This window comes from Micromonospora thermarum (genome assembly GCF_012034245.1).
In the GTDB taxonomy this organism is placed as follows: domain Bacteria; phylum Actinomycetota; class Actinomycetes; order Mycobacteriales; family Micromonosporaceae; genus Micromonospora; species Micromonospora thermarum.
In genome coordinates this window covers 166,956-223,699 of sequence record NZ_JAATEO010000003.1, presented here as the reverse complement: position 1 = coordinate 223,699, position 56,744 = coordinate 166,956, and the positions used below count along the sequence as shown (strand labels likewise).

The window sequence follows — 56,744 nt, the reverse complement described above, 5'->3', positions numbered from 1 at the left end:
TCATATGGTGTAAGTCCCCGGCTGGCGGAGGTGGTTGTGCGCGACCCCTTGGCGGAACCTTCGGACCTGATCCGGAGCGTGTCCCGCGCGCTGCGAGTGCTCGAGTCGGTCGGCCGTGCCCCGAAGGGGCTGACCGTCAAGCAGATCGCCCGACGGTGCGAGCTGACCGTGGCGACCACCTACCACCTGGTCCGGACGCTGGCGTACGAGGGCTACGTGATCCGCCGCGAGGACGGCACGTACATCGTCGGCCTGGAGGTGGCCGACCGCTACCGCGAGCTGGTCACGGCCTTCCGGGGGCCGCAGGCGGTCGGGGAGTGCCTGCGCCGCGCCGCCGCCGACACCGGCTACAGCCACTACCTCGGCAAGTTCATCGGCGGGCAGGTGGCGATCACGGCGGTCGCCGAGGGGCCGCGCTCGCCGTACCTGGAGGACCTCGTTCCCGGCTTCGACGAGGGGGCGCACGCCACCGCGCTCGGCAAGGCGCTGCTCGCGACACTCACGGCCGAGCAGCGGTTCCGCTACCTGCGGGAGTACGGCATGCGTCCGTTCACCTCCGCCACGCTGACCACGGTCGAGGCGTTCGAGGCCGACCTGGCGGCGGGGGACCGGCGGGGGATGCAGATGGAGCTGGGCCAGTACAAGCAGGGGGTGGCCTGCGCGGCGGTGCTGGTGACTCCCGACAAGGACATGGAGCGTCGCGTGGTGCTCGCCTGTGCGCTGCCGGCCAGCGAGATGATGACCTCCGCCCGGGTGGTCCGCGCGAAGCTGCTCACCACCGCCCGCACCATCGCCGACAGCCTCGCCGCCGAGAGCTGACGGCCGGCCGGGCACGGCTCCCCGGCGGCAGGTGGGTGACGACCGGACGTGGACGGGCCCTCTCCCCGGCTGGGAGAGGGCCCGTCCCGGCGGTGAACCGCCTTGAGGGGAGCTGTCAGCTGCCGATCGGGCCGCCGTCCACGCGCCACGTGACGACGACGCCCGGCTTGGCGTAGTCGCCGTCCGGCCAGTTGGAGGCGGGCTTCTCGACGGAGGCGCCGGTGATCTCACCGGGGTGCTGCACGGCCACGAAGGCCGAACGGTTGTCGCCGGTGATGAACGGGCCGCAGGCCTCGGCGCCGATCGGCACGGTGAGGAACTGCTTGAGGTGACCGCGCTCGGGGCCTTCGACGGCGGTCGCGAAGAGGCCGTCGTTGCTGCCCAGCGCGTTGCCGTCGGTGGAGATCCAGAGGTTGCCGGTGGCGTCGAAGGCGACGTTGTCCGGGCAGGAGATCGGCGACACCTTCGTCTTGTCGTACCCGGCGAAGTAGGTCGACGGGTCGGTCGGGTCGCCCGCCACGATCGGGACGGACCAGACGAAGGTCTCGGACGTGTTGTCGTTGCGGTCCTCGACCAGCTCCAGCACGTGACCGTGCTTGTTGGCGGTACGCGGGTTCGCCTCGTCCGCCTTCGGGTTGCTGCCGACACCGCGGTTGGTGTTGTTGGTCAGCGCCACGTACACCTTGCCGGTGAGCAGGCTCGGCTCGACGTCCTCCGGCCGGTCCATCTTGGTCGCGCCGACCTTGTCACCGGCGAGCCGGGTGAAGGTGAGCACGTCCGCGGCGGTCATGCCCTCGACGTACGAGCGGTTGCCGCTGACCAGCTTGATCCACTGACCGCGGCCGTTGAACGCGCCGTCGGCGGGGAGCTTGCCCGAGCCGTCGATCTCGGCCGCGCTGGTGTAGTCCAGCTTGGCGACGTAGAGGGTGCCGGACTCCAGCAGGGTCAGGTTGTGGTTCCGGGCGACCCAGGAGTTGCCCGGCATGAACTTCTTGTCCGACACGAACTTGTAGAGGTAGTCGAACCGCTCGTCGTCACCCATGTACGCCACGACGTGGCCGCTGTTGGCGACGATGACGTTCGCACCCTCGTGCTTGAATCGGCCGAGCGCGGTGTGCTTGCGCGGCCGGCTCTCCGGGTCGTACGGGTCGATCTCCACGATCCAGCCGAACCGGTGCGCCTCGTTCGGGTGCTTGGCCAGGTCGAAGCGCTCGTCCGCGCGCTCCCACTTGCGGTTGCCGCTCGGGTAACGGCTGGTGGTGCTGATGCCGTAGCGCGCGAGCTGCGGCTTCAGCTGCTCCGGGGCACCGTCGCCGCCGACGAAGTACTGGTTGAAGTTCTCCTCGCCGGAGAGGACCGTGCCCCACGGGGTCACGCCGCCGGCGCAGTTGTTCAGCGTGCCGATGACCGTGCGACCCTTGGGGTCGGCGGCGGTCTTCAGCCAGGCCGAGCCGGCGGCCGGGCCGGTCAGCTCGAACTTGGTGGTGTTGGCGGTGACCCGCCGGTTGTACTGCCGCCGGCCGGACTTCACCGGGCGCCACTCGCCGCTGCCGCCGACCCGCTCCAGCTCCACGACGGACATGCCGTGCGCGGCCATGGCGACCTTCAGCTGCTCCACGGACAGCGCGTCCAGGCTGGTGAAGCCGGGGAACATCAGGTCCTCGTTGGTGTACTCGTGGTTCACCACGAGCAGGGCCCGGTTCCGGCTCAGCGGCAGCACGCCGACGAAGTCGTTGTTGTAGCCGAACTGCTTCGCCTGCGCGGCGGCCGTCTGGTGGTGCAGGTCGAACTCGGGTGCCCCCGGGATCACCTCGTCACCCCAGCGGATGACGACGGTGTGGTCGTAGCCGTTGGGGACGATGAAGCTGTCGAGCTTGTTCGGCGGGACCGGCTTGAAGGTCAGGGCGCCGCTGCCGATACCGCCGCCGGGGCGGCCGAAGCCGGCGGCGTCCGGCACCGCCGGGGCGGCGGGGGCGGCCGAGGCGGCGCCGGCGCCGGCCAGCGCACCGGCGGCCGCGCCGCCGAAGCCGAGGACCAGCGCGCCGACCGCGCCGGCACGGACCACGCCACGGCGGGAGACCTCGGCGTCCACCAGGTCACCGAAGTACGCGTTGTCGGAGGTGTTCGGCACCGGGTGGTCGCAGGCGTTGCCGCACCGGTAGAGACAGGTCATGGCGTCACGGCTGCCGTGGCGGGTGGTGCCCAGCAGCGGGAGCAGCCGAGGACGGTCGCTCATGTGGAGGAGCCTCCTGAATGGGATGGCGCACGACGGAGTCGGTCGAAGACGTGCGTACCCGCCGGACGCTAGGAGGGGCCGGTGGCCGCTCGTCGGCGTCGATGTGAACCAGGTGTGAACAACTCGCCCGGGGCAACGGTGGTGACCTGCGGCTGAACCGATCGGGACGGCCGCACGTATGTCCGTGCGAAGGCCCGCCGGACTCGCGCCGAGAGCGAGGAGACCGCCATCAGCGACCACGACGCCCACCTGCTCCGCGCCCTGCACGACGAGCACGCGGAGGCGCTGTACGCGCACGCCCTGCGCCTGGTCAACGGGGACCGGCAGCGGGCCGAGGACCTGGTGCAGGAGACGCTGCTGCGCGCCTGGCGGCACCCGGAGTCGCTCGACCCGCGCCGCGGCTCGGTCCGTGGCTGGCTCTTCACCACCGCCCGCAACCTGGCGATCGACGCCTGGCGCCGCCGGTCCACGAGGGTGGGTGAGGTCTACACCGACGAGCTGCCCGAGCCGCCGGAGACGGTCGACGAGGCGGAGCGCGCGGTGGAGGCGTGGACCGTCGCCGAGGCGCTGAACCGACTCAGCCCCAGCCATCGTGAAGTCCTGGTGGAGTGCTTCTACCAGGGTCGGTCGGTGGCCGAGGCCGCCGCGCGGCTCGGGGTGCCGCCGGGCACCGTCAAGTCCCGGACGCACTACGCCCTGCGCTCACTACGGTTGGTCCTGGCCGAGATGGGGGTGACCGGATGACCCGGTGCGAGTTCGCGCACGACGACGGCGCGTACGTGCTGGGTGCGCTGGCGCCGGCCGAACGGACGGCGTACGAGCGGCACCTCGCCGGCTGCGCCGAGTGCCGGCAGGCGGTCGCGGAGATCGCCGTGCTCCCCGGCCTGCTCGGGCGGCTCGACCCCGCCGGCCTGGAGCAGTTCCTGCCGCCGCCGGAGGATTCCCGGCTGCCCGACCTGCTCTCCGCTGCGCGGGAGCGCCGGCGCCGCGAACGGCTGGCCACCCGCCGCCGGTACGCCCTCACCACGCTCGCCGCCGCGGCGCTGGCGCTGGTCGTCGGCCTCGGCACGGCCGCCGTGCTGCCCGGTACGGATCCGCGCGGGGGAGCGGACATGGTCGCCATGCAGCCGGTCGCCGGCACGGTGCCGGTGCACGCCGAGATCGGGCTGACCGGCACCGAGTGGGGCACCGAGGTGACGATGCGGTGCGGGTACGACTCCTCGGTCGGCTACCGCAAGGCGTCCGCCTTCCGGCTGGTGGCGCGCAGCGCCGACGGCACCAGTGAGCAGATCGGCTCGTGGCTCGCCGGCCCGGGCGACGACCTGCGGATCAGCGGTGCCACCCGCTTCACGGACGCGGAACTGGTCCGCCTGGAACTGGTCCGCGCCGACGGCACCCCGGTCCTGGCGTACGACGTCCGCTGACGGCCGTCACCGCCCCCCGCGATCTTGCACTTCCTGCCCCGACGAAGGTCGTGAACCGGGCGAAGCGGCGGCCGAAACTGCAAGATCGCGGTGTGCGGCCGTCGGTGCGGGGCGGCGGCCGCGGCGCTGGCGGTGGGCCGAGCGGAGGGCGTCCGTTGTGAAGATGGCCAGGGCCAGCCAGACCAGAGTGAAGCCCGCCAGCCGGGCCGGCGGCATCGGCTCGTGGAAGACGAGGACGCCGCAGGCGAGCTGGAGGATCGGGGCGAGGTACTGGATCATCCCCAGGCTGGTGAGCGGCAGCCGGTTGGCCGCGCCGGCGAACATCAGCAGGGGGATCGCGGTGGCCGCGCCGGCCGCGACGAGCAGCGCGGTGTGCCCGGCCGACACCGCGCCGAAGGCGGCCCCGCCGGTGCCGCCCAGCCACAGCAGGTACGCCAGCGCGGGCAGGGCCAGCACCGCCGACTCGACGAAGAGCCCCTCGGCGGCGGGCAGGCCGAGCCGCTTCTTGACCAGTCCGTACCCGGCGAAGCTGAACGCCAGGACCAGGGCGAGGTACGGCAGCCGGCCGTAGTCGACGGTCAGCACCGCCACCGCCGCGGCGCCCACGCCGAGCGCCACCCACTGCGCGGGGCGCAGCCGCTCGCGCAGCACGAACACGCCGAGCAGCACGACCACGAGCGGGTTGATGAAGTAGCCGAGGGCGGTCTCCACCACCCGGTCGGAGTTCACACCGTAGATGTAGGTGCCCCAGTTGAGGGCGATCAGCGCGGCGGCCGCACCGATCCCGGCGAGGGCGCGGGGCCGGCGGAGCAGCGCCCGCAGGAAGCCGACGTTGCGCAGCGCGGCCAGCACCAGCGCGACGAAGACCACCGACCAGACGATCCGGTGGGCCAGGATCTCCAGCGGGCCGGCGGGCTGGAGCAGCTTCAGGTAGAGCGGGAAGAAACCCCAGAGCAGGTACGCGCCGATGCCGTACAGGTAGCCGAGCTGACGAGGCGTCACGCCTCCACCGTAAGGGGCGTATCGGGCTGTTGCTCCTTGCCGGTGACCGGGTTCACCCGCTGGTCCAGCTGCATCCACCGGTCCGGCTCCAGCGGGGCGAAGCCGACCTTGGCGTACACGCCGTGCGCGTCGTTGGTGGCCAGCAGGATCCGGCGTACGCCGATCTCGGCGAGGTGGTCGCGGACCGCGCCGGCGAGCCAGGTGCCCAGCCCGCGCCCGCGCTCCGAGCGGTCGACGTACACGTCGCAGAGCCAGGCGAAGGTGGCCCGGTCGGTCACGACCCGGGCCACCGCCACCTGGCGCCCGTCGCCGGGCCGGTAGACGCCGAAGCCGATCGAGCCGGCGAAGGCACGCGCCACCGTCGCCCGGTCCCGCCCGACGGCCCAGTACGCGTCGGTGCTGAGCCAGTGGTGCACCCGGTCGAGGTCGAGGCGCTCGGGATCGGTGCTGATCAGGTAGCCGTCGTCACGGGTCAGGATGAACACCGCTCCGACGCTAGTCGCCGGCCACGGGTGCCTCAGCAGCCAATTCCCGCGATCTGGACCCGCGCCGCCGCCGTCAGTCCCGGTCGAGGATGGCGCCGAGGATCCAGGTGACGACGCTGACGAAGAGCGCACCGAGCACTGCGGCCGGCCAGAACCCGTTCACGTGGAACGGCAGCCCGGCCTCGCCGGCGATCCAGCTGGTCAGCAGGAACAGCAGCCCGTTGACGACCAGCGCGATCAGCCCGAGGGTCAGTAGGTAGAAGCCGCAGCCCACGGTCTTGATGACCGGCTGGAGCACCGCGTTGACGACACCGAAGATCACCGCCACGAGAACCAGCGTCGTGACCGTCTCGGTGGCCGAGTCGGAGTCCAGCGTGATCCCGGGGATCAGCAGCGTGGCCAGCCAGAAGGCCAGTGCCGTGGTGGCCAGCCGGATCAGGAGCCCTTTCAGGAAACCCATGGCGGAAGATGCTGCCACGGACCGATCATCGGCGGAACCCTCCCGGCGCAGGGATTCACCCGCTGCTGCCGGTCCGACGTCCTCACCGGCGGGCCGGGCGGCCCACCAGTTGCGCCTCGATCGGGGACGGGGTGAGCCGGGCCCACCGCAGGGCCCGTCGGTTGACCACCGCCACCATGTCCTCCCGGATCCGGGTGAGCCATGCGGCGGAGGCGCCGAGCCCCAGCGCGCCCCCGGCGAGCGCCGCCTCGGCCGGGTCGAGCGGCTGGAGGAGCGCGAGGTCGGCGCGCCCCAGCGTCGCGACGTCGGCCGCGGTCAGCTCGTCCCGGACGAGCAGCGTGGCCTGCCAGGGAGGCCCGGGCTCCGGATCGGGCGGGACCGGGCCCGCGTCGACCACCAGCAGCAGCGGACGCAGGGGCGACCCCGGCTCCCCGCCGGGCGGACGGCCCGGCGGCAGCAGCGGGATCGTGCCGCCCGGCGCGCCGACGCCGCGGACGAACGGCTCCCACGCCCGGGGGCGGGCGGTCTGCACGACGACCCGGGCGCCGAGCGCCATCGCCCGCAGGGCGACCAACTGGCCGGCGCGGAGCCCACCGACGAGCACGACCCGGGTGCTCTCCGGACGGAACAGCCGGACGGTCAGGGCAGCCCCGTGCCGGTTGGCGCCGACCATCAGGCCGGCGTCGCCGACGGTCAGCTCCGCGGCGGCCGGCCCGGGCGGGCCGTTACCGGGCAGGGCCAGTGGCACGGTCGTGGCCAACCCGGCGAGCTGCTCCCCGTCGAGCCGCCGCACCGCACCACCCGGGCCGGTCACCGCGCGGTGCAGTGCCTGCTCCGCGGCCGCCAGCTCGGCCGGCGTCCCGGCGGCGAGGCGTACGGCGAGCTCGGACGGGGCGTCCTCCGCGGTGCCGGCCCACGGCCCGGCGCTGAGGGAGACCGTGATCGCCGTGGCCGGCAGGGCGAGCAGTCGGGACACCAGGCCCCGGGCGCCCTCGGTGCGCGGGTCCGGCCAACGGTCGAGCTCGAAGGTCGCCTGCCACAGCGCGCCGGACCGGAGCGCCGGCCAGGTCTCCCGCACCGGCCCCGCGTCGTGGTGGGCCAGCTCGGCAAGGACCCGCAGCGCCGCGTGCTCCCCCAGCGGCCGGGCGGTCACCGGTGCGAGCCGGCGGAGGATCCGGCGCAGTGTGCCGTGCAGCGCCCGGCGCAGCTCCTCCGGGGTCGCGCCGTCGACGCGGAGCACCCGGACGGCGAGCACCGCCCGCTCGCGGCCGGGCAGCCGCCCGTCGGTGAGCTGCCGGTACGAGGTGGCGACAGTGCCGCCGCCGAGCGCGACGGCGGGTGCCGGAACCCCGGCCAGCAGGAGCTGGACCCGCACCGGCGGGCCGCCCGGCGGGGCGGCGGTGAGCAGGGCGGCCGGGGACGGCAGTGCGCGTGACCCGTCGCCGATCAGCTCCGCCGGGTCCACGATCTCCAGCAGGGCGACCATGCCGGTGGCGTCGTCCAGCACGGCGGCCGGCGCGCCGGCCAGCTCGGCCGGCCCCACCACGGCGCCCGGGTCGAGCAGCTCAAGGAGGGCGGCCGGCTCCGCCTCCGCCGGCAGGGCACGCGGCCGGAAGGCGTACGCCAGGGCCGTCCCCAGCCATTCGAAGAGCCAGCGCCCGCGCAGGCGCGCCCCGGCCAGCGCGAGCAGCAGCGCGGCGACCGCCACGCCCGCCAGTGTCGCCGCTGCTCCTTGCCCCAGCGCCGCGACCACGACCGCCAGCGCGACCTGACCGGTGACCACCTGGCCGGCCCGGACGTGCCGGGCCGACCGCCGCCGGCTGAGGCTCCACTGTGGGGGTAGGACGGCGGGGCCGCCGGCGGCCGGGGCGGGGTCGGGTCGGTCGGTGGGGCTCCGATCGCCCAGGGCAGGCCGGGCGGGGGGCGTGCGACCGGGAGGGGATGAGGGCGGGCTCGCCGTGGTGGTCGCCGGCACCGCACCTCCTCCACCGATCACGCGCTGCGACGCGGCTGCCGCCCATCGTAAGGGTCCCGGCGTCACCGGGGAACCATGCTTGTCCACAGGGGACGCCGGCGGGGTAGCAGAACCGCGATCGTACGGCTACCGTCAGCGACGAGTTATCGCTGACCCGCGCCCGCCGTGCTCGACGTCCCGGGCGGCGCGAGCGGTGCGCTCCCCGAGCGGGCGTGTCGACGGCCAGCCACGACGCAGGAGACGAGGTGACGTCCGGAGTGTCCGAGACCCAGGCGGAAGCCGCGGTGATGCAGCAGACCGCCGCGAAGTTCGAGCAGGTCGACCAGTCGTTGCAGTCCATGCTGAGCAGCCTGATGGCCGAGCTGGAGGTGTTGCAGCAGGCCTGGCGCGGCGCCGGTGGGCGTTCGTTCGAGCAGGTCAAGCAGCAGTGGGCGCAGGACCAGGCGGCGTTGCAGCGAGCCCTGCGGGAGACCGCCACGGCCATCCGCACCGCCGGCCAGCAGTACGACGTGTCGGACGCCGACGCCGCCAGCCGGGTGTCCACGACCAACCGCGGCGGCATCCAGCTGCCGCTGTAGACCCGGAACCGGGGGAGGAGACAAGCGATGGAGCACGGAGTGCTGGTCGTCAACTTCGCGGCGCTGCAACAGGCCGGCGCGGACATCCAGAAGGCGCTGAGCACGCTCGACGCGCAGCTCGGGCAACTCGAGCGGGACGCCGCCCCGCTGGTCGCGAGCTGGTCGGGCGAGGCCCGCGCGGCGTACGAGCAGCGGCAGGCCCGCTGGCGGTCTGCCTCGCAGGACCTCCAGGCGATGCTGCGTGACATCAAGCTCGCGGTGGACGACTCCGCGACCGACTACCTCGACACCGAGAAGCGGAACGCCAACCTGTTCCAGTGAGACCCGCGGGGCGTGCGCCGGCCCGACGGGGTGGGTGCCACGACCCGCACGTCCGCCCCGACCGGTCGCCGCTCCCGGGCGGTCACCGCCGGACCCGGCCTTCCCCTGTCAGGCCGGGTCGGGCGGACGCCATCGGCGGCGGGCGCCCCGGGGCAGCACGAGGGCCAGCAGCACCGCCGCGGTGACCATCCCGCCGCCGATGGCGGCCACCAGCAGCGCCCGATCCCGGGACGCCGCCCGCCGCGCCTGCTGGGCCAGCAGTGCCGGGTCGGCCCGCTCGTCGAGCAGGGCGGCGGCCGGCCGGGTGCGGGCTGCTCCGCCGCCGCTCTCGGTGAGCGCCCGGTACGGGTTCAGCACGCCCGCGCCGTACCCCGCACCGGGAGCGGGATCGGCGGTGGCCAGGATCCGCTCCGCCACCTCGGTCGCGTCGAGGTCCGGCCGGTACTGCCGGAGCAGGGCGGCGGTGGCGGCCACGAACGGCACGGCGTAGCTGGTGCCCTCGGCCCGGTGGTGTCCCTGCCCGGGTGCGGCGGTCACCACGTCGCTCCCCGGCGCGACGAGGTCGACGTACGGGCCGACCTGGGAGAAGGAGGAGCGCAGCCCGTCCGCGCCGATCGCGCCCACCCCGAGCACACCCTCGTAGGCGGCCGGGTACGGCCGGGGATCGCCGCTCTCGTGCAGGTTGCCGGCAGCGGCCACGACGACGACGTCGCGGGCGAGCGCGTGGGCGACGGCGTCCCGCACGGCAGGGTCGTCCGCGTACAGCACCACGGAGAGGTTGAGCACGTCGGCGCCGTTGTCGACCGCCCAGCGGATCGCCCGGGCGAAGTCGCGGGCGCTGACCGTACGCCCCGATTCCCGGCCGTCGACCACCTGCTGCTCGCTGACCCGGACGGGCAGGATCCGCGCCTGCGGGGCGAGGCCGTGGAAGGCCACGCCGTCCTGGCGTGCGGCGACGATGACGCTCGCGACTCCGGTGCCGTGGCCGGCGCAGTCCCGGGTGCCGTCGCCGCCGGGGTCGAGCAGGTCGGTGCCGGCGCGGACCCGCCCGGCGAGTTGCGGGTGCCGGCGGTCCACGCCGGAGTCGACCACCCCCACGGTCACGCCGGCCCCGGTGGCGAGCGGAGTCAGCCGCTCCGGGGCGTACCGCTGCTGCGGCCACGGTGCCGTGGTGATCGGGCGCGCGGGCGCGAGCGGCGCGGCGCACGCTGGAGCGGCCCGACCGGCGAGGCGGGGACCGGCCGGGATCGTGCGGCGGGGACCGGCCGGGATCGTGCGGCGGGGACCCTCCGGACCGGTGGCCGCGACGGCGAGGGCGGATGCCGTCGGGCCGGGCGCGCGGGGCGCGGACGGCGTCCGGTCGTTGCCGAGGGTGGTGCGGTCCGGCGCCGGCGCCCGGTGCGGCGGGTCGGCCGGCGGCGCGGCGGCGACCAGCATCGCCACGACCGTCGCGAGAGCGGCGAGCAGCGGCCGCGCGGAAATCCGGGACATCGACCGCCTCCGTATCGTGTCGACTCCGGAACGCGATGTTATCGCCGGGCGCCGTCACCGGTCGCCCCGGCGCGGCCAGCCGTTGTGATCTTGCTACTACCTTGTAGGTTGTACGCGATACCTGTGACCTGTTGCCGGGAGGAGGGGTGGCCGTGACCGAATGGGAGCCGGCCACCGAGGCGGAAGCGGCCCTGCGCGACGCGCTGCGCGCCAACGACCAGCAGCTCTACTTCCGCATCCTGTCGCGGACGGACCTGTTCCTCCCGGTCTCCGCGCAGGCGCTCGCCGGCCAGGCGCCGATGAACTGGGGCACGTGGACCACCGGCGGTCGCACCCACGTGCTGGCCTTCACCTCCGCCGCCGCGATGCGGGCCTGCCTCGGCGAGCACGCCGGCGCCAGCCGGCGCAGCGCGTACGACGAACTGGCGAGCCAGTGGCCGAATCAGGAGTGGTGGCTCGCGGTCAACCCGGGCCTGCCCATCGAGGGTTATCTGCCCGCCTGGTACGTCGCCCAGCTCTCCCGCGGTGACGTCCGGCTGCCCGGCCGCACGATCGGGGCGCGGGCGCGCCTGGAGCGGGCTGAGACGCTCGCCCGTGTCCGGGCGGCGGAGAGCGTTCCGGGCGGCGGGGAGGGCCAGCCGACCACGGGGCCGCAGGGCCGCGAGCCCAGCGCCGGTCAGGCACCCGAGGGCACGGCCCCCCTGCGACCGGCTCCCGCGCCCGTTCCACCTCCCGGCACACCGTTGCGGAGCCCGGCCGAGCTGCGTGCCGCCGCCCTGCGACGACCGTTGGCGGACGCCGGCCGGGTGCCCTCGCCGGGCGGGGAGACGGAAGCCCGGTGGCCTGCGCCGCCGCACCCCGGGGGCGATCGCCCGGGCCCGCGCCCCGCCGACGCTCCCACGAACGGCCGTCCGGGGGGCGAGCCGGAGCGGCCGAACCGTCGATCGTTCTTCGAACCCGCGTCCGGCCGCGCCAGCCGGGACGAGCGGGCCGTCCCACCGCCCCGCTTCGCCCGCGGCTCCCAGCCCTTCCCGCGCCGCCGGCCGCCCACCGACCCGACGTCGGAGAGCCCCGCCCAGGCGTTCGGCGGCGGTGGGGACGCGACCCGTGCCGACCGGGACGCCCCGCCACTGTCCTCCGCGCCCCCGGCCGGGGAGACGTCCCGGACGCCGCAGCCACGGGCCGCCGGAGCGGAGAGCCGGACCGTCCGCTTCCCGGTGCCCGATCCGGCGACCCTCCAGGCGTACGCGCGCCGCACGCCGGACGAGGAGGCCACGCAGTCGCTGCCGCGGCGGCGGCCCAAACCGCCACCCCCGGATCCGGAGCCGGCGTCGATCGCGGAACCGGTCTCCGGTCCGCCGGCACCCCGCCGGGGCTTCACGCCGATCGTCATCGAGGGCACGATCATCGAGTCGCGGGACCTCACCGTCCCGCCGGCCGACCCGGTCGCCGCCACCGGACCGCGCGACGACCCGGCCCCGGGCACCGGAACCGGCGCCACCGGGCTGTTCGACGACCGGGGCGGGGGTGCCGGAGCCGGCGCCACCGGGCTGGCCGACGCGCGGGGCCGTGGCGTGGAGCCGGCGCCGGTCGCCGAGCCGTCCCCGCAGCGTCCCGCCGTTGCGGAGACCACCCGCACGGCGGGCGGGTGGAAGCCCGCCGGGCCGGACATCGACCACCCGCAGTCCGGGCCGGCCCACCGTCCGGTAGACCACCAGGAGGAGGTCACGGCTCCGATCCCGGTCCCGCCGTTCCAGGTGACCGAGCAGGCTGCGACGCCGGGCCCGTCGGCGACCGCCCGGGCGGTGGACGACCCGGCTCCCACCGCGAGCACGATCGCCGTGGATCCCACCGCCGCGGTGGGCACACCCGTCCCGGATCCCGTCGCCGCACCGGCTGCCGGCCCGGACATTCCCCACACACCGGCCGCCGGGCCGGCGGACGCCGCCTCCGCGCCGGCCGTCGGCGGTTCCGTGGACGCCGCCACCCGGCCGGGCGCGCCGGCGGTCCCCGTCCCGGCGGACTTCGAGCCGGCGAACGAGGTCGAGGAGGACCTTCTCGACGCGACCGGCGCCGGGAGCACCGACACCTTCCTGTCGACGCTCCTGCTCGCCCGCGTGCTGCTGCCGGTGGCGCCCGACTCGGCCCCCGGCAGCCGGCCCGGCGAGCCCGGCTTCGTCTGGCGTACCGAGGAGTTGGACGGCGAGACGTTCGTCGTCGTGTACACGTCCCCGGAGCGGCTCGCCGACCACACCGACGCCACCGTCGAGACGGTCCGGGTGCGGTTCGTGCAGCTCATCCACCGGTGGCCGGACGAGTCGTGGTCCTTCGCCGTCAACCCGGGCAGCCCGATCGGCGCGAAGTTGCCCGGTGAGCAGATCATCGGGCTCGCCAACTGGGCGGCGGAGGTGGGCCTCGGCACCGACAGCGGCGCCGAGCCGGAGGCACCGCCGGCCGCCGCGGCCCCCGCCGACCGGCCGCGCTACGAGCCGCCCGCACCGGACCCGACCCGGCCGGTCGTCATGCAGAAGGCCGTGGCCCCGAGCCAGCTCGCATACTACCTGGAACGGGGCTACGACCGGGTCTCCGGCTTCGTGCACCGCGCGGGCGAGTTGGCCCACCTGACCACCCCGGCGCAGCTGTTCGACGCACTCGGCCTCGGCTACCCCGACTCGCCGTTCGACCGGGCTGCCGACGAGATCTACGTGCTGCGCTGGCCCGCGTACCGGCCGAGCCTCTACCGCATCCCGTACGGCGGCCAGAACGAGACCGCCATGCGGGCCATGGAGGGCTGGGTGATCGAGCGGCCCCCGTTCCGCGGCAACGGCTTCGCGCCGGGGGAGAGCAGCGACGTGGTAGCCGAGTTCAAGGTCGACAGCGCCCGGTTGCCGCACGGAGCGCAGCTGTGGCGGATCGGCGCGGACGGCACCGAGCGGGTGGTGGCCACCCTGGACGCCGACGCGCTGCTGTGGCGGGAGGTGGGCGAGGCGTGACCCGCGACGGCTACGTGGCCCGCTGGCAGGGCCGCGAGTACCAGGCCAGCCCGGACGGCGACGACGTCCGGCTCTACCAGCCCGGCCCGGGGGAGGGCTTCACCGAGGTGCGCCCCGGCCGGTACGTACGGGTGGTGCCGGTGGCCGAGGTCGACGACCTGGCGTACGTCCGCACGACCTGCACGTGGCAGGGACAGCCGTTCATCGTGCTCGGCGAGCACGACGGCTGGCTGCGCGTGGAGTACACGGGCGGGCGGTGGCCGGTCGCGCAGGCGATGGGCCTCGAGGTGTTCGACTTCGGCGTGTACCAGGGTTGGGCGCCCGCCGCCGAGGTCACCGACCTGCACGAGCAGCGGGTGTAGGCAGCCGGCCTAGGACTTCGTCCAGCGCAGGATCTCGCCGAGCACCACGTCGCGGGCCTCCACGTGCGGGAAGTGCCCGACGTGGTCGAGCAGCCGCCACTCGTACGGGGCCACGACGTACCGGCCGGAGCCCTGGGCGGTGCGCGGAAGGGCGGCGCGGTCGAGGGCGCCGTGCAGTTGGAGGGTCGGGGTGACCAGGGGCTTCTGCATGAGCCGCACGAACCGGTACCCGTGCAGGCGGAGCACCGAGCGGAACGCCCAGCGGTAGCCCTCCAGGGCACAGAACGCGGCCTGCGGGATGCGCATGGCCTCCCGGCACCGTGCGGCGTACTCGGGGAAGTCCGGACCGTTCACCCACCGCGGCCCGCCCCAGCGGCGCAGCACCTCCTCCACCGCGGCCCCGTCGTCGCGGGTCAGCACGTGTTCGTAGCGGGGAAGCTGGAACTTCAACGTCGGCGTGGAGGCGGCGAACTGGCCGCGCGGGTCGGCGAAGATGGCCGCCCGTAGCCGCAGCGGGTGCGGCGCCCCGAGGACCACCAGCCGCCGGACCAGGGACGGGTGGAACGACGCCACCGTCCAGGCGATCAGGCCGCCGGCACCGCTGCCCACCACGGTCGCCGACCGCTCGCCCAGCGCCCGGATCAGCCCGGCGACGTCGGCGGCCAGCGTGTAGCCGTCGTACCCCCGGGGTGGCTTGTCGCTCGCGCCGTATCCGCGCAGGTCGACCGCGACGGCGCGGAACCCCGCGTCGGCGACCGCCGGCAGCATCTCGTGCCAGGCCCACCAGTGCTCGGGGAAGCCGTGCAGGAACAGGACCATCGGGCCGGTGCCGGCCTCCACGACGTGGAACCGGCTGCCGTTGGCACCGACGAACCGGTGCGTCCACGGCCCCTCGGTGAGGACGCAGGACTCGTCGGCGGGCCCGCCACGCTGCTCGGTCATGGGCACAGCCTAGGACCCCGGTGCCGGTCGGCCATCCGGCCGACCCGTCGGGTGGTCCGCGTCGCTCCGGCGGGGGCTGTCCGGGATCCTCGCCCCCGCGTTCACCCGACCGGACTGATCTTCACGATGGTGGCCGGGATGCCCGTCCCGCAGTCGACGTCGGGGGCGGGCGGGCCGATGGTCACCCGGACCCAGGTGCCGGTGGCGAAGGTCCCCATGCCGGCGCCGTGCAGGGCGTACTCCCGGCCGTCGTCGGTGGTCAGGCCGTAACAGGGTCCGTCGCCGCCCCGGGTGATCCGGCCGGCGAGCACGTTCGCCCGGTACGGGTCGGTCGGCCGTTTCGGGGGCGCGGTCGGCGGCCCCATGGTCGGCAGCGTCGTGGGCGAGAGCGCGGGGTCGGTACCGGCCGGCGGCGTCGGCGACTCGGCCGTGCCGGACGCCGGCGGGCGGTCGTTTCCGCCGGCCGGGGCCGAGGACGGGGTGTGCTCCGCGGGCATGGGCGCTTCCTTCTCCGGGCCGGTGCAGCCGCCCGACAGTACGGCCATGGCGAGCGCGGTGGCCAGGGTCGCGGCGGGCAGTCCGGCGCCGCGCAGGATGGGCACGGGGAATCTGACGCGCGGGTTCCCGCTCCGGTTCCGGAACCGTGGGCCGGCGCGGCCGCCGAACGGGCGATGCCCGGGCAGGTGACCTGCCCGGGCATCGCGAGGTACGGATCGGTGGCTCAGGAGAAGCGGACCTTGATGGAGGTGCCGTCCTGCTCCAGGACCTTGATCTTCGTGCCGGTCGCGGGGAGCTTGACGCCGTGGTTCGGCAGCTCCTCGTACCAGTACTTCTTGGTGTCGTCGAACAGCGGCTCCGCGGCCTGGCCCCGGATGTACTGCGGCTGGCTGTTCAGGTGCAGCGTGAACGAGTCGGCCTTCTTGAGGCTGAACGGCGCGTCGTACACCTGGACGCGGGCCCGCCACGGCTGGCCGGTCAGGTTGTAGATCGGCCGCGGGTGAGCGTCGATAATCAGGTTCCGGCCCTCACCCGGGTGCTCGAAGGTGTCGTTGTCGTTCCACCGCAGGTTCCAGTAGGAGATCAGCAGACCCTCCTGGTACGCGTAGTGGTCGACCCAGTCGGGGCGGGTGTTGGCGTACCCGAAGAAGTACGGGCCGGTCTTCAGGTACTTGTCGTACGAGACGTACGAGCGGTGACCCGCGATGTAGTAGTTCGCGAACTTCCGCTTGTAGGTCTCCTCGACGGCGCTCCACCCGTTCAGGGTCCAACCGGTGGCGTCGCCCTCCGCCCCGTCGCTGAGCAGCGTCTGGCCGTCGGCGGTCGCGGTGATCGCGTCACCGTAGAAGCCGCCCGCGGCGACGCCACCGTCGGTCTGGTAGCGGAACCGGAACTGCGCCGTCTTGCCGGCGGCGAAGTCCATCGGGACGGTGATGTCCACCCACTTGCCGCCGCTGCTGCCGTCGAGCGCCGGACGGCCGCCGACCTCTTTGAGCGGCTTCCCGTCCACCGTGGCCTGCAGCGCCGTCCAGGTGTTGCCGCCGTCCAGCGACGCCTCGAAGAACAGGTAGTCGTACCCCGCCTCGATGCTGTAGCGGCCCTTCAGCGACACGGACGCCGAGGACTTGCCGGTGAGGTCCAGCGTCCGGGTCATCGTCGTGTTGAGGTCGTCGTCGTTGCCGGAGAAGTACTGCTTGGCGCCCTCGAACGGCTTGCCGTTGCTGAACGTGTACTCCCGCTCGGGCAGCACGACCACGGCGGCCTGCGGCTTCGCCGAGTTGTACTCCTGCGGGCCGAGGGTCATCGTGCGCTTCTGCCCGGCCACGACCACCTCGTAGTCGAGCCAGCCGAGCTGGAGCTTGTTCCAGGCGCCGAGGTCGCCGCCCCGCTCGCCGATGCCGCCGTCGTTCTTGGCGCTGAGGCGGCTCTGGGCCATCAGGGTCCAGTGCTCGTTGTTGTTGTCCCCGCCGTTGAGGATGTTGTAGTCGTCCGGCAGGCCGAGGTCGTGGCCGTACTCGTGGTAGAAGACGCTGCGGCCACCGTTCTCCGGCTGGATGGTGTAGTCGCCGATCCAGATGCCGGTGTCGCCGATCTCGGTGCCGCCGGCCGGGAAGTTGGCCGGGCCGGTCACGCCCTGGTCCGTGGCGTACGCGTACCAGCGGTGGCTCCAGATGGCGTCCTCACCCTGGTTCGGGTCGCCGTCGGCCATGTCGCCGCCGGCGTGGACGATCTGGAAGTGGTCGATGTACCCGTCGGACTCGTTGAAGTTGCCGTCGCCGTCGTGGTCGTACCGGTCCCACTGGTCCATCGCCTTGACGTCCGCGGCGATCTGGGCGTCGGTGCGGCCCTTGGCCTTCTGGTCGGCGACCCACTGGTTGGCGGCGTCGCGGACCAGGTCCCAGGTGTTGGGGCAGACGTTGTCCGCGCAGACCGTCGGGTCACCGGTCGGGTCGTCGTCCGGCTTCGGGTCGTTCGACCGGCCGTAGCGGGCCTCGTTGAACTTCACCTTCACCCAGTCGGTGACGGTGCCGTCGACGCTGTAGCGGCCCGAGGACTGGGCCTCGTAGTACTGCTTGAGCGACTCGTCGCCCGGCTTCGTGCCGAAGTAGAGCGTGCGGAAGTGCTCCGGGCTGTAGTCCGGCTGCCAGACGGTGGAGTTGTCCACCGCCCGGTTCGGGGCCGGGATCTCGTTGTGCCGCGGACCGTCGAAGCGCGCCGGGCCGGGCCAGGCCGGGTCGGTGTCCTTGTCCGGGTAGTCGGGGTGACGCTCGTTGCCGAACTCGGCCAGGATCACGAAGATCCGGTCGGTGCGCTCCCGGGAGAGCTCGACGTACTGGTCCTTCTTGCCGGCCGCGCCGCGGGCGGACCGGGCGGTGGCGGTCGCGCCAGGGGCGCCGGACGCGGTCTCGCCGACCTTGACGACCGTGCTGCCGTTGATCCGCTGGGCCTTCGCCTTGCCGGACAGGACCTCGCTGAGGCCCTCCTGGCGCAGGCTGCGGCGCTTCTCCTCGAGCGGGTTGGGCAGGTCGTGGTCGGTGTGGGCGGGCTCGGCGACCGACGGTGCGGACGTCGGCAGCTTCGGTTGCGGCGCAGCGATGGCGGACGGTCCGACCGCCAGCCCTGTCGCCGTCAACGAGAGCCCGAGCAGACCCACTGCGGCTTTGCGCACGTGGTACCTCCGGGTGTGAAGGAAACCGGCCCAACGGGGGTACGGGCCGGTGGAAGATCGATCCCACGGGTGGGACCAATGGTGAACATAGACACTCGTGTGACGGCTGGGAAGATGATCGTGTCGATTTGTTGCAAGAAGTTGTTGGGAATGCTTTTCACTGTCACACTTCTCGGCCCAACAACGAAGTGGGGCCGGTGGCGTTTCCGCCACCGGCCCCACTGGTAACTGAATTGTCAGTTGGTGACCTTTACGACCATGTCGTCGGTCGGGTTGGTGCCCTGCTTCAGGATCTCGATCCGGGTGCCGGTGCCGGCCACCTTCACCGAGTTCCAGCTGTTGTCGGCCGACCAGTAACGGTTGGCCCGGGTGTCGTCGAACACGGGGTTCGGCGCCAGCTCCGGCACGGTGATCGCCATCCCGTTGAGGTGGAAGGTCTGCGCCGGCTTGGCGTAGAGGCTGAACGTCGAGTCGTAGCCGTTACGCCGGTTGGTGATGGAGCCCTGGCCCTTGACCCGGATCGTGCCCGGCCGGACGTCGACCGGCAGGTTCAGGCCGAAGCCGGGGTGCTCCGAGGTGTTGTTGTCGCCGTACGCGTAGTTCACGTACCAGACCAGCATGCCGGGCTGGACCGCGAACCGCTCCACGAAGTTCGGCCGCGTGTTGTTGAAGCCGAAGTTGTAGCCACCGGTACGCAGCGTGTCGTCGTACCCGAAGTAGCTACGGTTCTCCGCGATGTAGAAGCGGGGGTACGTGTCGTCCTTGGTGCCCACCGGCGTCCGCGAGGTCTGGCCCAGCTGCACATCCTTGGGGGTTGCGCCCGGGTTGATCTGCAGCGGGTCGGCCCAGCCGAGGATCCACTTGTCCCAGAGGCCCATGTGGGTCGGCAGGGCCTGGAAGATCTCACCGGAGTGCGAGCCCGACGCCATCAGGTCCCAGAAGTCGACGTCCGAGTCGGCGTTGCCGGAGGTGTCGTAGAGGTCCGGCAGACCGAGGTCGTGGCCGTACTCGTGGGCGAAGACGCCGACGCCGGCGTCCTCCGGCTGCACGATGTAGTTCGACACCTTGAGCTGGGTGCCGGGGATCGTGTAGCCGCCGACGATCGACGACGAGTGCGCCCAGACGGCGTAGGTGCCCTGCGCGCCGCCGCCGGCGGACTTGCCCTTGCCGGCGTGCACCAGCACCAGGTGGTCGATCACGCCGTCCGGCTCGAAGACGTTGCCGTCACCGTCGCGGTCGCCCTGGTCCTCGATGTCGTAGTCGGCCCACGGGAAGTTCGGGTCCGTCGCCGCGAGCGCGTCGATCGCGTCCGTGGCCAGCCGCCCGGCGCCCTGCGGGTTGTCCGGGTGGCCGTTCATCGACTGCTGCCGCCCGGCGACCCAGTTGCCGTTCTCGTCCTGGAAGCAGCGGGAGGCCGCGTACCAGCTCTCGGAGTGCGGCACCTTGATCCACGGGCTGGCCTGCCCGTTGACCGTGTAGGAGCCCTTGGACATCTCCAGGTACATGTTGCGCATCGTCCGGCCGGCCAGGCTGATGCCCGGCTTGCCGTCCGGCCCGGTCAGGTCGGTGCGGACCCGCTCGGTGATGCCCTCCGAGGTGTAGAGCATCTTGTTGTAGTGCGCGGGCGAGAAGTCCGGCACCCACATCGAGTTGTTGTCCAGCTTCGGCAGGCTCGCCGGGTTCGCGATGTTGTTGTGCAGCGGTCCGTTCTGCACGGTGCCGAGGACACAGCTCCGGTCCTCGAAGACCGTCTTGGGGACCATCACGTCGGTGAAGTCGTCGTTGGCGTTCTCGTTGAACTCCACCAGCAGGGTCAGCAGCTTGGCGGTCTGCGTACCCTTGGCCGCCTTGATCTGACGCGGGCTCTTCCCGGTCTTGATCGCCTCGGCCTCGGCGACGGCGGGGGCGTGGATGCCACCCTTGCCCTTGACCTCGCGGCCGTCGGTGTCCGGCTGGACCGCCGGCTCGGCGTAGTTGATGTAGAACTCGTCCGCCCCGATGGTGGCCGGGCCGGACCGGACTGGGCCGACGCCGTCGATCCCGTCACGGTCAGTGACGTGGCGGCGAGGGCGATGGCGGGCAGCGCGACGAGTAGGCGTCTGCGCGACCCGTGTTGCGGATTTCTGTTCATGCCGGTCCGTCCCGTCCGGGCGCGTCAGAAACAGCGGTGGGGTGACGGTCCGTGCGGACCGCCACCCCACCCGAGGTACGCCTCTCGTCAGTCCTCGTCGGACTTGCCGCCGCCCATGCCCGAGGAGATCAGGTCCATCACGGACGAGTCCTGGAGCGTGGTGACGTCGCCGAGCGACCGGTGCTCCGCCACGTCCCGCAGCAACCGGCGCATGATCTTGCCGGAGCGGGTCTTCGGCAGCTCGGGGACGAGCATGATCTGCCGCGGCTTCGCGATCGGCCCGAGCGTACGGGCCACGTGGTTGCGCAGGTCGGCGATGAGCTGCTCGCCCGCCTCACCGGCGGTGTCCGCGTTGCCGCGCGGGATGGCGAACGCGACGATCGCCTGCCCGGTCGTCGGGTCGGTCGCGCCGACGACCGCCGCCTCGGCCACCGAGGGGTGCGACACCAGCGCCGACTCCACCTCCGTGGTGGAGATGTTGTGCCCCGACACCAGCATCACGTCGTCGACCCGGCCGAGCAGCCAGACGTGGCCGTCGTCGTCCTTCTTCGCGCCGTCACCGGCGAAGTAGACCCAGTCGTCGCCGGAGTTGGCGCCGGCGCCGAAGCGCGACCAGTACGTCTCCAGGAAGCGGTTGTCGTCGCCCCAGATCGTGCGGAGCATCGACGGCCACGGCTCGGTGAGCACCAGGTAGCCGCCGCCACCGTTGGGCACCGACTGGCCCTGGTCGTCGACGACGTCCGCGTTGATCCCCGGGAGCGGGGTCATCGCCGAACCCGGCTTGGCCTCCGTCACGCCGGGCAACGGCGAGATCATGATGGCGCCGGTCTCGGTCTGCCACCAGGTGTCCACGATGGGCAGCTCGCCTCGGCCGACGTGCTGCCTGTACCACATCCACGCCTCGGGGTTGATCGGCTCGCCGACGCTGCCCAGCAGCCGCAGCGACGTGAGCTCGAAGCCGGCGGGGATGTCCTCGCCCCACTTCATCATCGTGCGGATCAGCGTGGGCGCGGTGTACAGGATGGTGACCTGGTACTTGTCGACGATCTCCCAGAACCGGCCCTTGTGCGGGGTGTCCGGGGTGCCCTCGTACATGACCTGGGTCGCGCCGTTGGAGAGCGGGCCGTAGACGATGTACGAGTGGCCGGTGACCCAGCCGATGTCGGCGGTGCACCAGTAGACGTCGGTCTCCGGCTTCAGGTCGAACACCGCGTGCGTCGTGTACGACGTCTGGGTCAGGTATCCGCCGGTGGTGTGCAGGATGCCCTTCGGACGGGCGGTGGTGCCGCTGGTGTAGAGGATGAACAGCGGGTGCTCCGCGTCGAAGGCCTGCGGGGCGTGCTCGGTCGACGCGGTCTCCACCGTCTCGTGCCACCAGTGGTCCTTCTCCGACCAGGCGACCTCCTCGCCGGTGCGGCGGACCACGAGCACGTGCTCGACCGACGGGCACTTCGCCACGGCCTCGTCGACGGTCGGCTTGAGCGCGGAGGGCTTGCCCCGCCGGTAGCCGCCGTCGGCGGTGATCACCACCTTCGCGGTGGCGTCCTGGATCCGGTTGGTCAGCGCGTCGGCGGAGAAGCCGCCGAAGACCACGCTGTGGGTGGCGCCGATCCGGGCGCACGCCAGCATCGCCACCGCGGCCTCCGGGACCATGGGCAGGTAGATCGCCACCCGGTCGCCGGCCGTCACCCCCAGGTCGGTCAGCGCGTTCGCCGCCTGGCAGGTCAGCTTGTGCAGCTCGGCGTACGTGATGGTGCGGGTGTCGCCCGGCTCGCCCTCCCAGTGGATGGCGACCTTGTTTCCCCGGCCGGCCTCGACGTGCCGGTCGAGGCAGTTGTACGCCACGTTGAGCTGCCCGCCGACGAACCACTTCGCGAACGGCGGCTTCGACCAGTCGAGCACCTGGTCCCAGCGCTTCGCCCAGGTCAGCCGGTCCGCCTGCGTCTCCCAGAAGGCCAGCCGGTCGGCGTTCGCCTCGCCGTACGCCTCGGCGGTGACGTTGGCGTTCGCGGCGAGGTCGGCCGGTGGCGGGAACTGGCGTGTCTCGTTCAGCAGATTGGCCAATGCCTCGCTCATGCCGTACTCCCTCGTCGCTCGGGGTGACCTGCGTCTCTCTCGGTGCAGAGGTTAGTCGGCGCGCCGGGCCGAGGCGACCGCCGAGGGCGTCGTCCCGCGCCGAGCGGCCCGCGGCGCGCGCCGGACGGTGGGCCTTCCTGCCGACGCCCTCCGGTGTCCCGTCTCCACACCTCGCCCCGAGTGGCGGTGGTCGCTTCCGGGCGGCTCGGCGGCGGGCCGCACCGGTCGGTGGATAGCGTGACGGGGTGACCGACGACCCACTCGCCCCGCTGCTCGCGCTCGCCGACGTCGCGCCCGCCGTGGAGCGGGCCCGCGAGCGCTTCGACCAGGCGCTCCGGCACCGCGCGTTGCGCCGGCACGGCGGCCAGGTCGCGGCCGAGGTCAGCCTGCGGTCCGCAGTGGCCGGCGCCGCCCTGGAGGGGTACGCCCACGAGCGCGAGGAGGTCCGTGCCGGCACCGTCACCGAGCCGGTGCTCCAGGGCGCGCTGCGCGTCGCCGGGGCGCTGCCCGGGCTGACCGAACTGTGGCCGAAGGCGCCCCGCCAGGCCCTCGCGAAGCTGCACGTCCTCGCCGCGCGCGACGTGGTCGCCGAGGCGGAGCTGGGCCGGCCGGTGAACGACGCGGTGGTGGCCGCTCGTCTGGACGGGCTGGCCGGTCTCGTCGCGGGCGGCACGAAGGTGCCGCCGCTGGTGCTGGCCGCCGTGGTCCACGGCGAACTGCTGAACCTGCGGCCGTTCGCCGGCCCGTCCGGGGTGGTCGCCCGTGGCGCCGCCCGGCTGGTGCTGCTGTCCAGTGGCTTCGACCCGCGTGGCCTGCTCGCCGTCGACGTGGGCCACCGGGAGCGGGAGCCGGAGTACGTCGGGTCGGCCGGTGCCTTCGCCACCGGGACGCCGGACGGGCTGCGGTCGTGGCTGCGGCACTACATGAGCGCCGTCGAGGTCGGGGCCGACCAGCTGACCGAGATCGGCGACGAGGTGCTCGCCGCGGCGTAGGGCGGGCTTTGGCTGTGTCCGGCGCGACCTCAGGGCCGGTGCCTGGTCGGCCCGTGGCGGGCTCAGCCCCCACGCCGCCTGGACTCCGCCTCGGCTCGAATCTCGGATGAGGGACACAGACCCTAGCGCCGGGTCGCCTTGCTGATCTTGCTCTGGAGCGCCCGGCGGGCGATCGGGCCGAGGTCGTCCACGATCTCGATCAGCACGGCGAGCTGGTCCAGCGCCGCCATCGCGCGGTCCGCGGCGGGCCGGTCGACGCCGTCGTACAGCTCCAGGCCGACGAACGCGGCCGACACGGCCCGGGCGAGCCCTGGGACGTCGGCGACCTCGGCGAACGGCGACCCGCCGAGCAGCCGGCGCAGCACCCACTCGATCTCGTCCACCCAGAGCTGCAACGCCTCGGCGGTGGGCGCGGCGAGCCGTTCGTCGGTCTGCGCGCCCGCGAGCATCTGCGCCAGGACCGACACGTTGCCCAGCACGCGCTCCTCCTCGTGGAGCGCCCGACCGACGTCGAGGAGTTCGCGCAGCGATCCGACCTTGCGCAGCCGCGTCGACCAGTGGGCGACCCGCTCGGCCGTGCCCGTACGGCACGCCGCCGCCAGCAGCTCGTCGACGGTCCCGAAGTGGTAGAAGACCAGGGCCTGGTTCACCCCGGCGGCGGCGGCGATGGTGCGGGCCGAGACGCCGGCGATGCCGTGCTGCCGGATCGCGGCGAGTGTGCCGTCGAGCAGGCGTCGCTTGGTGTCGGACATCGCTTCCCTCCCGGCGGGTGTGGCGGTGCGATCATCGCATCGGTTACGAGCTGGGCCGGCCAGGTCACGCCGGGCGGGCGCAGGAGCCCGCGCCCGGCCAGGCCAATTGTTCGAGCGCGCGGGCGACGGCGGCCAACCCCCGTTCCGTGTGACCGTCGCCGCCCACGCATCTTGAGCGACCGCTCAAAAGAAGCGTAGGCTGAGTTGAGCAAGCGCTCAAGGCGGCGGTTGGGGAATGGGCCGGCTGGGGCCAGGGCCTGGCCGGCGGGGGTGAGGGGCGACTTCGGCGGGGGCGGAGATGCGGTCAGGCGGCCGGGGCGGTGCGGGTCCGGCGGTGCCGGCCGTACCAGGCGATGCCGATGGCCACACCGACGCCGACACCGAGGGCGGCGGCCGCGACCGGGACGGCGGGGCGCTCGCGCAGCCGCCGGCCCAGCGGCACCGGGTGCCGGAACTCCAGCACCGGCCAGGAGTTCTCCAGGGCGAGTTTCCGCAGCTGGCGGTCCGGATTCACCGCGGTCGGATGCCCCACGCACTCCAGCAGGGGGCGGTCGCTGTACGAATCCGAGTACGCGTACGAGTCGGCGAGGTCGTACCCGCGCTTGAGTGCCAGCTCCCCGACGGCGTCGACCTTGCTCGGGCCGGCCGCGTAGAACTCGACCACCCCGCTGTAGCGACCGTCGACCACGCCCATCCGCGTGGCGATCACGTCGGTGACGCCGAGCAGTGCGCCGATCGGCCGGACCATCTCCTCACCCGAGGCGGAGACCAGGACGACGTCCCGCCCCGCTGCCTGGTGCTCCTCGATCAGGGCGGCGGCTTCCGCGTACACGTAGGGGTTGATCAGTTCGTGGAGCGTCTCCGCGACGATCTGGCGGACCTGTTCCACCGGCCAGCCCTTGCAGAGAGTGGCGAGGTAGTCCCTCGTTCGGGCCATGGTCTGCTCGTCGGTGCCGCCCAGCCGGAACATCAGCTGCGCGTACGCCGACTTGACGACGTCACGCCGAGTGATCAGACCGTCCCGGTAGAACGGCCGACCGAACGCCAGGGCACTCGACTTGGCGATGACGGTCTTGTCCAGATCGAAGAAAGCGGCGCTTCGGCCCACGGCGCGAAAGTCTAGCCCGATGGTCTATGGTCTGCGGGTGCCCGGGGGTCGCCGATCCCCCGGACCTGCGGACCAGGCGACATCACGTTGGCTGTGCGTGACCGCGGTCACACTCAGCGAACATGAATTCGCAGGGAGTGGAGGCTACACCACTCGACGTAGCCGGGTTCGCTCAGGCAGACTGTCGGCACGACGAGCGTTCATGTCTCGGACAACCAACAGACCCTCGGCGGTTGCACCCCCCGTGACCGCTGAGTGGTTCGGCTCGACCCCCCCGGAGCCGAACCTTCGACGACCCCCGTCTCCCCCCGACGGGGGTCGTCCCTTTCCGGTGGGTGCTCCGCAGGTCACAGCCCTACCTCGTCCTCGTCGAGGCCGGTCTCCGACCCTGTTCCTCCGTCGGAGAAAGCAGGGCTGTCGGACAGGGGGCCGACAGTCATCCGCGCGGTCCGGGTAACGATTCAATATCGTCAACGCTTGATCCGCTTCGACAGTTCTTGCCGCGAGGGCTAGGAAGGTCAGGGCGAGAGGGTTTCCCCAGGTGCTAGCCGGTCGGAGACCCGGTTCCGGTCGGCGCCGACGAATTGGCGATTCCCTCCGGGCGATCCTTCGCGTGGATGAACGTCGCTCCCGACATCCTCCTATCGCGGTTCCTCGGCGCTCCGGGCCTCGACCGCCGCTGCCTGCCGGCACAGCCGGCGGTACTCGGCGGTCACCACCGCGAGCAGGAAGAGGTCCACGCCGAGCGCGGCGAGCGCCCCGAACTGGTTGACGGTGAAGCTGAAGATCTGCCCGAACAGGAGATCCACCAGCAGCGCGAGCTTGAACAGCCGGAAGGCCCGCACCTGGTCCGTCGGTAGCAGCGTCGCCCCACGGATGCCCAGCACCGCGGTGATCAGTGCGGAGAGCGCGACCCCGAGCACCGCGCCCCACTCCCGCTGGTCGGGCAACTGGCCCGTGATGGCGTCCTCCACAACTCTGAACACGACGACGAAGGGCTCGCCGACCAGGTAGAGCACCACCAGCGACACCACCCACCGATGGGTGGTCACCCAGGTCAACGCCCGGCGGCCCCGGTCGAGCCAGGGCTGCCAGAACCGGGTGCCGGGTGGCTCCCGTCGGGGCACCGCGTCGAGCAGCCGGGCCACCGCCTCCTCCACCTCCGGGCCGCAACCGCGGACCAGCCGCGTCACCGCCGCGCGGCGCCGAGGGGTGAGGCCGGTGCCGAGCCCGCCGACCACGGTGTACAACGCGTTCGCCGTCCGCTCCTGGTCGGTGAGCCGGGTCCGGTCGCGGATCGCCTGGGTGATCACCACCAGCACGGCGAACGAGCCGTAGATGATGCCGGCGGCCGGGGCGTAGAAGTAGTCGGTCCCGGCGGTGACGAACTTGCCGACCTCGTCGACGAAGAGCCCGAACCCGATCCCGCCCAGGATCGCGCCGAGGATGCGCGCCACGCTGCCGAGGAAGACCAGGGCCACGCCGAGACCTGCGGTCATCAGCAGGCCACCCCAGAGCACGTGCGCGATGTGGAACCCGCCGCCGCCGAGCTGCGGGTAACCCGCTGCCTGGAGGAAGGCCCGCGTGACCAGCACCGTCACCACCCCGGAGAGCACGAACGCCTGCAGGTACGACGGTGCCTCCAGGACCCGGGGCGGCATCGACCAGCGGGACGAACGAGCCGGCATGGTCCAGACGCTAGTGGTGGCCTGCCGCGCCCTGGGTCCGTTCCACCCGAATGGTCGCAGTTGTCGGTCGCTCCGGCGGGGCCGACCGGTCTCGGTCGAACGTCCACTCTGCCCGGGTCGACTCCGGCGGCCGATTTTCCGGCGTCCGTTCGCGACGCCACCGCTCTCCGTCAGGTGCGACCTGGTGCGCCGGCAGGCGCGACCACCTCGACGGATGTCCCGCCGAGCGTCGGCGGGCATAGCAGATCAACCGCCGTTCCGGGCGTTGTCCACAGGTGGCTCGGTCGTCCACAGGCGGCGTCCCTGGGGACGGCGTGCGGGGGGCGAAGCGAGCAGGGTTCCGGACCAGCGAATCCGAGCCGACCGCTGGAGGCCGTGATGCCACCCCGTACCTCCGTACCACCCCCTCGGCGCCTGCCCCTGCTCGTCACGTCCGACGGTGACCTGCTCGACGACCTCCTGCGGCTCGCCGCAGCCGGCGGCGTCGAGGTGGACCTCGCACCGGATCCGGTGGCCGCGCGGTCCCGCTGGTCGCCCGCCCCGCTGGTGCTCGTCGGCAGCGACCAGGCCCAGCCGTGCCTGCGGGCACGGCTGCCGTACCGGCGACGCCTGGTGCTGGTCGGCCGCTCCGGCCACCTCGAGCCCGGCTGGGAGGTCGCCGATCTGATGGGAGCCGAGCACGTCGCCACCCTGCCCGCGGCCGAGCCGTGGCTGGTCGACCGGTTCGCCGAGTGCGGCCCGGACCAGCCGGTCCCCGGCGGGGCCCGCGCCGTGGCCGTCCTCGGCGGTCGTGGTGGCGCCGGCGCGAGCATCCTCGCCGGCGGACTCGCCGTCACGGCCGCCCGGTCCCGGCTGCGTACGCTCCTCGTCGACGCCGACCCGCTCGGCGGCGGGCTGGATCTGGTGCTGGGCTGGGAACAGTTGGACGGCCTGCGCTGGCCGGCGCTGACCGACGCCGAGGGACGGGTCGACGCGCCGACGCTGGTGCGTGCCCTGCCGAGCCGGGGCGACTTGGTGGTGCTCTCGTGGGACCGGGGCGACCTCCTGCCACTGCCCGCCCCGGCGATGGCGGCGACCCTCGACGCCGCCCGCCGTGGCCGGGACGTCGTCGTGGTCGACCTGCCGAGGCATCTCGACGACGCGGCGGTGACCGCTTTGCAGGCCGTCGATCGGGCGTTCCTCGTCGTTCCCGCCGAGCTGCGCGCCACGGCCGCCGCTGCCCGGGTGGTCGCCGCCGCCGCGCCGCACTGCGCCGACCTGTCGCTGATCGTCCGGGGGCCGGCGCCGGGCCGGCTCAAGGCTGCCGAGGTCGCGCAGGCACTCGGGCTTCCGCTCGTCGGGACGTTGCGCCCGGAGCCGGGGCTCTGCCGGGGCCTGGAGCGCGGCGAAGCGCCGGCCGCCGACGGTCGGGGTTCGCTGGCGGCCCTGTGCCAACGGATCGTCGCCGAGCTGACCGGAGCGCCCGCGGCGGGTGCGGCGTGACCGGGCCCGCCGACGGGGACGGGCTCGCCGCCCGGGTCCGGCAGCGGATCGCGTCCTCCTCCGCGCCGGTCACGCCGGCCGCGATCGTCTCCGCCGTACGGGCCGAGCCGACCGCCGCCGTGCTCGGCGACACCACCCTGCTCCGCCTGGCCGACCAGGTGCACGACGACCTGGTGGGTGCCGGCCCGCTCGCCCCGCTGCTGGCGGACCCCGAGGTGACCGACGTGCTCGTCAACGGCGTCCGGGTGTGGGTCGACCGGGGGCGGGGTCTGCAGCAGGTCCCGGTGCCGATGGGCTCGGTGGACGACGTCCGCCGGCTGGCACAGCGGCTCGCGGCCGGTGCCGGGCGGCGGCTGGACGACGGCTCCCCGTACGTGGACGCGCGGCTCGCGGACGGCACCCGGCTGCACGCCGTGCTGCCCCCGGTGGCGACCGGCGGGCCGTACCTGTCCCTCCGGACCTTCCGGCAGCGGCCGTTCACGCTCGACGAACTGGTACGCCAGGGCACCGTGCCGCGCCCGGTGGCCCCGGTGCTGTCGGCGGTGGTGGCGGCCCGGCTCGCGTACCTGGTCGTGGGTGGCACGGGCTCCGGAAAGACGACGCTGCTCAACACGATGCTCGGTCTGGTGCCGGCCACGGAACGGATCGTGCTCGTCGAGGACGCGGCCGAGCTGCACCCGAGCCACCCGCACGTGGTGGGCCTGCAGGCCCGGACCGCCAACGTGGAGGGCTCGGGCGCCGTCGGCCTGACCGACCTGGTACGCCAGGCGCTGCGGATGCGCCCGGACCGGCTGGTGGTGGGTGAGTGTCGCGGGCCGGAGGTCGTCGACCTGCTGGCCGCACTCAACACCGGGCACGAGGGCGGCGCCGGGACGCTGCACGCCAACACGCCGTCCGACGTGCCCGCCCGGCTGGAGGCGCTCGGTCTTCTGGGCGGCCTGCCCCGGCCGGCGCTGCACGCGCAGGTGGCGGCGGCACTCCAGGTGGTGCTGCACGTCCGGCGCTCGTCGCGGGGACGGGTGCTGGAATCCGTGTGCCTGCTCCTGCCGGACGGGCCCGACCGGCTGGTCAGTGCCGTGCCGGCGTGGCTCCGCGGTGGCGGCCCGGCGTCCGCCGCCCGAACGCTCGCGGAGCTGCTGAAGGGGCGGAACGTCGCGGTCCCGCCGATCCTCCGTGGGCCGTGGCCCGGATCGGCGGGGGCGGCATGACCCCGCCGTACCTGCTGCTGACGCTGGTCCTGGTGACCCTGACGGCCGTCGCGTGGCGGCCGCTGCTGGTCGCCCGTCGGCGTGCGCTGGGCGTCGCGTCGGCCGTCGAGGATCCCCTGGTCGCGTGGGTGACCAGCCTGCGGCGCGACCTACCCGTACCGGTCGGTGGCGCGGGACCGGACCGGGACGGGGAGCCGTCGGCGTCGAATCCCGGCGAGCTGCCGGCGGCCGAGCCGGTGGTGGAGGTGGCGCGGATCCCGATCTCCCGGTCGAGGGCGGGCATACTGCGGGGCGAGCCGTCGCCGGTCGACCCGGGCCGGGCGTCGGTGGCCGGCCCGGACGGAGCGGGTGAGCGGTTGCCGGTTCCGGCTGGAGCGATCCGACCGGCCCGCGTGTCCCGTGCGCCGGAGGCGTCCTGCCTGCTCACGATGTCCGGTACGCCGGACAGTCGCGGGCCACGTCGCACCGGACCGCCTCGGCGGCGGGATTCCCGACGGCCGGGTGGGTCACCTCCGTCCGCGGGCGACGGCCGTCGGGGATGGACCCTCCGCTCAGCGGTCGCCGGCTCGGTGCGGCCCGGACCGGAGGGCATGTCGGGACGGCCCTCGCGGGCGGTCTGGGCGGCGTCGCCGAGGCGCACCCTGCTGGTGGCCGGCCTGCTGGCGGCGGCCCTGGGTGCCCTGGCGGGCGGTCCAGTGGCGGCGTTCGCAGCGGCGGCGTACGGCACGGTGGGAGTCCGCGCCCTGCTGCGACGGGAGGCGTCGCGGCACGCCCGACGGGCCCGGAAGCACTGGCTGGACCAGCTCTGTGACCTCGCCGCCGACCTGCGGGCCGGTGTGCCCGTGGCCCAGGCGGTCGCACTGTCCGCAGACGGAGCCGACGGGTCGGCGGGTTCGCCGGCCCGGGCGGCCGTCCACCTCGCCGATCGGACCGGCGCGCCGCTGGCGGAGCTGCTGGAGCGGATCGACGTGGACGCCCGCTCTGCCGACCGGGGCCTCGCCGCCGCGGCAGCCCAGGCGGCCGGCGCGCGGGCGACCGCCTGGCTGCTCGCGGCCCTGCCGCTCGGCGGCATCGGTCTGGGGTACGGCATCGGCGTCGACCCGGTCGCCGTGCTCCTGCACACCCCCGTCGGGGGTGGCTGTGCCGTCCTGGCCGTCGCCCTTCAGGTCGCCGGGCTGCTCTGGGCCGAACGGCTCACCTCGGTCCCGGGCCGTGGCGCGTGATGGTCCGTACGGTCCTGACCACGGGTTTCCTGTCCGCGGGGGTGCTGCTGGCGGCGGCCCTGTGGACGAGGCGTCGCCCGGCCCGCCGCCTGCGGGACCTGCGCCGGACCCCGGCCGGCCCGTCACGGTTCCGGGCGGGGGCCCGGGCAGGCGCGGCGGGCCGGCCGCGACGCCGGCTTCGGCCGGACGGGATCCGACTCGTCGCGGCGTTCGTCGGGGTGGCTGTCGGCGTGGTGGTGGGCGGTTGGCCGGGACTCCTCGGCGGGCCGGTCGCCACGGTGCTGCTCGACCGGACGTTGCGGCGGATCGAATCGCCGGCCGTACGCGAGCGGCGCCGGCGGGAAGCGGCGGACCTTCCGCTCGCTGCGGACCTCCTGGCCTCGGCGATGCGCGCGGGCGCCCCGGTCGACCGGTCGGTGCTGGCCGTGGCGGAGGCGCTCGAGAGCCCGCTCGGGGAGCGTCTCGCCCGGGTCGGTCGGCTCCTCCGGCTCGGGGCCGACCCGACCGAGGCATGGTCGTCACTCGGACCGGTGCCCGGTGCCGAGCGCCTGACCGCGGCCGCACTCCGCTCGGCGACCAGCGGTGCCGCCCTGGCCGGCGCGCTGACCCGCCTCGCCGACGACCTGCGGGCCGACCGGGCCACGGCGGCCGAGGCGGCTGCCCGCCGGGCCGGGGTGCTGATCGTGCTGCCGCTGGGGCTCTGCTTCCTGCCGGCCTTCATTCTCGCCGGTCTGGTGCCGGTGATCGTCGCCGTCCTCGGTGACGTGCTCTGACCACCTCGAGAAAGGACACGCACATGCGCAGACTCATCGCCCGCCTCCGCGGGGACGCCGGGATGAACACCGCCGAGTACGCCGTCGGCACGCTCGCCGCGGTCGCCTTCGCCGGGATCCTGCTCAAGGTGCTGACCTCCGGCAACGTGCAGTCCGCGTTGACGGCCGTCATCGACCGGGCACTCAAGTGACGCGGCGCCGGCGGGCCGGCCGGGACCGCGGATCCTTCACCGCCGAACTGGCGGCCGGTCTTCCGGCGCTGCTGCTGCTCCTGTTCACGGGCCTGACCGCGGTCCACGCGGTGGGCACGAAGGGCGAATGCCTGCACGCGGCCCGGGAGGCGGCGATCGCCGCCTCCCGGGGCGACGACGGACGGGCCGCCGCGGACCTGGTGGCCCCGCCGGCGGCGGAGGTGTCGATCACCGTTGACGGGGATCGGGTACGCGCGACAGTCCGGGCCCCGGTCCGTGCCCTCGGTGCCCGGCTGCCCCGGCTCACGGTCACGGCGACCGCTGTGGCCGCGGTCGAGCCCGGCCCGCACCTCTCGTGATCCGCGGACCACGATCGAATACCCGTGCCGGTCGTGCCCGCTGAGACATATCCGTCAAGTGAACGACGTGAGGATTCAACGTGGACGAGGACCGGGGTGGTGCGACGGTGCTCCTGCTCGCCGTCGGGATCGCGTTCGTCCTGTTCGGTACGGCCGGCGCAGCGGTGGCGGCCGCCCGGGTGGCGCGGCAGCACGCCGGTGTCGCGGCGGACCTCGGTGCCCTGGCCGGCGCCGGTGACGCGGTCCTGGGCACCGCGGCGGCGTGTGCGTCGGCCGCCGACGTCGTCTCGGACAACGGCGGACGGCTGGTCGACTGCCGGCTCGACGGGCTGGACGTCCTGATCACGGTCGAGGTGACCGTGACACCGGTGCCGGGTCTGACCCGGGTGGCGACGGCCCGTGCCCGAGCCGGCCCGGTCCGAGGCTGAGCGGCAGCGGCGCGTCCGGCGTCACCGCAACCACGTCGGTGCGGAATGCATGCGGCCCGGCAGGAGATGCATGCGGCCAAGCCGGAGATGCATGCGGCCCAGCCGGAGACTGAGCCTGCTGAGGTGCGTGCGCTGGCGCGTCATGCCGTCGAACAGGGGATGCCTTCACCGGCCCGGGTTCCGGCCGGGGCCGGTGAAGACGACATCGGCCAGGGCCGGAGGTGTCAGCGGGCCTGGAGAGCGTCGAGGGCGACGGCCATCGCGATCACCAGCCGGCGGTCGATCTGCGGGTGCTGGATCTGGACGACGTACCGGTCGCGGAGGCCCCACTGCTTGATGACGGAGAAGACCGGCTGGCCGTCCGCGACGAAGTCGAAGTGGTACGGCAGCCAGGACAGCGAGTCGACGAACCGGCGGAGCAGGGCCACCGGCAGGGAGCGCTCCTGCCCGGTCACCTGGGGCAACCCGGGCTGCTCGACGTGCCAGGTCGAGCGGAGCAGGGACTGCGCGAAGTCCTTGCGGAACGCTCCGATCGGGTTGCCGGCGTGGTCGGTGACGTCGTACGTGGCACCGATGTCGAGCCGCTGCCGCGCCTTGAAGCCGAGCAACGGCTGCTGCTTCGAGTCGTCGGTGTAGATCGTCACCTGCTCCTTGAAGGCGAGCCGCTTCTGCTGCGCGAACGCCAGCAGGCCGCCTTCGGAGCCGTCGGGGGCGACGGCGTGGACCTCGTACTGGTTGACCATCAACCGGATCCGCTGCCGGATGTGGAACTGCTGCTGAGCCTGCAAATTGTCGGGCTGCATGAGATCTCCTTCAGAGGGTGCGCCGGAGTCTCGCACAGCCCGGGCCTCGCCGCGTGCCCCTTGAGCCCGGACGGCGGCGTGTCAGCAGCGGCCCTCGGCCGTCGTGCGCAGGGCCCAGGTCTGCAGGACCTGGTGGATCGCGTGCAGGCGTTCGTTGATCTGGTCCAGCCGCTCGGCCTGGGCGAGCGTGGCGAGGGCGGTGCCGAGCGCGATCTGCTGGTCGGGAGTGAGGTTGTCCTGGTCGATCGTGTAGAGCAGGTCGACGGTCTCGGCGATGGTGTCGGCCATGATTCCTCCTCGTGCATGCACGGAGAAACAGGTCTATGGAAGCGCTCCCACTATGTCCCGGCGAGCGGGGTTCCATGCCCGCCCGGCACATAGTGGGACGCGCTCACGAGGGAAGGTTGGCCAGCACCACGTCGAGGACGCGGACGGCGTCCGCCTTGGACAGCGGGTTGTTGCCGTTGCCGCACTTCGGGGACTGGACGCAGGACGGGCAGCCGGACTCGCAGGCGCACTCCGCGATCGCGTCCCGGGTCGCGCGCAGCCATGCCGACGCCGTCCCGTACGCGCGCTCGGCGAAACCGGCCCCACCCGGGTGCCCGTCGTAGACGAAGACCGTCGGCGCCTCGGTGTCCGGGTGCACCGCCGTCGAGAGACCGCCGATGTCCCACCGGTCGCAGGTGGCCATCAGCGGCAGCAGCCCGATCGCGGCGTGCTCGGCGGCGTGCAGCGCGCCCGGCACGTCGGCCGGGTCGACCCCGGCCGCCGCGAGGGACTCCGGCGAGAGGGTGAACCAGACCGCCACGGTGCGCAGCTCACGGGCCGGAAGGTCCAGCGGGCGGGTGTCGATGACCTCACCGGTGGCGATCCGCCGACGCTGGTACGACACCACCTGGCTGGTCACGTCGACCTCGCCGAGGAAGAGCCCGACCGGCCCGGCGTCCACGTACGACCGCACCGACACCACCGACAGCGACGTGACGTCGCGGGCATGGGTGGACCAGTCCGGCTCCTCGGGGTGCACCAGCGCGCACCCGTCCGCGAGGTCGAGGGTGTCGACGACGTACGACACGCCCTGGTGCAGGTAGACCGCGCCGGCGTGGAGCAGGAAGTGTGACGACCCGCCGTCGACCGTGCCGAGCAGCCGGCCGGTCGCGGCCTCCACCACGCAGACCGGCGCGCCGTCCTCGCCGCGCAGGTCGACCTCGGGGCGCTCCCGGTGCCGCCAGTACCAGCCGGTCGGCCGTTGCCGCAACGCCCCGGCCTCGACCAGCGCGTCGACGGCCTCCTTCGCGCCGTCGCCGAACAGTTCCAGGTCGGCGGGGGTGAGCGGCGCCTCGGCCGCCGCGCACGCGAGCTGCGGCCCGAGGACGTACGGGTTGGCCGGGTCGAGCACGGTCGCCTCGACCGGCGCCCCGAAGACCGCCTCCGGGTGGTGGACGAGATAGGTGTCGAGCGGGTCGTCCCGGGCCACCAGCACGGCCAGCGCCTCCTGGCCGGAGCGCCCGGCCCGGCCGGCCTGCTGCCAGAGCGACGCCCGCGTGCCCGGATACCCGCAGATCAGCACCGCGTCCAGCCCCACCAGGTCGACGCCCAGTTCCAGCGCGTTGGTCGAGGCCAAGCCGAGCAGGTCGCCGTGCAGCAGCGCCCGTTCCAGCTCACGCCGCTCCTCGCGCAGGTAGCCGGCCCGGTAGGCGGCCACCCGGTCACCGAGCCCGGGCACCGCCTCGTCGAGGGCGCGCCGGGCGTTCGCGGCCACCACCTCGGCGCCCCGCCGGGACCGGACGAAGGCCAACGTGCGGACCCCGGAGGCGACCGTGTCGGCGAGCAGGTCCGCGGTCTCCCGCAGCGCCGACCGCCGGACCGGCGCCAGGTCGACGTCGTCGGGGGAGGCCGCGGAGACGGGCAGCAGCGGCGGTTCCCACAGCGCGAAGGTCACCCCGCCGCGCGGCGACGTGTCCTCGGTGACGGCCGTCACCGGCAGGCCGGTGAGCCGCCCGGCCGCCGCGGCCGGGTCGCCCGACGTGGCCGAGGCCAGCACGAAGACGGGGGTACGCCCGTAGCGCGCGCACTGCCGCCGCAGCCGGCGCAGCACGTGGGCGACGTGCGAGCCGAACACCCCCCGGTAGGTGTGGCACTCGTCGACCACCACGTACGCGAGCCGGCGCAGGAACCCCGACCACTGGGCGTGCCCGGGCAGGATGCCGTGGTGCAGCATGTCGGGGTTGGTCAGCACGAACCGCGAGTGCCGCCGGATCCACTCCCGCTCGGCGCGCGGGGTGTCCCCGTCGTAGCAGGCGGGGCGTACCCCCTCCAGCTCCAGGTCGGCGACGGCGCGCACCTGGTCGGCGGCGAGCGCCTTGGTCGGCGCGAGGTAGAGCACGGTGGCCCGGGGGTCGGCGAGCAGGGTGGCCAGGGCCGGCAGCTGGTACGCCAGGGACTTGCCGGACGCCGTGCCGGTGGCGACGACGACGTGCGTCCCGGCGTACGCGAGATCGGCCGCCTCGGCCTGGTGCCGCCACGGCGCGACCACGCCCCGGCGGGCGAACGCCGCGCGCAGGCCGGCCGGGGCCCAGTCGGGCCACGGCGCGGGCGTGCCGGGGCGGGCCGGCACCCGCTCGACGTGGGTGACCGGGTCGGCGTCGCCGCGGGCGCGCAGCCGGGCCAGCAGGTCGGCCGGAGCGGGGCCGGCGCCTGCGCTGAGGGTGGCTGCGGACGACGGCTTCAGGTCGTGGCGCGGCGGCAGACGCGCCGGGCTGAAGCTGTCGACAGTCACGTCCTGCACTCTCGCACGGGTGTTCGGAGATGGAAAGCGGCGACCCGGGGTAAGAGGTGAGCCGCCGCCGGTGACCACGAGGTCCTCCGGCGGTAATGGTTGAATGCCCTGGAGAGTTTACGGCTCTTGCGAGGAGGGACCGATGGAGCTGTCGCTGGCGACCCGCACCGTGGGGGAGCACACGGTGCTCGAGGTCGGCGGTGAGGTGGACGTCTACACCGCCCCCCGGCTCCGGGAACGCCTCCTCGAACTGATCGACGCTGGTGCCCGGCACGTCGTCGTCGACCTGGGCCGGGTGGACTTCCTCGACTCCACCGGGCTCGGCGTGCTGGTGGGCGCTCTCAAGCGGCTGCGGACCGCGGGCGGCACGTTCGCCCTGGTCTGCGACAAGGAGCCGCTGCTGAAGATCTTCCGGATCACCGCGCTCGACCAGGTCTTCCCGCTGCACCCGACGGTCGACGCGGCGACCGGCGCGTGATGGCGACCGTCCGCCTCTCCTTCTCGCCGGCGCCGGTGCACGTCCGCACCGCCCGACTGGTCGGCGTCGCGGTCGCCCGGCGGGCGGGTGTCCGGGAGGACCTGCTCGACGAGGTGCGGCTGGCGATCGGTGAGGCGTGCACCCGGGCGGTCGCCCTGCACCGGCAGTACGGCCTGCCCGACCCGGTGCTGGTGGAGATGTCCGACTCGGGGCCGTACGCCGTCCGGGTCGTCGACCGGGCGCCGATCGAGGCCGGGATCGGCCTGGCCGCGCTGCCGCCGGACGAGCTGGCCAAGGAGTCGCTCAGCGAGGACGCCCTGACCACCGGCGTCGGCTTCGCGCTGCTCGCCGGCTTCGTCGAGGACCTCCAGGTGCGCCCGGTGGAGGAGGGCGTCGGCACCGAGGTGCGGATGGTGTGGCCGGTCGGCCGCTGAGCTGATCTCTCTTACCGCAGGCCGTGTCCCGATCAGGGGGCGCGGCCTGATCGTCATGGACGCCCTCCTATATCAGATTTCTCCTCATAACACAGCGACGAAGATCATCCGAACAGGGTGCCCCCTCGGTGTGACCTCCGACACGGCGGAGGGCTACAGTACGCGGGTTGTCAGCAAGTGATCCATCCCGCACCCAGCGGGAACGGTTGTTCATCGCTGGTCCGCTCGGGGTGGGTTGGCGCGTGCTTGCGACACCGCATCCAGGCGCCGGTCGGTGCGTCTCCACCGGTCGGGCGCGAGCGTTCGGTACAGGAGGACACAGATGTCCGACACCTTGGCCGCTGACAGCGGCGGGATCTCCCTCACCGGGAACAATGTCACGTACGTGGTTCTCGCCGCCGTGATCGCGGCGGTAGCGCTGGCCTTCGCGGCCACGATGACGAGATCCGTGCTGGCAGCCGGCAAGGGCACCACCAACATGCAGGAGATCTCCGGGGCGGTGCAGGAGGGCGCCTCGGCGTACCTGGTCCGGCAGTTCCGCACCCTGGCGATCTTCGTGGTCGTCGCCATGGTCCTGCTCTTCCTGCTGCCGGTGCACGACACCGACGGCAGCGAGACCGCGGTGAAGATCGGCCGGTCCGCGTTCTTCGTGGTCGGTGCGCTGTTCAGCGCCTTCATCGGCGGTGCCGGCATGTGGCTGGCCACCCGCGCCAACCTGCGGGTCGCGGCCGCCGCGCGTGAGCGCGAGGGCGGTCGGGAGGCCGCCATGAAGATCGCGTTCCGCACCGGCGGTGTGGTCGGCTTCCTCACCGTCGGCCTCGGCCTCCTCGGTGCCGCGCTGGTCGTCCTCCTGTTCTCCGGTGACGCCCCGACCGTGCTGGAGGGCTTCGGCTTCGGCGCCGCGCTGCTCGCCATGTTCATGCGGGTCGGCGGCGGCATCTTCACCAAGGCCGCCGACGTCGGCGCCGACCTGGTGGGCAAGGTCGAGCAGGGCATCCCCGAGGACGACCCGCGCAACGCCGCCACCATCGCCGACAACGTGGGCGACAACGTCGGCGACTGCGCCGGCATGGCCGCCGACCTGTTCGAGTCGTACGCGGTCACCCTGGTCGCCGCGCTGATCCTCGGCCGCGCCGCCTTCGGCGAGCAGGGCCTGGTCTTCCCGCTGATCGTCTCCGGTATCGGCGCGATCATCGCGATCATCGGCGTCTTCATCACCCGGCTCCGCGCCTCGGACCGCTCCGGCCTGACCGCCATCAACCGGGCCTTCTACGCCTCCGCGCTCATCTCCGCGGTGCTGGTGGCGATCGCCACCTGGGCGTACCTGCCGGCGACCTTCGCCGAGCTGGAGGGCGGCCTGACCGGCGTCGACGAGAACCCGCGGGTGGTGGCCATCGGCGCCGTCGTCATCGGCATCGTGCTCGCCGCCGCGATCCAGGCGCTGACCGGCTACTTCACCGAGACCAACCGCCGGCCGGTGCAGGACATCGGCAAGAGTTCCCAGACCGGCCCGGCCACCGTCATCCTCGCCGGCATCAGCGTCGGCCTGGAGTCGGCGGTCTACTCGGCGCTGCTCATCGGTGCGGGTGTCTTCGGCGCGTTCCTGCTCGGCGGCAGCTCGATCACGCTGTCGCTGTTCGCGGTCGCGCTGGCCGGCACCGGTCTGCTCACCACCGTCGGCGTGATCGTCGCGATGGACACCTTCGGCCCGATCTCCGACAACGCGCAGGGCGTGGCGGAGATGTCCGGCGACATCGACGAGCACGGCGCCCGAACGCTTACCGAGCTGGACGCGGTCGGCAACACCACGAAGGCGATCACCAAGGGCATCGCGATCGCCACCGCGGTGCTCGCCGCCACCGCGCTGTTCGGCTCGTACACCGACACGCTGAAGTCGGCCCTGGCCGGTGCGCGTGACCTCGGCGTGGACGACCCCGCGGTGAACACCGAGATCATCAACTTCCTGAACGTGGCGAACCCGCGGAACCTGGTCGGCCTCATCATCGGCGCCGCGGTGGTCTTCCTCTTCTCCGGTCTGGCCATCAACGCGGTGTCCCGCTCGGCGGGCGCGGTCGTCATGGAGGTTCGCCGGCAGTTCCGCGAGCTGCCCGGGATCATGGACCGCACGCAGCGGCCGGAGTACGGCAAGGTCGTCGACATCTGCACCCGGGACGCGCAGCGCGAGCTGATGACCCCCGGCCTGCTCGCCATCCTCGCGCCGATCGCGGTCGGCTTCGGCCTCGGGCCGGGCGCCCTGGCGTCGTACCTGGCCGGAGCCATCGGGGCGGGCACGCTGATGGCGGTGTTCCTGGCCAACTCCGGTGGCGCCTGGGACAACGCCAAGAAGATGGTCGAGGACGGCGCGTACGGCGGCAAGGGCTCCGAGGCGCACGCCGCGACGGTCATCGGCGACACCGTCGGCGACCCGTTCAAGGACACCGCGGGGCCGGCGATCAACCCGCTGATCAAGGTGATGAACCTGGTCTCGCTGCTGATCGCCCCGGCCGTCGTGGCCTGGAGCGTGGGCGACGAGCGCAACACCGGCCTGCGGCTCACCATCGCGCTGGTGGCGACGCTGATCGTCGTCGCGGCGGTGGTGTTCAGCAAGCGCAAGGGCGTGGCGATGGCGGACTCCGGCACCGGCACCGGCGCGGGCAGCCCGGACCAGCGGCCGGAGACGGTCAACGCCTGAACCCCACGACCCGGTCCCCGGTCGGCCACGCCGGCCGGGGACCGGCGCGGGCGGGCGCCCACCGGGTACGTGCCCGGCGGCTCGCCGCCGGACCGGCGGGCCGTCGTCGGGTCGAGCCTGGCCGGCCGGGACCGCACACCGGCCAACCTGACCGGTGTGCGGCGGGACGCGACGCCGTACGCTGCAACGCATGCGTACGTGCCGGGCGGCAGCCGCCGGAAAGCTGACGGCGCTGCTGGCCACGGTCGTCCTGCTGGCCGCAGGCTGCGGCGGCGGGCCGAGCCCGCGGGCCTGGGCGGCGTCGGTTTGTTCGGCCCTGACGCCCTGGCGGGCCGAGATCAACAAGCTCACCAGCAGCACCGACCAGCAGATGACCGCCCGGACCACCCCGGCGCAGGCCAAGGAGAACCTCGTGCGGCTCTTCGGCGGCGCGGAGCAGGCCAGCGAGACCGCGCGACGCAAGGTCGAGCAGGCCGGCATCCCGGACGCCGAGAAGGGGGCCGAGGTGTCGGAGGGCTTCCGTACGTCGCTGGCGCGGATGCGCGACGCGTACGGCAAGGCGCGCGACGTCATCGACGGCCTGAGCACCAGCCAACCCACCGTCTTCTACGACGGGGTGCGGGCCGCGGTGGAGACGCTGAACCGGGAGTACGACGCCAGCGCGCTGGACACCACCCGGCTCAACTCCGAGGAGTTGAAGCGCGCCTTCGCCGAGGTCCCCGAGTGCCGTTGAGCGGTGCCGCCGGATCGTCGGACGCGGAGTCGCTGCCGACGCTCTTCCCGGTGCCCGCGCCGGCCGCGCCGGCTCCCGCACAGCCCGCTCGCCGGCGGCGTCCCGCCCCGCCGGCCGATCCCTCGACCGGCGCCGCGGACGCCCGGGGTGCCAGGGCGGCTCCCGGGGCGGCTCCCGGGGCGGATCCCGGGACCGGCGACGCGGACCGGGACCCTGGGCGGGCCATCGACACCGCCGGGTCCGGCCCCGCCGGCGATCCGCCGCGCCCGGACGATCCCCGCCGGCAGCTGGCCTTCTTCGGCGCCGAGGCCACCGATCCGTCCGTCGCCGACCTGGCCGGCCTGCTCGCCGGCCCCGCCGAGGTGTCCGTCATGGGCGGCACCGCCCGGCTGGCGGTGGTGGTCGACGCCGCGTGGCGGGTCCACGTGCTCGTCGCCGAGCTGGCCGCGCGGGGCCTGCGGGCGAGCTGGGAGGAGACCGGGGACGGGCGGCACGCGGTGCGGACGTCGTACACCCGGCTCCTGAAGCCGCTCGCGGCGGCGTGGCTGAACGGCCCGGCGAAGCGCCCGCCGGACGGCCTCCACCTGAACGGCCGGCGACTGCGGCTGTGGCTCGCGGCCGCCGGATCGGTGGAGCCGCCCGACGTCGTGCTGCGCCTCGGCGCCGTCGACGACGCGCACGTGGCGGCCGTCGGCGCCGCCCTGGCCGCCGCCGGCCTGCCCAACGCCGTCCTCGATCCGGACGTCCCCGCCTACCGCGTCACCGGCCGCCGCGACCTGACCCGCCTGACCGAGCTGATCGGCGACGCGCCACCGAGAACCCCGCCAGGAGCCTGGCCCTCCCGCCCCTGACCACGCCGATCACGGAGTTGTGGTTCCTCCGAAACGGGGCGAAACACCATGCTCCGCCCACCACAATTCCATGATCGACGGGATGAGGGGCGGGCGGCGAACGGGTGGAGGCGGGTCGGCTACAGGGCTCGTTCGTCACGGGTAACCACTCGGCGGGCCACGGGCGGTGTACGGTGGCGCCGTCCGGCCCCGCCGGCCGCGAGAGGGAGTGGTTTGTCGCCCCCGAAACCCGAATCGCGGACGACGCGTTACGTTGGACATCCGGACCGCGGGGCCCGGAGGGGTCGAGTGCGGCCCGAACCGGGCGGCCCGGGCGGTCACGAGCAGGAGTGAGGTCGGAGAGAGACGTGCCGAGCAACGCTGGAACCACCCGTCTGGTCATCGTCGAGTCACCGGCGAAGGCCAAGACGATCTCGGGCTATCTCGGCCCGGGGTACGTCGTGGAGGCCAGCTTCGGGCACGTCCGCGACCTGCCGCGCAACGCCGCCGACGTGCCGGCGAAGTACAAGGGCGAGCCGTGGGCGCGGCTCGGCGTCGACGTCGACAACGGCTTCCACGCCCTCTACGTGGTCTCGCCGGACCGCAAGCAGCAGATCAGCAAGCTGACCAAGCTGGCCAAGGAGGTCGACGAGATCCTCCTGGCGACGGACGAGGACCGCGAGGGCGAGGCGATCGCCTGGCACCTGGTGGAGACGCTCAAGCCCAAGGTGCCGGTCAAGCGGATGGTCTTCCACGAGATCACCAAGCCGGCCATCCAGGCCGCCGTGGCCAACCCGCGCGAGATCGACCGGGACCTGGTCGACGCGCAGGAGGCCCGGCGCATCCTCGACCGCCTCTACGGCTACGAGGTCTCGCCGGTGCTGTGGAAGAAGGTCATGCCGAAGCTGTCGGCGGGCCGGGTGCAGTCGGTGGCGACCCGCATCGTCGTCGAGCGGGAGCGCCAGCGGATGGCGTTCCGCACCGCCGAGTACTGGGACATCCTCGCCACCCTCGCGGTCGCGCAGGCCGGCGAGGGGCCGCGCGCGTTCAACGCGACGCTGATCGCGCTGAACGGCGACCGGATCGCCACCGGCAAGGACTTCGAACCGACCACGGGCCGGGTCAAGCCCGGCGCCGGCGTCGTCCACCTGGACGAGGGCGGGGCGCGCGGGCTGGCGGCCCGGCTGGAGGGCCGGCCGTTCACGGTCACCCGGGTCGAGGAGAAGCCCTACCGTCGGCGGCCGTACGCGCCGTTCATCACGTCCACCCTCCAGCAGGAGGCGGCCCGCAAGCTGCGGTTCTCGTCGCAGCAGACGATGCGCACCGCGCAGCGGCTCTACGAGAACGGCTACATCACCTACATGCGTACCGACTCGGTGAACCTGTCGGAGACCGCCATCGCGGCGGCCCGCCGGCAGATCGTCGAGCTGTACGGCGAGCGCAGCGTGCCGCCGGAGCCGCGCCGCTACACCGGCAAGGTGAAGAACGCGCAGGAGGCGCACGAGGCGATCCGCCCGGCGGGGGACAACTTCCGCACCCCGGGCGAGGTGGCCAAGGAGCTGTCCGCCGAGGAGTTCAAGCTCTACGAGCTGATCTGGCGGCGCACGATCGCCTCGCAGATGACCGACGCCGTCGGCTCCAGCGTCTCGGTGCGCATCCGCGCGGTCTCCTCGGCCAGCGAGGAGGCCGACTTCGGCGCCACCGGCAAGACCATCACCGACCCGGGCTTCCTGCGGGCGTACGTCGAGTCCAGCGACGACGAGAACGCCGAGGCGGAGGACGCGGAGCGCCGCCTGCCGACGCTCGTGAAGGACCAGCCGCTCACGGCCGAGGAGCTGGCCGCGCAGGGCCACCACACGCAGCCGCCGGCCCGCTACACCGAGGCGTCGCTGGTGAAGGCCCTGGAGGAGCTGGGCATCGGCCGCCCGTCGACGTACGCGTCGATCATGCAGACCATCCAGGACCGCGGGTACGTCTCCAAGCGCGGGCAGGCGATGATCCCGTCGTTCCTGGCGTTCGCGGTGGTCGGGCTGATGGAGCGGCACTACCCGCGCCTGATCGACTACGACTTCACCGCCAGCATGGAGAACGAGCTGGACGAGATCGCCGGTGGCGACCACGCGGCGATCGACTTCCTCACCGCGTTCTACTTCGGCAGCACCAACGGCGTCGGCGACCAGGACATCGCCCGTTCCGGTGGCCTGAAGAAGCTGGTCACGGAGAACCTGAGCGACATCGACGCCCGTAGCGTCAACTCGATCCCGCTCTTCACCGACGACGAGGGGCGCGAGGTCGTCGTGCGGGTCGGCCGGTTCGGGCCGTACCTCCAGCGGGCGGTTCCCGGCGAGGTGCCGCCGCCGAAGGCGGAGGGCGAGGAGGGCGGCGCCCCGGGCGACCGCGCGCCGATCCCGGAGGGGCTGGCACCCGACGAGCTGACCCCGGAGAAGGTGCACGAGCTGTTCCTCGGTGGTGGGGGCGAGCGCAAGCTCGGCGACGACCCGGCCACCGGCGAGCCGATCCTGCTCAAGTCCGGCCGGTACGGCCCGTACGTGGCCAGCGGTGAGCGCAAGTCGTCGCTGCTGCGCTCCCAGTCGCCGGACTCGTTGACCTTCGAGGAGGCGCTCAAGCTGCTCAGCCTGCCCCGGCTGGTCGGCGTCGACCCGGAGGGCAACGAGGTCTTCGCCAACAACGGCCGCTACGGCCCGTACGTCAAGCGGGGCGAGGAGTTCCGGTCGCTGGACTCCGAGGACAAGATGTTCACCGTCACCCTCGACGAGGCGCTGGCCCTGCTGGCCGCCCCGAAGACCCGCCAGCGCCGGGCGGCCGCGCCGCCGCTGCGGGAGATGGGCGCCGACCCGCTGACCGAGAAGCCGCTGGTCATCAAGGACGGGCGCTTCGGGCCGTACGTGACCGACGGGGAGACCAACGCGTCGTTGCGGCGCGGCCAGACCCCGGAGGCGCTGAGCCTGGAGGAGGCGTCGGAGATGCTCGCCGAGAAGCGGGCGAAGGGTCCGGCGCCGCGCAAGAAGGCGGCGAAAAAGGCCGCGCCGGCCAAGAAGGCCGCGGCGAAGAAGACCGCCGCGGCGACCAAGGCGACGGCGGCGAAGAAGGCGACGACCGCGAAGGCCACCCCGGCCAAGAAGGCCGCCCCGAAGAAGGCCACGACGGCGACGGAGTGACTGACGGGACCGGCGTCGACACCGACGGCGTACCGCCTCGGCCAACGCTGTGCCGTGCCGGACCCGCACCCCTGCTCGCCGCCCCTTTGCTCTGCGTCGACGGACGCAAGGCTTCCGGGACGGAACCAGTGCGTGGGTTGACGCAGAGCAGAGGGCGCGGACCGCTCACCCGAGCCGGCGGCGGAGTCCGCGTCAGGAACCGAGGACCCGGGCCAGGTGGGGAGAGGCGAAGACCCGGTCGGGGTCGAGCCGGTCGCGGACGGCCCGGAAGTCGGCCCACCGGGGGTACGCGGGCGCCAGCGACGCCGCGTCGCGCCAGTGCAGCTTGCCCCAGTGCGGCCGGCCGCCCAGCCCCGCCGCCACGTCCTCGAAGGCCCGGAAGTACGGCTCGTACGGCATGCCCACGTACTGGTGGACGGCGATGTACGCGGAGTCCCGGCCGTGACCGTGGGACAGCCAGACGTCGTCGGCGGCGGTGAACCGCACCTCCACCGGGAACAGCACCTTGAACGGCAGCCCGTCGACGATCCCGCGCAGGGCGTCCAGGGCCGGTACGAGGGCGTCGCGCGGCAGCGCGTACTCCATCTCCACGAAGCGGACCCGTCGCGGGGTGCAGAAGACCGAGTCGGAGCGGCCGGTGTAGCGGCGCTCGGTGAGCGCCCGCGCGGAGACCGCGCTGATGGTCGGGGCGAGCGCCGGCACGGCGCGGCCCAGCCGGCAGGCCCCGGCGAAGACGGTGTTGGCGAGGAACTCGTCGTCCAGCCAGCCCCGCCAGCGGGGCAGCGGCCGGTCGTCGGCGGGCACCCGGTCGTTGGTCTTGACCTGCACCCGGTCGGTGTACGGGAACCAGTAGAACTCGACGTGGTCGTGGCGTCGCAGCAGGGCCGGCAGGTCGGCCAGCACGCCGGCCAGCGGCGCCGGCCGCTCGTGCGCGAGCAGCACGAACGCGTCCACGCAGCGCAGCGTCACGTCGACCAGCACGCCGAGCGCGCCCAGCGAGACCCGGGCGGCGGCGAACACGTCAGGGTGCTCGTCGGCGGAGCAGCGCAGGACCTCACCGGTGCCGGTGACCAGGGTGAGCGCCTCGACGAACGTCGACAGGCAGCCGTACCCGGCGCCGGTGCCGTGCGTGCCGGTCGAGATCGCGCCGGCTACGGTCTGCGCGTCGATGTCGCCGAGGTTGGGCAGGGCCAGCCCGTGTCCGGCGAGTAGCCGGTTGAGTGCGTGCAGGGTCATTCCGGCGGGTACGGTGACCAGTCGACGGTCGACGTCGACGCGTACGCCGGTGTCCAGGTCGGACAGCTCCATGCGGTGCCCGTCGGTCAGCGCGACGGCGGTGAAGGAGTGGCCGCTGCCGACCGCCCGGATCCGCTCGCCGGCCGCGGCGGCGGCCCGGACCGCGTCGGCGACGTCGTCGACGGACGTGGGACGTAGGACGGCGGTGGCGGTGCCACGCTGGTTGCCGGCCCAGTTGGCCCAGGCGGTTACGGAGGGTGCGGCGGCGACCATGGAACACTCCTCTACGTGAATATGAACTGACTTCATATCAGGAACGTTGTGCCTGGTAAATACCGCAATCGAGGTCCGCTCGTTGTACCGGTAGTCACGGACTCGTGACGTGCAGATATGTTCATCCGTCGAAGGGGGGTGGCGCCGAGTGTCCACACCAGCCGCCACGACCGGGCCGCTGCGCCGCGTACCGGTGCAGGGTCGAAGTGTCGCGCGGGTCCAGCGGATGCTGGACGCCTGTGCCGAGCTCGTCGACGAGGTGGGGTACGAGGGGCTGACCACGACTCTGCTCGCCGAGCGCGCCGAGGTGGCGATCGGGTCGGTCTACCAGTTCTTTCCGGACAAGCGGGCGATCGTGCAGGCGCTGACCCTGCGCACGATGGAGTCCTACCTCCAGCGGCTCGACGAGAGGTTCGCCTCGGACGACCTGACCCACTGGTGGGACGGTGTCGACGCGGCGATCGACGAGTACATCTCGATGCACCGTACTGTCCCGGGGTTCCGTACCCTGCACTTCGGCGACGTGGTCGACCTGCACCTGCTCGATGAGCAGCGGGACAACAACGGGGTGATCGCCGATCAGCTCGCCCGCGTGCTCACCGAACGCTTCGGGCTGACCGACGTACCGGATCTCCGGTTCCACCTGGAGATCGCGGTCGAGGCGTCCGACGCGCTCATCAAGCTGGCGTTCCGCCGGCAGCCCGAGGGCGACGCCCGGGTGCTGACCGAGGCCAAGGCGCTCATCCGGGAGTACCTGCACCGCCAGGTCGACGCCCGGGATGGCGCGGGCCAGCCGGCGGAGGTGACGCAACCGGCCTGACCGCCGTCCGACCTGCCCGGACCGCCCGCAACCGGCCCGGTCGGCGGCGACGCTACCAGCGCAGGCCCGGTCGCGTCGCCGGCGGCTCACAGGAACGCCCGGCCCTCGCCGCGGTACGTCGGGACGGTCGCCGCCACGGTGTCGCCGTCGACCAGGTGCAGCTCGTTGACGTGCTCGGCGAGCTCGCCGGCCTTGGCGTGCCGGAACCACACCCGGTCGCCGACCCGTAGCGTCCCGGCCGCCGTGCCGGTCAGCGGGGTCTGCACCTCGCCGGCCCCCTCGGTGCCGACCAGCTCCAGCCCGGCCGGTAGGACGGGCCGGGGGAGCCGGCTGCGCTCGGCGGGGCCGGAGGCGATCCAGCCGCCGCCCAGGACGGTGGCGTAGCCGGGGGCCGGGCGGCGGACCACCGCGCAGGCGAAGAACGCGGCCGGTGTGGGGCGCCAGGCCCGGTAGGCGTCGAACAGCGTCGGCCCGTACAGGCCGGATCCCGCGGTCACCTCGGTGACCGCGGGATCGGCGCTGGTGGCGGCCACGCTGCCGGTGCCACCCCCGTTGACGAACTCCAGGTCGGCGTGCTCCCGGACGGCGGCCACCGCCGCGCTCCGGCGGGCCAGCAGCTCGCGGTACGACCCGCGCTGGGCCAGCCGGATCGCCGCACCGAGCACCGCCCTCCCCGGCGGCGCGTCGCCCAGACCGGCGATCTGCGCCTCGTACGCCATGAGCCCGACCAGCCGGAAGCCGGCGCGGGCGGCGACGGTGGCGGCGAGCGCGCCGGCCGCCCGGGCGCTGTGCACCGGCGAGCGGCGGACGCCGACGTGCACCCGTCCGCCCAGCGGCCGCCACGACGCGTCCAGGTCGAGGCAGACCCGCAGCTCGGGCCGCCGATCGGGGGCGGTAACCGAGTCCACCAGGTCGAGTTGGTCGGTGCCGTCGACCATCAGCGTCACCGCGCCGGCGAGCGCCGGGTCGGCGGCCAGTTCGGCGAGCGCGGCCCGGTCGGCCGTGGGGTACGCCACCAGCGCGTCGTCGGTCACGCCGGAGCGGACCAGCCACAGCGCCTCGGGCAGGGTGAACGCCATCACGCCCCGCCAGCCGGGGGTGGCCAGGGCCCGGGAGATCAGGTCCCGGCTGCGGACGGACTTGCTGGCGACCCGCACCGGCTTGCGCGCGGCACGCTCGGCGAGCGCGGCGGCGTTGGCGTCGAACGCGGCGAGGTCGACGACCGCGTAGGGGGGGTCGAGATGCCCGGTCGCCCGGTCGAGTCGATCGCGAAGGTCGTGCCTGTCGGTGGCCACGTGATGCACGCTAACCGTCCCGGGATCAATGCGAAATACCCTCGCGTCTGTCCGGGCTGCGGTGGGTGGTCGTGGCGACCTACGCTCGGCGAGCAGGGGAATGTCGCGGTGGGGAGGGTCCCCACCGGGTCTAGAGTGTTGCACCGGGACCGCCCAGCGATGGGCCGCCACGTGGAGGTACGGCCATCGAAAGCCAGCAGAACGGCGAGTCGCCCGGCGTGTCGCCGTCCGGAGCGCAGCCCGGCTCGACCGGCGCGCAGCCCGGCCTGTCCACGTCCGGAGCCAAGACCGCCACGCAGACCGACCACTCGGGCTACGCCGCCATCCGCTCGGTGCTGCGCATCCGCCCGTTCCGGCGGCTCTGGATCGTGCTCGGCGCCGCCTCGTTCGGCGACTGGTTCGGCCTGCTCGCGACGTCCGTCTTCGCGGCCTCCCAGGTGGAGGGGAGCACCGCGAAGGGTGCCGCCTTCGGCACTGTCATCGCGATTCGCCTGCTCCCCGCCCTCGTGCTCGGCCCGATCGCCGGCGTGCTCGCCGACCGGTTCGACCGGCGGTGGACGATGGTCATCTGCGACGTGCTGCGGTTCCTGCTGTTCGCCTCGATCCCGCTCGTCGCCGTGCTGGGGGCAAGCGGCGCGGTGGTCGTCGGCTGGGCCACGATCGCCACGTTCCTGATCGAGTCGATCACCCTGCTCTGGATCCCGGCCAAGGAGGCCGCGGTTCCCAACCTCATCCCTCGGGCCCGCCTGGAGGCGGCCAACCAGCTCACCCTCATCACCACGTACGGCCTCACCCCGGTCCTCGCCGCACTCGTCCTCGCCGCGCTGGACGGCGCGGTCCGGGCGGCCACCGGCGGCGCCACACCCGACTGGGCCGAGCCGGCGCAGCTCGCGCTCTGGTTCAACGCGCTGTCCCGGCTGGCCACCGCCGTCGTGGTGGCTTTCGGCATTCGGGAGATCAGCCAGGGCCGCGCCGCCGAGCGGGACCAGGCCGAGCAGACCATGCTGCGCCAGTTCAAGGAGGGCTGGCAGTTCATCGGCCAGACCCCGTTGGTCCGGGGGCTGGTGCTGGGCATCTTCGGCGCCTTCGCCGGCGGCGGCATCGTGATCGGCACCGCCCGGTTCTTCGCCAACTCGCTCGGCGCCGGTGACGCGGCCTTCTACCTGCTGTTCGGCGCCATCTTCATCGGCCTGGCGGTCGGCATCGGGCTCGGCCCGATGATCGTCAAGGACATGTCCCGCCGCCGTTGGTTCGGCATGAGCATCGTGCTCGCCAGCGCCGCCGTCATGACGCTGGCCTTCGCCATCCACCTCTCCATGGCGATGGTCGGCGCGATCCTCGTGGGTGCGGGCGCCGGGATGGCCTTCCTCGCCGGCACCACGCTACTCGGCGGCGAGATCGCCGACGAGGTCCGCGGCCGGGTCTTCGCGGTCGTGCAGATCGGCACGCGCCTGGTGCTGATCCTCGCCATCGCGCTGAGCAGCCTGCTCGCCGGCGTCGGTGGCTCCCGCCGGTTCGAGATCGCCGATCTCGGGGTGTCGATCTCGTCGACCCGGCTGCTCCTGCTCGTCGCCGGCGCCGCCGGCATCTTCGCCGGGATCAGCGCGTTCGGGCAGATGGACGACAAGAAGGGCGTCCCGGTCCTGGCCGACCTCTGGGGCTCGGTACGCGGGCGCCCGCTGATGCCGGCCGAGCCGTTCGTCTCCACCGGGCTGTTCGTGGTGTTCGAGGGCGGCGAGGGAGCCGGCAAGTCCACCCAGCTCGGCCTCCTCGCCGACCGGCTGCGGGAGCAGGGGCGCGACGTGGTGGTGACCCGCGAGCCCGGCGCCACCCCGGTCGGCGAGCGGATCCGGTCCCTCCTGCTCGGCCAGCCCGGCTCCGACGTGCCGTCGCCGCGCGCCGAGGCGCTCCTCTACGCCGCCGACCGGGCCCACCACGTGGCCACCGTCGTCCGGCCGGCACTGGCCCGGGGCGGCGTCGTGATCAGCGACCGATACGTCGACTCGTCGCTCGCGTACCAGGGTGCGGGGCGGACGCTCCCGGTCGACGAGGTCTCCTGGCTCTCCTCCTGGGCCACCGGCGGGCTGAAGCCCGACCTGGTGGTGCTCCTCGACGTCGACCCGCGCACCGGCCTGTCCCGGGTGGCCAGCCGTGGCGAGGACCGCGACCACCTGGAGGCGGAGTCGGTGAGCTTCCACGAGCGGGTCCGGTACGCGTTCCTCGACCTCGCCGCCGCCGACCCGAAGCGCTACCTGGTGCTGGACGCCTCCCGCCCGGCCACGGAGATCGCCAAGGCGGTGGCGCGGCGGATCGACGAGATGCTGGGCGCGCCGGGCGGCATCGTGCACCCGCGTCCGGCACACGGCCCGGACACCTCGGTGCAGCCGGAGTTATCCGACGCGGAGCTGGTGACGATGGAGCATCGGACCTGATGCCGGACGTCTTCGCCGACCTGGTCGGCCAGGACGAGGCGGTCGCCACCCTGCGCCGGGCCGCCGCGGCGGCCGCCGCCGTGCTGCGCGCCGCCGCGCACCGGCCGGACGAGGCCGACGAGCTCGCCGCCCTCGTCGAGGAGGTCGAGGTGGCACCGGGCGCGGAGGGCGTGGCGCCCGGCGACCCCGGCGCGGGCATGACACACGCCTGGATCTTCACCGGGCCGCCCGGCTCCGGCCGCTCGGTCGCCGCGCGGGCCTTCGCCGCCGCGTTGCAGTGCGTGCACGGCACCGGCTGCGGCACCTGCCCCGGCTGCCACACGACACTCGCCGGCACGCACGCCGACGTCCGGCTGGTGGTGCCGGAGGGGCTCTCCATCGGCGTCAGCGAGATGCGGGCCCTGGTGCTGCGCGCCGCCAGCACCCCGTCCGGCGGGCGGTGGCAGGTGGTGGTCATCGAGGACGCGGACCGGCTCACCGAGGCGGCCGGAAACGCGCTGCTCAAGGCCATCGAGGAACCCCCGCCGCGCACCGTCTTCCTGCTCTGCGCCCCGTCCACGCACCCGGACGACATCTCCGTGACGATCCGGTCCCGCTGCCGCGTCGTACCGCTGCGGCAGCCGCCGCCGGACGCGGTGGCCGAGGTGCTGGTCCGGCGGGACGGGATCGCGCCCGACGTGGCAGGGTGGGCCGCGGCCGCCGCCCAGGGGCACGTCGGGCGGGCCCGGCGGCTGGCCCGCGACCCGGAGGCGCGCAAGCGGCGGGACGCGGTGCTGGCGGTGCCCCGCCGCCTGACCGGCGTGGGCGCCGCCTTCGACGCCGCCTCCGCGCTGATCGAGGCGGCCGAGGCGGAAGCCGAGGCGTCGGTGGCGGAGACGGACGCGGCCGAGCGGGCCGCGCTGGAGACCGCACTCGGCGCGGGTGGCACCGGCCGGGGCGCGGCCGGCGCGATCCGGGGTGCCGCCGGGCAGCTCAAGGAGCTGGAGAAGCGGCAGAAGTCCCGGGCCACCCGGGCGCAGCGGGACGCGCTGGACCGGGCCCTGGTGGACCTGGCCGGCTTCTACCGGGACGCACTCACCATGGCGCTGCGCGCCTCCGTCGCGCCCGTGCACACCGACACCGCCCCCCTCGCCGAGGCGGGAGCGCGGAAGTGGGACGCCGAGGGCGCACTGCGCCGCCTGGAGGCGGTGCTGGCCTGCCGGGCGGCGATCGAGGCGAACGTGAAGCCCCGCATCGCCGTCGAGGCGATGATGCTCGCCCTCTGGAAGGGCTGACCAGGTCCCGATCGGCCGTCCACAGGCATCGACACGCGCGATTGCTGTGCGGTACGGTCCGGTGTGCCATGCACGGTGACCATGGCACCACGCTGAGTGAGACCCGTCCGGGAGGAGCGCGGATGCCGCGGGGCGAGATCGACGAAGCCTGGATCGAGGAGGCGGTGCGCCGCTACCGGCGCATCGAGTCCCTCCAGGCCGAATTCGACCAGGCGGTCACGACGGTCGAGGTCACCGTCCGCTCGCCGGACGGGCTGGTCGAGGTGGTGGTGACCGCCGGCGGGCGGATCACCGACGTGCGTTTCCTCGGTCCGCTGCACAACCGCCACCCACGCGACGTCGCCGGCTCCGTCCAGGCCGCGGTCACCGCGGCCGCCGACGCCGCGCAGTGGGCCCGCGAGAAGCTGCACAACGAGACGTTCGCCGCCTACCGTCCGCTCGCGGGGGCCTGACATGGACGTGCTGCGCGCCCTCGCCGCCCGGCTCGACGCGGCGAGCGAGACGCTGGCCGGCCTGTCCCGCGCGGTCACCGCCGGCGACCCGGCCCAGGTCGCCTTCGGCGGCGACGCGGCGGGCCGGCCCGGCGAGATCGGGCGGGCCCTGCACCGGCAGTGGACGGCGGCCACCGGTGACCGGGCCCGCGAGGCCCACGCCGCCGCCCTGCGCCTCGCCGCCGCCGCGTCCGCCGTCCGGGACGCCGCCGACCGCTACGCCGACGTCGACCGGGCCGCCGGCCGGCGGCTCGCGGGGGAGGTGTGATGGATCCGCTGGACCGGCTCGCCGAGCCCGGCCTCGACCTGCTGCGCCGCGTCGACACGCTGCTCGCCGCCGGTGCGCCGGAGGGGCACCGGGTCTGGCCACTGCTGCGCCGCATGCAGGTGCTCCCGGGCGAGGCAGTCCGGAGCTTCCTGGACCTGCACCCCGGGCCGCTGGCCGGTGCGGGCCGGTCGGTGCGCCGGCTCGTCCCGGCGTACGACGAGGTCTCCGCCGCGCTCACCGACCCGGTGCTCTGGTCCGGCGCGGCCGCCAGCGCGTACGACGAGTCCCGGGCGGCGCTGCTGCGCCACCTGGACGAGGGGCCGGAGAGTTTGGTGGGGCGGTTGGAGTCGACCGCCGGGTACGCCGACGCCCTCGCCGACTGGGTGGAGGGCAGCCGGCTGGCGCTGGCCCGGGCCCTGGCCGACGTGCTGCGGTCGACCGAGGCCGTGGCGGTCGTCGCCGCGACGTCGGTGCCGCTCGCCGTGTCCGCCCCGCGCGCCTCGGCCGGGCTGGAGGCCGCCGAGATCGCGGCGCGGGTGCTCGCGGTGCTCTGCGTCGCGTACGACGGAGCGGAGACACTTCTGCGGCAGTGGGGGCCGAGCCTGGCCGAGTCCCGGTGGCGGGCGCCGGTCGCCGGTCACCCCCGCTACGACGCCCCGACCCGGGTGGGCCGGTGACACCTGCCGGTGCCTCGACAAGGCGCACGGCGTCGCGCTCGTGAGCCGGTCCCCGGCTCCCGGCGCCGACGCCGTGGCCTTCCCCTGCACCCCCCGCAGGTCTGCCTCCACTCAACGCCCCGGGTCGGCATTTGTCCCGCCGGTCGCGTCGGAATCAGCCGTCCGGGCGAGGATCATCGGCCCGGCGGGACGGCCCGTGGATCGGCCGATTCGATCGACATGGATGGCTGCACGGTGTAGTCGTCCCGCGACGCCCGCCGGGCCGGGACGGTTCGAGGGACGTAGGGTGAGGGCATGGGCATGCTGTGCGCGGTCAGTTTCCACCGGTACGGGCGCCTCTACTACCTGGATCCGGGCGAGTTCCGTCCGCAGGTCGGTGACAAGGTGCTGGTGCCGACGGACGACGGGCCCGAGGTGGCCGAGTGCGTCTGGGCCGCGCAGTGGGTGTCCGACGACACCGACGGGTTCCCCAGGCTGGCCGGGCTGGCGCAGGAGGAGGACCTGCGTCGGGACGAGGCGTTGCGCCAGCGCAAGGCCGAGGCCAAGGTCGCGGCGAAGCGCCTGATCCGGGAGCACGGCCTACCGATGAAGGTGGTCGCCGTGGACCACGTGCTCGGCGGCGGGGAGGGTGGCGAGCGCAGCACCATCTACTTCACCGCCCCGCACCGGGTGGACTTCCGGTCGCTGGTACGGGATCTCGGCGCGACCCTGCACTGCCGGGTCGAGCTGCGCCAGCTCTCCGCCCGCGACTCGGCCCGAGTGCAGGGCGGCATCGGCTCCTGCGGCCGGGACCTGTGCTGCGCCACGTTCCTCACCGACTTTGAGCCGGTCACCATCCGGATGGCCAAGGACCAGGATCTGCCGCTCAACCCGCTGCGCATCTCCGGCGCGTGCGGCCGGTTGATGTGCTGCCTGAAGTACGAGCACCCGCTCTACCAGCGCTTCCAGGAGTCCGCCCCGGCGATCGGCGCCCGGGTGAGCACGCCGGAGGGGGAGGGCCGGGTCGTGGGCCACAGCGTCCCCCGCGACGCGGTGACGGTCCGCATGGACGCCGACGGCTCCCGCTGCTCGTGCAGCCGCGCCTCGGTCTGCGCCCCCCGCCAAGCCCACGACACCCACTACGGCTCCTGACCCGGTCCCGACACACTCTGCCCGCCCGGCCCCCGCTGATCATGAAGTTGGCGGGTGTTCTGGAGATCGACTCACCCGTCAACCTCATGATCAACCTGGTTCACAGTCAGTGGAGGACCACCGGGGGTTCGGCCAGGCGGGGGGTCAGGGGCGTACGGGGGATCAGCCAGGAGGACTCGGGGGACTGGTCGGGGTTGATCTGCCAGTCGCGGGCCACCCTGTCGACGCCGATCGGGTAGATCGTCAGCGTGCCCTCCCGGGTGATGTGGAGGCGGAGGAAGCCCTTCGAGTCCTCGATGCCCTGGCCCGCGAATAGTTCGTTGACGTTGACCCCGAACGCGCCGGCCACCAGCAGGTACGCGGCCACCAGTTGGCTCGCCACCAGGCCGATCACCGGGCCGTACACCACGACCGCGGCCACCGCCGGCAGTGGCCACGGCCAGTCGTGGAACGGCAGCGCCAGCCACGCCCACGTGCCGGCCGCCGCCAACCCGACGTGGGTCACGCCGTGCCCCACGCCGAGGATCCAGTGCCGGACGTGCCGCTTGCCTCCCGAAGCGGGCGGCTTGGCGAAGAACGCCGCCCCGAGCAGCGTCACGAGCAGCATCACCACCAGCGGCACGCTGAACAGCCGCTGCTCCGTCCCGCCGCGGTTCGTGGCGACCCCGACCATCGCCAGCATCAGCAGCGTGTGCAGGGTGCCGACCAGCGTGGTGAAGCCCGGGTTGCGCAACGGCAGCCGGGGGAAGATCCCCCAGGCGTACCGCCGCGACCGCGCCGCGTCCGGGTAGCGGCCCGCCAGCTCGTACGTCTGGGACGCGCTCGCCCGGCGGGCCAGGGTGTCCCGCGGCGGGACCTCGATCCGCTCCGGCAGCTTGTGCGTGGGGTAGAGGTACGCGCCGCCGCTGCCGCACGTGATCAGTTGGCGGTCCGGGCCGGCGTACCGGGCGTAGTGGTGCAGGTCGCCGGAGATGAGCAGCTTCACCTGCGCCCCGGTGGGCGCGACGATCGTGCGGATGAAGTAGTCGATCGAGTCGTACGCCGTGGGGTGGTCGACGGCCTTGACCCACGTCGGCGCCGGCACGGCCAGGATCACCCGGCTCTGCGGCCCCAGCCGCTCCGCCACCGCGTCGAAGTAGGTGAGCTGCGGGTCGTCCAGGTACGACCCGGACTGGTCGTCGAGACCGAGCAGCCACCAGTCGGCCGGCAGTTCGACCGCGAAGTACGACCGGGACTGGCCGGTGCCCCAGCCGCCGAAGTGCCGGTCCCGGGACCGCACGAACAGGCGCAGGAAGGCGGTGAGGCCGTCGTACCAGTCGTGGTTGCCGGGGACCGCGAACAGGGTCGGCCGCTCGGGCGGGGTGACCGGCAGCGCCGCCTGGTAGGGGCCCTTGCACCGGTCCTCGTACGCATCGAAGGCCGCCGACGGGTAGACCTGGTCGCCGCCCATGACGAGGGTCTGCGCGCGGGGCAGGCGGTGCCCGTCCACGACCAGCTCACGCTGGGCGAGCAGGTGCGCGACCGAGTACGTGGCGTTGAAGCCGTCGCCCAGGTCGGCGACGTAGTCCAGCCACAGCCCGCCGTCCGGCCCGACCTGCTTGGAGATCTTCGCGTCGAGGGCGTTCTGGAGTTCACGCTTGTCCAGGTACGCCCCGAAGAGCATCGCCAGCAGCGTACGGATGCCGGTGCTGATCAGCAGGAACGGCGCGAGCCACGGCACCGGCTTGCGCGGGGTGAAACCCAGTTCCAGCGGGTCGGTGCTGGTCGGCCGGCGCGCGGGCCGGCCACCGGCCGCCTCGCTGGCGTGCGGGCTGTCGGGTGGCGGGGCGGCTGCCGGTTCGTGTGGCATGGTCTGGTCGTCCGGCGATCCGGAGGGATGATCGTCCGTCATCCGCCGGAGCGTAGTGCGAGTCGGCGTGCCGCGCTGTCCGGTGGACGTCCGAATGCGCCTCCTGTCCGGGTCGGCGGTGTGGTGGGGATCCCGTTCGGCGGTTCCGGAGGGGTGGCGTACACTTGACGCTCGTTGCCGCCTTAGCTCAGTCGGCTAGAGCGACGCACTCGTAATGCGTAGGTCGACGGTTCGATTCCGTCAGGCGGCTCCATAGAAAGGCCCAGGTCAGCGGCAATATCGCCGAGCATGACCTGGGCCTTCTTCATGCGGTCATCGTCTCCAGAACAGGAGGTGGGTGACTCCGCTGGGGCTCGGCACTGACTCGAGGTGGAAGCGGTCGAGAAGATCGGTGTGGCTGTCCCA

Annotated in this window: 49 protein-coding genes, 1 tRNA gene and 1 pseudogene (1 of these 51 only partly in view); 29 read left to right on the top strand and 22 right to left on the bottom strand. The window is 73.5% G+C overall.

The window, feature by feature from the left end; translation table 11 throughout:
* Positions 1-36 precede the first annotated feature (36 nt).
* On the top strand, positions 37-819 hold the full coding sequence (locus HCJ94_RS04425; protein ID WP_167999648.1) for an IclR family transcriptional regulator: 783 nt from the start codon (positions 37-39) through the stop codon (positions 817-819).
* A 115-nt stretch (positions 820-934) separates the two neighbouring features.
* Here the strand turns inward: HCJ94_RS04425 and HCJ94_RS04420 are convergent, their stop codons facing one another.
* The gene (locus tag HCJ94_RS04420) at positions 935-3,055 is read right to left on the bottom strand and encodes a PhoX family protein (protein ID WP_167999647.1); all 2,121 of its coding nucleotides are present in this window, start codon (positions 3,053-3,055) and stop codon (positions 935-937) included.
* A gap of 228 nt (positions 3,056-3,283) precedes the next feature.
* On the opposite strand from HCJ94_RS04420, the gene HCJ94_RS04415 reads away from it, so the two are divergent.
* Both HCJ94_RS04415 and HCJ94_RS04410 read left to right on the top strand, forming a co-directional pair.
* Complete coding sequence (locus tag HCJ94_RS04415) at positions 3,284-3,799, top strand: sigma-70 family RNA polymerase sigma factor (protein WP_167999738.1); 516 nt, start codon at positions 3,284-3,286, stop codon at positions 3,797-3,799.
* The gene (locus HCJ94_RS04410; RefSeq protein WP_167999646.1) at positions 3,796-4,479 is read left to right on the top strand and encodes an anti-sigma factor family protein; all 684 of its coding nucleotides are present in this window, start codon (positions 3,796-3,798) and stop codon (positions 4,477-4,479) included. The genes HCJ94_RS04415 and HCJ94_RS04410 overlap by 4 nt, the downstream gene beginning before the upstream one ends.
* A gap of 6 nt (positions 4,480-4,485) precedes the next feature.
* Here HCJ94_RS04410 and rarD read toward each other — a convergent pair whose 3' ends face one another.
* The 4 genes from rarD to eccE all read right to left on the bottom strand — a co-directional run bounded on the left by rarD (position 4,486) and on the right by eccE (position 8,401).
* On the bottom strand, positions 4,486-5,481 hold the full coding sequence (gene rarD, locus HCJ94_RS04405) for an EamA family transporter RarD (protein ID WP_167999645.1): 996 nt from the start codon (positions 5,479-5,481) through the stop codon (positions 4,486-4,488).
* Positions 5,478-5,966: a GNAT family N-acetyltransferase gene (locus HCJ94_RS04400; protein ID WP_167999644.1), complete on the bottom strand. Its 489-nt coding sequence runs from the start codon at positions 5,964-5,966 to the stop codon at positions 5,478-5,480. The genes rarD and HCJ94_RS04400 overlap by 4 nt, the downstream gene beginning before the upstream one ends.
* 73 nt (positions 5,967-6,039) lie before the next feature.
* Positions 6,040-6,426, bottom strand: coding sequence for a phage holin family protein (locus HCJ94_RS04395; protein ID WP_167999643.1), 387 nt, complete (start codon positions 6,424-6,426; stop codon positions 6,040-6,042).
* A gap of 82 nt (positions 6,427-6,508) precedes the next feature.
* Positions 6,509-8,401 (bottom strand): type VII secretion protein EccE, encoded by a 1,893-nt coding sequence (gene eccE / locus HCJ94_RS04390; RefSeq protein WP_373684187.1) that lies wholly within the window; start codon positions 8,399-8,401, stop codon positions 6,509-6,511.
* A gap of 257 nt (positions 8,402-8,658) precedes the next feature.
* Here eccE and HCJ94_RS04385 point away from each other — a divergent pair, with 257 nt between their 5' ends.
* Together HCJ94_RS04385 and HCJ94_RS04380 are read left to right on the top strand one after the other, a co-directional pair.
* Positions 8,659-8,979 carry a WXG100 family type VII secretion target gene (locus HCJ94_RS04385; protein ID WP_167999736.1) on the top strand — a complete coding sequence of 107 codons (321 nt, stop codon included), beginning with the start codon at positions 8,659-8,661 and terminating at the stop codon, positions 8,977-8,979.
* A 27-nt stretch (positions 8,980-9,006) separates the two neighbouring features.
* Positions 9,007-9,300 carry a WXG100 family type VII secretion target gene (locus HCJ94_RS04380; RefSeq protein ID WP_167999642.1) on the top strand — a complete coding sequence of 98 codons (294 nt, stop codon included), beginning with the start codon at positions 9,007-9,009 and terminating at the stop codon, positions 9,298-9,300.
* 108 nt (positions 9,301-9,408) lie between these two features.
* Here the strand turns inward: HCJ94_RS04380 and mycP are convergent, their stop codons facing one another.
* Entirely contained in the window at positions 9,409-10,791 is a 1,383-nt protein-coding gene (mycP, locus tag HCJ94_RS04375; protein ID WP_240943915.1) for a type VII secretion-associated serine protease mycosin, read from the bottom strand.
* 152 nt (positions 10,792-10,943) lie between these two features.
* On the opposite strand from mycP, the gene HCJ94_RS04370 reads away from it, so the two are divergent.
* Both HCJ94_RS04370 and HCJ94_RS04365 read left to right on the top strand, forming a co-directional pair.
* Positions 10,944-13,784: an SseB family protein gene (locus tag HCJ94_RS04370; protein WP_167999641.1), complete on the top strand. Its 2,841-nt coding sequence runs from the start codon at positions 10,944-10,946 to the stop codon at positions 13,782-13,784.
* A complete protein-coding gene (locus HCJ94_RS04365; RefSeq protein WP_167999640.1) occupies positions 13,781-14,146 on the top strand; it encodes a UCP033725 family protein in 366 nt (121 codons plus the stop codon). The genes HCJ94_RS04370 and HCJ94_RS04365 overlap by 4 nt, the downstream gene beginning before the upstream one ends.
* A gap of 9 nt (positions 14,147-14,155) precedes the next feature.
* Here the strand turns inward: HCJ94_RS04365 and HCJ94_RS04360 are convergent, their stop codons facing one another.
* From HCJ94_RS04360 to acs, 5 genes are all read right to left on the bottom strand, one after another.
* Positions 14,156-15,088 carry an alpha/beta fold hydrolase gene (locus tag HCJ94_RS04360; RefSeq protein ID WP_167999639.1) on the bottom strand — a complete coding sequence of 311 codons (933 nt, stop codon included), beginning with the start codon at positions 15,086-15,088 and terminating at the stop codon, positions 14,156-14,158.
* 101 nt (positions 15,089-15,189) lie between these two features.
* Positions 15,190-15,690 (bottom strand): hypothetical protein, encoded by a 501-nt coding sequence (locus HCJ94_RS04355; protein ID WP_167999638.1) that lies wholly within the window; start codon positions 15,688-15,690, stop codon positions 15,190-15,192.
* Between the two features lie 119 nt (positions 15,691-15,809).
* Positions 15,810-18,239 carry an immune inhibitor A domain-containing protein gene (locus HCJ94_RS04350; protein ID WP_167999734.1) on the bottom strand — a complete coding sequence of 810 codons (2,430 nt, stop codon included), beginning with the start codon at positions 18,237-18,239 and terminating at the stop codon, positions 15,810-15,812.
* Between the two features lie 251 nt (positions 18,240-18,490).
* Complete coding sequence (locus tag HCJ94_RS04345) at positions 18,491-20,455, bottom strand: immune inhibitor A domain-containing protein (RefSeq protein ID WP_309227141.1); 1,965 nt, start codon at positions 20,453-20,455, stop codon at positions 18,491-18,493.
* Positions 20,456-20,472: 17 nt separating this feature from the next.
* Entirely contained in the window at positions 20,473-22,461 is a 1,989-nt protein-coding gene (acs, locus tag HCJ94_RS04340) for an acetate--CoA ligase (protein ID WP_167999637.1), read from the bottom strand.
* 245 nt (positions 22,462-22,706) lie between these two features.
* Here acs and HCJ94_RS04335 point away from each other — a divergent pair, with 245 nt between their 5' ends.
* On the top strand, positions 22,707-23,453 hold the full coding sequence (locus HCJ94_RS04335; protein WP_167999636.1) for a Fic family protein: 747 nt from the start codon (positions 22,707-22,709) through the stop codon (positions 23,451-23,453).
* A gap of 122 nt (positions 23,454-23,575) precedes the next feature.
* Here the strand turns inward: HCJ94_RS04335 and HCJ94_RS04330 are convergent, their stop codons facing one another.
* From HCJ94_RS04330 to HCJ94_RS04315, 4 genes and pseudogenes are all read right to left on the bottom strand, one after another.
* Complete coding sequence (locus tag HCJ94_RS04330) at positions 23,576-24,205, bottom strand: TetR/AcrR family transcriptional regulator (RefSeq protein WP_167999635.1); 630 nt, start codon at positions 24,203-24,205, stop codon at positions 23,576-23,578.
* A pseudogene (locus tag HCJ94_RS04325) lies at positions 24,100-24,383 on the bottom strand (isoprenylcysteine carboxylmethyltransferase family protein); the annotation flags it as partial. The gene HCJ94_RS04330 and the pseudogene HCJ94_RS04325, both read right to left, overlap by 106 nt.
* Before the next feature lie 126 nt (positions 24,384-24,509).
* On the bottom strand, positions 24,510-25,313 hold the full coding sequence (locus HCJ94_RS04320; protein ID WP_167999634.1) for an HAD family hydrolase: 804 nt from the start codon (positions 25,311-25,313) through the stop codon (positions 24,510-24,512).
* Between the two features lie 641 nt (positions 25,314-25,954).
* Entirely contained in the window at positions 25,955-26,974 is a 1,020-nt protein-coding gene (locus HCJ94_RS04315; protein WP_167999733.1) for a hypothetical protein, read from the bottom strand.
* A 405-nt stretch (positions 26,975-27,379) separates the two neighbouring features.
* Here HCJ94_RS04315 and ssd point away from each other — a divergent pair, with 405 nt between their 5' ends.
* From ssd to HCJ94_RS04280, 7 genes are all read left to right on the top strand, one after another.
* Positions 27,380-28,483: a septum site-determining protein Ssd gene (gene ssd / locus HCJ94_RS04310; protein ID WP_167999633.1), complete on the top strand. Its 1,104-nt coding sequence runs from the start codon at positions 27,380-27,382 to the stop codon at positions 28,481-28,483.
* On the top strand, positions 28,480-29,691 hold the full coding sequence (locus HCJ94_RS04305) for a TadA family conjugal transfer-associated ATPase (RefSeq protein WP_167999632.1): 1,212 nt from the start codon (positions 28,480-28,482) through the stop codon (positions 29,689-29,691). The genes ssd and HCJ94_RS04305 overlap by 4 nt, the downstream gene beginning before the upstream one ends.
* Positions 29,688-30,914 (top strand): hypothetical protein, encoded by a 1,227-nt coding sequence (locus HCJ94_RS29905; protein WP_240943913.1) that lies wholly within the window; start codon positions 29,688-29,690, stop codon positions 30,912-30,914. Before HCJ94_RS04305 ends, HCJ94_RS29905 begins: the two co-directional genes overlap by 4 nt.
* Positions 30,914-31,687, top strand: coding sequence for a type II secretion system F family protein (locus HCJ94_RS04295; protein ID WP_167999631.1), 774 nt, complete (start codon positions 30,914-30,916; stop codon positions 31,685-31,687). The genes HCJ94_RS29905 and HCJ94_RS04295 overlap by 1 nt, the downstream gene beginning before the upstream one ends.
* Positions 31,688-31,710: 23 nt before the next feature.
* Entirely contained in the window at positions 31,711-31,878 is a 168-nt protein-coding gene (locus HCJ94_RS04290; protein ID WP_120727603.1) for a DUF4244 domain-containing protein, read from the top strand.
* Complete coding sequence (locus HCJ94_RS04285) at positions 31,875-32,237, top strand: TadE family type IV pilus minor pilin (RefSeq protein WP_167999630.1); 363 nt, start codon at positions 31,875-31,877, stop codon at positions 32,235-32,237. The genes HCJ94_RS04290 and HCJ94_RS04285 overlap by 4 nt, the downstream gene beginning before the upstream one ends.
* Positions 32,238-32,317: 80 nt before the next feature.
* Positions 32,318-32,665 carry an Rv3654c family TadE-like protein gene (locus tag HCJ94_RS04280; protein ID WP_167999629.1) on the top strand — a complete coding sequence of 116 codons (348 nt, stop codon included), beginning with the start codon at positions 32,318-32,320 and terminating at the stop codon, positions 32,663-32,665.
* Between the two features lie 224 nt (positions 32,666-32,889).
* Here HCJ94_RS04280 and HCJ94_RS04275 read toward each other — a convergent pair whose 3' ends face one another.
* The 3 genes from HCJ94_RS04275 to sftH form a co-directional block, all read right to left on the bottom strand.
* Entirely contained in the window at positions 32,890-33,468 is a 579-nt protein-coding gene (locus tag HCJ94_RS04275; RefSeq protein WP_167999628.1) for an LURP-one-related family protein, read from the bottom strand.
* Positions 33,469-33,549: 81 nt separating this feature from the next.
* Positions 33,550-33,756: a hypothetical protein gene (locus tag HCJ94_RS04270; protein WP_167999627.1), complete on the bottom strand. Its 207-nt coding sequence runs from the start codon at positions 33,754-33,756 to the stop codon at positions 33,550-33,552.
* 103 nt (positions 33,757-33,859) lie between these two features.
* Entirely contained in the window at positions 33,860-36,256 is a 2,397-nt protein-coding gene (gene sftH / locus HCJ94_RS04265; RefSeq protein WP_373684186.1) for a DEAD/DEAH box helicase, read from the bottom strand.
* A 133-nt stretch (positions 36,257-36,389) separates the two neighbouring features.
* Here sftH and HCJ94_RS04260 point away from each other — a divergent pair, with 133 nt between their 5' ends.
* The 6 genes from HCJ94_RS04260 to topA all read left to right on the top strand — a co-directional run bounded on the left by HCJ94_RS04260 (position 36,390) and on the right by topA (position 44,593).
* Positions 36,390-36,725: an STAS domain-containing protein gene (locus tag HCJ94_RS04260; RefSeq protein WP_167999626.1), complete on the top strand. Its 336-nt coding sequence runs from the start codon at positions 36,390-36,392 to the stop codon at positions 36,723-36,725.
* A complete protein-coding gene (locus HCJ94_RS04255) occupies positions 36,725-37,159 on the top strand; it encodes an ATP-binding protein (RefSeq protein WP_167999625.1) in 435 nt (144 codons plus the stop codon). Before HCJ94_RS04260 ends, HCJ94_RS04255 begins: the two co-directional genes overlap by 1 nt.
* A gap of 322 nt (positions 37,160-37,481) precedes the next feature.
* Positions 37,482-39,851, top strand: a complete 2,370-nt coding sequence (locus HCJ94_RS04250; RefSeq protein WP_167999624.1) for a sodium-translocating pyrophosphatase — start codon at positions 37,482-37,484, stop codon at positions 39,849-39,851.
* A 190-nt stretch (positions 39,852-40,041) separates the two neighbouring features.
* The gene (locus HCJ94_RS04245; protein WP_167999623.1) at positions 40,042-40,584 is read left to right on the top strand and encodes a hypothetical protein; all 543 of its coding nucleotides are present in this window, start codon (positions 40,042-40,044) and stop codon (positions 40,582-40,584) included.
* Positions 40,575-41,435, top strand: coding sequence for a hypothetical protein (locus HCJ94_RS04240; protein WP_309227139.1), 861 nt, complete (start codon positions 40,575-40,577; stop codon positions 41,433-41,435). The genes HCJ94_RS04245 and HCJ94_RS04240 overlap by 10 nt, the downstream gene beginning before the upstream one ends.
* A 347-nt stretch (positions 41,436-41,782) precedes the next feature.
* Positions 41,783-44,593 (top strand): type I DNA topoisomerase, encoded by a 2,811-nt coding sequence (topA, locus tag HCJ94_RS04235; RefSeq protein ID WP_167999622.1) that lies wholly within the window; start codon positions 41,783-41,785, stop codon positions 44,591-44,593.
* A gap of 192 nt (positions 44,594-44,785) precedes the next feature.
* Here topA and HCJ94_RS04230 read toward each other — a convergent pair whose 3' ends face one another.
* Complete coding sequence (locus HCJ94_RS04230) at positions 44,786-46,102, bottom strand: D-arabinono-1,4-lactone oxidase (protein WP_167999621.1); 1,317 nt, start codon at positions 46,100-46,102, stop codon at positions 44,786-44,788.
* A 226-nt stretch (positions 46,103-46,328) separates the two neighbouring features.
* Between HCJ94_RS04230 and HCJ94_RS04225 the strand changes: the two genes are divergently transcribed.
* Positions 46,329-46,922 (top strand): TetR/AcrR family transcriptional regulator, encoded by a 594-nt coding sequence (locus HCJ94_RS04225; RefSeq protein ID WP_167999729.1) that lies wholly within the window; start codon positions 46,329-46,331, stop codon positions 46,920-46,922.
* Positions 46,923-47,008: 86 nt separating this feature from the next.
* Here HCJ94_RS04225 and HCJ94_RS04220 read toward each other — a convergent pair whose 3' ends face one another.
* The gene (locus HCJ94_RS04220; protein ID WP_167999620.1) at positions 47,009-48,217 is read right to left on the bottom strand and encodes an alanine racemase; all 1,209 of its coding nucleotides are present in this window, start codon (positions 48,215-48,217) and stop codon (positions 47,009-47,011) included.
* 341 nt (positions 48,218-48,558) lie between these two features.
* Between HCJ94_RS04220 and tmk the strand changes: the two genes are divergently transcribed.
* The 6 genes from tmk to HCJ94_RS04190 all read left to right on the top strand — a co-directional run bounded on the left by tmk (position 48,559) and on the right by HCJ94_RS04190 (position 54,490).
* Complete coding sequence (gene tmk, locus HCJ94_RS04215; RefSeq protein ID WP_309227143.1) at positions 48,559-50,649, top strand: dTMP kinase; 2,091 nt, start codon at positions 48,559-48,561, stop codon at positions 50,647-50,649.
* Positions 50,649-51,923 (top strand): DNA polymerase III subunit delta', encoded by a 1,275-nt coding sequence (locus HCJ94_RS04210; RefSeq protein WP_167999619.1) that lies wholly within the window; start codon positions 50,649-50,651, stop codon positions 51,921-51,923. The genes tmk and HCJ94_RS04210 overlap by 1 nt, the downstream gene beginning before the upstream one ends.
* 122 nt (positions 51,924-52,045) lie before the next feature.
* The gene (locus HCJ94_RS04205; RefSeq protein ID WP_167999618.1) at positions 52,046-52,375 is read left to right on the top strand and encodes a YbaB/EbfC family nucleoid-associated protein; all 330 of its coding nucleotides are present in this window, start codon (positions 52,046-52,048) and stop codon (positions 52,373-52,375) included.
* A gap of 1 nt (position 52,376) precedes the next feature.
* Complete coding sequence (locus HCJ94_RS04200; RefSeq protein ID WP_167999617.1) at positions 52,377-52,682, top strand: hypothetical protein; 306 nt, start codon at positions 52,377-52,379, stop codon at positions 52,680-52,682.
* Complete coding sequence (locus HCJ94_RS04195) at positions 52,682-53,359, top strand: hypothetical protein (protein WP_167999616.1); 678 nt, start codon at positions 52,682-52,684, stop codon at positions 53,357-53,359. The genes HCJ94_RS04200 and HCJ94_RS04195 overlap by 1 nt, the downstream gene beginning before the upstream one ends.
* Positions 53,360-53,653: 294 nt before the next feature.
* Positions 53,654-54,490, top strand: a complete 837-nt coding sequence (locus HCJ94_RS04190) for a PSP1 domain-containing protein (protein WP_167999615.1) — start codon at positions 53,654-53,656, stop codon at positions 54,488-54,490.
* A gap of 106 nt (positions 54,491-54,596) precedes the next feature.
* On the opposite strand, the gene HCJ94_RS04185 is transcribed toward HCJ94_RS04190, so the two are convergent.
* Positions 54,597-56,381 (bottom strand): metallophosphoesterase family protein, encoded by a 1,785-nt coding sequence (locus HCJ94_RS04185; RefSeq protein ID WP_167999614.1) that lies wholly within the window; start codon positions 56,379-56,381, stop codon positions 54,597-54,599.
* A gap of 134 nt (positions 56,382-56,515) precedes the next feature.
* Between HCJ94_RS04185 and HCJ94_RS04180 the strand changes: the two genes are divergently transcribed.
* Positions 56,516-56,592 (top strand) — tRNA-Thr (locus HCJ94_RS04180).
* 59 nt (positions 56,593-56,651) lie between these two features.
* Here the strand turns inward: HCJ94_RS04180 and HCJ94_RS04175 are convergent.
* On the bottom strand, positions 56,652-56,744 hold the final stretch of the coding sequence (locus tag HCJ94_RS04175) for a dihydrofolate reductase family protein (RefSeq protein ID WP_240943911.1). Its footprint extends 480 nt past the window's final position; 93 of the gene's 573 nt are visible here — the last part of the coding sequence; its start codon lies off the right edge, out of view; its stop codon occupies positions 56,652-56,654.

What these genes read in the sequence shown, in the direction of transcription:
- HCJ94_RS04275 (WP_167999628.1), bottom strand. Translation starts at nt 33,468, where the DNA reads ATGCAGCCCGACAATTTGCAGGCTCAGCAGCAGTTCCACATCCGGCAG.
- HCJ94_RS04410 (WP_167999646.1), top strand. Translation starts at nt 3,796, where the DNA reads ATGACCCGGTGCGAGTTCGCGCACGACGACGGCGCGTACGTGCTGGGT.
- HCJ94_RS04380 (WP_167999642.1), top strand. Translation starts at nt 9,007, where the DNA reads ATGGAGCACGGAGTGCTGGTCGTCAACTTCGCGGCGCTGCAACAGGCC.
- HCJ94_RS04315 (WP_167999733.1), bottom strand. Translation starts at nt 26,974, where the DNA reads ATGCCGCCCCGGGTCCTGGAGGCACCGTCGTACCTGCAGGCGTTCGTG.
- HCJ94_RS04270 (WP_167999627.1), bottom strand. Translation starts at nt 33,756, where the DNA reads ATGGCCGACACCATCGCCGAGACCGTCGACCTGCTCTACACGATCGAC.
- HCJ94_RS04250 (WP_167999624.1), top strand. Translation starts at nt 37,482, where the DNA reads ATGTCCGACACCTTGGCCGCTGACAGCGGCGGGATCTCCCTCACCGGG.
- HCJ94_RS04195 (WP_167999616.1), top strand. Translation starts at nt 52,682, where the DNA reads ATGGATCCGCTGGACCGGCTCGCCGAGCCCGGCCTCGACCTGCTGCGC.
- HCJ94_RS04245 (WP_167999623.1), top strand. Translation starts at nt 40,042, where the DNA reads ATGCGTACGTGCCGGGCGGCAGCCGCCGGAAAGCTGACGGCGCTGCTG.
- HCJ94_RS04190 (WP_167999615.1), top strand. Translation starts at nt 53,654, where the DNA reads ATGGGCATGCTGTGCGCGGTCAGTTTCCACCGGTACGGGCGCCTCTAC.
- HCJ94_RS04260 (WP_167999626.1), top strand. Translation starts at nt 36,390, where the DNA reads ATGGAGCTGTCGCTGGCGACCCGCACCGTGGGGGAGCACACGGTGCTC.
- HCJ94_RS04420 (WP_167999647.1), bottom strand. Translation starts at nt 3,055, where the DNA reads ATGAGCGACCGTCCTCGGCTGCTCCCGCTGCTGGGCACCACCCGCCAC.
- HCJ94_RS04395 (WP_167999643.1), bottom strand. Translation starts at nt 6,426, where the DNA reads ATGGGTTTCCTGAAAGGGCTCCTGATCCGGCTGGCCACCACGGCACTG.
- HCJ94_RS04360 (WP_167999639.1), bottom strand. Translation starts at nt 15,088, where the DNA reads ATGACCGAGCAGCGTGGCGGGCCCGCCGACGAGTCCTGCGTCCTCACC.
- HCJ94_RS04210 (WP_167999619.1), top strand. Translation starts at nt 50,649, where the DNA reads ATGCCGGACGTCTTCGCCGACCTGGTCGGCCAGGACGAGGCGGTCGCC.
- HCJ94_RS04200 (WP_167999617.1), top strand. Translation starts at nt 52,377, where the DNA reads ATGGACGTGCTGCGCGCCCTCGCCGCCCGGCTCGACGCGGCGAGCGAG.
- HCJ94_RS04295 (WP_167999631.1), top strand. Translation starts at nt 30,914, where the DNA reads ATGGTCCGTACGGTCCTGACCACGGGTTTCCTGTCCGCGGGGGTGCTG.
- HCJ94_RS04290 (WP_120727603.1), top strand. Translation starts at nt 31,711, where the DNA reads ATGCGCAGACTCATCGCCCGCCTCCGCGGGGACGCCGGGATGAACACC.
- HCJ94_RS04185 (WP_167999614.1), bottom strand. Translation starts at nt 56,381, where the DNA reads ATGACGGACGATCATCCCTCCGGATCGCCGGACGACCAGACCATGCCA.
- HCJ94_RS29905 (WP_240943913.1), top strand. Translation starts at nt 29,688, where the DNA reads ATGACCCCGCCGTACCTGCTGCTGACGCTGGTCCTGGTGACCCTGACG.
- HCJ94_RS04205 (WP_167999618.1), top strand. Translation starts at nt 52,046, where the DNA reads ATGCCGCGGGGCGAGATCGACGAAGCCTGGATCGAGGAGGCGGTGCGC.
- HCJ94_RS04255 (WP_167999625.1), top strand. Translation starts at nt 36,725, where the DNA reads ATGGCGACCGTCCGCCTCTCCTTCTCGCCGGCGCCGGTGCACGTCCGC.
- ssd (WP_167999633.1), top strand. Translation starts at nt 27,380, where the DNA reads ATGCCACCCCGTACCTCCGTACCACCCCCTCGGCGCCTGCCCCTGCTC.
- HCJ94_RS04330 (WP_167999635.1), bottom strand. Translation starts at nt 24,205, where the DNA reads ATGTCCGACACCAAGCGACGCCTGCTCGACGGCACACTCGCCGCGATC.
- acs (WP_167999637.1), bottom strand. Translation starts at nt 22,461, where the DNA reads ATGAGCGAGGCATTGGCCAATCTGCTGAACGAGACACGCCAGTTCCCG.
- HCJ94_RS04230 (WP_167999621.1), bottom strand. Translation starts at nt 46,102, where the DNA reads ATGGTCGCCGCCGCACCCTCCGTAACCGCCTGGGCCAACTGGGCCGGC.
- mycP (WP_240943915.1), bottom strand. Translation starts at nt 10,791, where the DNA reads ATGTCCCGGATTTCCGCGCGGCCGCTGCTCGCCGCTCTCGCGACGGTC.
- HCJ94_RS04225 (WP_167999729.1), top strand. Translation starts at nt 46,329, where the DNA reads ATGCTGGACGCCTGTGCCGAGCTCGTCGACGAGGTGGGGTACGAGGGG.